General features: G+C 43.6%; 70 protein-coding genes and 1 pseudogene (2 of these 71 running past the window's edge). 54 read left to right on the top strand and 17 right to left on the bottom strand.

All coding sequences use genetic code 11. The features are described 5' to 3' along the window. The 4 genes and pseudogenes from Q9R36_RS23190 to Q9R36_RS23175 all read left to right on the top strand — a co-directional run. Positions 1-555, top strand: a pseudogene (locus tag Q9R36_RS23190) (iron-containing alcohol dehydrogenase) (it extends 641 nt beyond the left edge of the window). Positions 556-591: 36 nt separating this feature from the next. Beyond that, a complete protein-coding gene (locus Q9R36_RS23185; protein ID WP_311225956.1) occupies positions 592-2,049 on the top strand; it encodes a CoA-acylating methylmalonate-semialdehyde dehydrogenase in 1,458 nt (485 codons plus the stop codon). A 242-nt stretch (positions 2,050-2,291) separates the two neighbouring features. Beyond that, entirely contained in the window at positions 2,292-2,462 is a 171-nt protein-coding gene (locus Q9R36_RS23180; RefSeq protein ID WP_311225955.1) for a hypothetical protein, read from the top strand. A gap of 12 nt (positions 2,463-2,474) precedes the next feature. Continuing rightward, positions 2,475-2,861, top strand: a complete 387-nt coding sequence (locus Q9R36_RS23175) for a hypothetical protein (protein WP_311225954.1) — start codon at positions 2,475-2,477, stop codon at positions 2,859-2,861. A gap of 38 nt (positions 2,862-2,899) precedes the next feature. Here the strand turns inward: Q9R36_RS23175 and Q9R36_RS23170 are convergent, their stop codons facing one another. After that, on the bottom strand, positions 2,900-3,556 hold the full coding sequence (locus tag Q9R36_RS23170; protein WP_101547980.1) for a GntR family transcriptional regulator: 657 nt from the start codon (positions 3,554-3,556) through the stop codon (positions 2,900-2,902). 269 nt (positions 3,557-3,825) lie between these two features. On the opposite strand from Q9R36_RS23170, the gene brnQ reads away from it, so the two are divergent. The 3 genes from brnQ to Q9R36_RS23155 all read left to right on the top strand — a co-directional run bounded on the left by brnQ (position 3,826) and on the right by Q9R36_RS23155 (position 7,515). Continuing rightward, complete coding sequence (gene brnQ / locus Q9R36_RS23165; RefSeq protein ID WP_311225953.1) at positions 3,826-5,166, top strand: branched-chain amino acid transport system II carrier protein; 1,341 nt, start codon at positions 3,826-3,828, stop codon at positions 5,164-5,166. Between the two features lie 907 nt (positions 5,167-6,073). Next, a complete protein-coding gene (locus tag Q9R36_RS23160) occupies positions 6,074-6,919 on the top strand; it encodes an aldo/keto reductase (protein ID WP_224950493.1) in 846 nt (281 codons plus the stop codon). A 110-nt stretch (positions 6,920-7,029) separates the two neighbouring features. Next, entirely contained in the window at positions 7,030-7,515 is a 486-nt protein-coding gene (locus Q9R36_RS23155) for a GyrI-like domain-containing protein (RefSeq protein ID WP_311225952.1), read from the top strand. A 32-nt stretch (positions 7,516-7,547) separates the two neighbouring features. On the opposite strand, the gene Q9R36_RS23150 is transcribed toward Q9R36_RS23155, so the two are convergent. Then, positions 7,548-7,793, bottom strand: coding sequence for a DUF2164 domain-containing protein (locus Q9R36_RS23150; protein ID WP_009793479.1), 246 nt, complete (start codon positions 7,791-7,793; stop codon positions 7,548-7,550). Positions 7,794-7,945: 152 nt separating this feature from the next. Here Q9R36_RS23150 and Q9R36_RS23145 point away from each other — a divergent pair, with 152 nt between their 5' ends. From Q9R36_RS23145 to Q9R36_RS23135, 3 genes are read left to right on the top strand one after another with little or no spacing between them, the layout of a single operon-like run. Further along, positions 7,946-8,497, top strand: a complete 552-nt coding sequence (locus tag Q9R36_RS23145; RefSeq protein WP_129612709.1) for a DinB family protein — start codon at positions 7,946-7,948, stop codon at positions 8,495-8,497. Then, positions 8,494-8,949, top strand: a complete 456-nt coding sequence (locus tag Q9R36_RS23140; protein ID WP_311225951.1) for a hypothetical protein — start codon at positions 8,494-8,496, stop codon at positions 8,947-8,949. The genes Q9R36_RS23145 and Q9R36_RS23140 overlap by 4 nt, the downstream gene beginning before the upstream one ends. A 9-nt stretch (positions 8,950-8,958) precedes the next feature. After that, positions 8,959-9,156: a hypothetical protein gene (locus Q9R36_RS23135; RefSeq protein ID WP_009793482.1), complete on the top strand. Its 198-nt coding sequence runs from the start codon at positions 8,959-8,961 to the stop codon at positions 9,154-9,156. Positions 9,157-9,189: 33 nt separating this feature from the next. On the opposite strand, the gene Q9R36_RS23130 is transcribed toward Q9R36_RS23135, so the two are convergent. The 3 genes from Q9R36_RS23130 to Q9R36_RS23120 form a co-directional block, all read right to left on the bottom strand. After that, positions 9,190-9,453: a CotD family spore coat protein gene (locus tag Q9R36_RS23130; protein ID WP_129612712.1), complete on the bottom strand. Its 264-nt coding sequence runs from the start codon at positions 9,451-9,453 to the stop codon at positions 9,190-9,192. A gap of 126 nt (positions 9,454-9,579) precedes the next feature. Next, on the bottom strand, positions 9,580-10,308 hold the full coding sequence (locus tag Q9R36_RS23125) for a ZIP family metal transporter (protein WP_009793484.1): 729 nt from the start codon (positions 10,306-10,308) through the stop codon (positions 9,580-9,582). 101 nt (positions 10,309-10,409) lie between these two features. Then, positions 10,410-10,649 carry a hypothetical protein gene (locus tag Q9R36_RS23120; protein ID WP_009793485.1) on the bottom strand — a complete coding sequence of 80 codons (240 nt, stop codon included), beginning with the start codon at positions 10,647-10,649 and terminating at the stop codon, positions 10,410-10,412. Between the two features lie 235 nt (positions 10,650-10,884). Here Q9R36_RS23120 and Q9R36_RS23115 point away from each other — a divergent pair, with 235 nt between their 5' ends. Next, complete coding sequence (locus Q9R36_RS23115) at positions 10,885-11,607, top strand: sensor histidine kinase (RefSeq protein WP_187445369.1); 723 nt, start codon at positions 10,885-10,887, stop codon at positions 11,605-11,607. Positions 11,608-11,676: 69 nt separating this feature from the next. Here Q9R36_RS23115 and Q9R36_RS23110 read toward each other — a convergent pair whose 3' ends face one another. Continuing rightward, positions 11,677-11,817, bottom strand: coding sequence for a hypothetical protein (locus Q9R36_RS23110; RefSeq protein WP_022543939.1), 141 nt, complete (start codon positions 11,815-11,817; stop codon positions 11,677-11,679). A gap of 153 nt (positions 11,818-11,970) precedes the next feature. On the opposite strand from Q9R36_RS23110, the gene Q9R36_RS23105 reads away from it, so the two are divergent. From Q9R36_RS23105 to Q9R36_RS23095, 3 genes are all read left to right on the top strand, one after another. Beyond that, the gene (locus Q9R36_RS23105) at positions 11,971-12,396 is read left to right on the top strand and encodes a MarR family winged helix-turn-helix transcriptional regulator (protein ID WP_009793488.1); all 426 of its coding nucleotides are present in this window, start codon (positions 11,971-11,973) and stop codon (positions 12,394-12,396) included. Positions 12,397-12,473: 77 nt separating this feature from the next. Continuing rightward, positions 12,474-14,231: an ABC transporter ATP-binding protein gene (locus Q9R36_RS23100; protein WP_311225950.1), complete on the top strand. Its 1,758-nt coding sequence runs from the start codon at positions 12,474-12,476 to the stop codon at positions 14,229-14,231. Positions 14,232-14,280: 49 nt separating this feature from the next. Beyond that, a complete protein-coding gene (locus Q9R36_RS23095) occupies positions 14,281-16,053 on the top strand; it encodes an ABC transporter ATP-binding protein (protein ID WP_311225966.1) in 1,773 nt (590 codons plus the stop codon). 675 nt (positions 16,054-16,728) lie between these two features. Here Q9R36_RS23095 and Q9R36_RS23090 read toward each other — a convergent pair. Continuing rightward, positions 16,729-17,754: a DUF4179 domain-containing protein gene (locus Q9R36_RS23090; protein ID WP_311225949.1), complete on the bottom strand. Its 1,026-nt coding sequence runs from the start codon at positions 17,752-17,754 to the stop codon at positions 16,729-16,731. Then, positions 17,751-18,314: a sigma-70 family RNA polymerase sigma factor gene (locus Q9R36_RS23085; protein ID WP_101547952.1), complete on the bottom strand. Its 564-nt coding sequence runs from the start codon at positions 18,312-18,314 to the stop codon at positions 17,751-17,753. Before Q9R36_RS23085 ends, Q9R36_RS23090 begins: the two co-directional genes overlap by 4 nt. A 194-nt stretch (positions 18,315-18,508) precedes the next feature. Here Q9R36_RS23085 and Q9R36_RS23080 point away from each other — a divergent pair, with 194 nt between their 5' ends. The 7 genes from Q9R36_RS23080 to Q9R36_RS23050 all read left to right on the top strand — a co-directional run bounded on the left by Q9R36_RS23080 (position 18,509) and on the right by Q9R36_RS23050 (position 22,404). Next, complete coding sequence (locus Q9R36_RS23080) at positions 18,509-18,763, top strand: DUF3949 domain-containing protein (RefSeq protein ID WP_101547950.1); 255 nt, start codon at positions 18,509-18,511, stop codon at positions 18,761-18,763. Positions 18,764-18,880: 117 nt separating this feature from the next. After that, entirely contained in the window at positions 18,881-19,975 is a 1,095-nt protein-coding gene (locus Q9R36_RS23075) for a threonine aldolase family protein (RefSeq protein ID WP_311225948.1), read from the top strand. A 32-nt stretch (positions 19,976-20,007) separates the two neighbouring features. Beyond that, positions 20,008-20,193: a zinc ribbon domain-containing protein gene (locus Q9R36_RS23070; RefSeq protein ID WP_101547946.1), complete on the top strand. Its 186-nt coding sequence runs from the start codon at positions 20,008-20,010 to the stop codon at positions 20,191-20,193. 18 nt (positions 20,194-20,211) lie between these two features. Further along, positions 20,212-20,736, top strand: coding sequence for a GNAT family N-acetyltransferase (locus tag Q9R36_RS23065; RefSeq protein WP_101547945.1), 525 nt, complete (start codon positions 20,212-20,214; stop codon positions 20,734-20,736). 231 nt (positions 20,737-20,967) lie between these two features. Beyond that, positions 20,968-21,459, top strand: coding sequence for a GNAT family N-acetyltransferase (locus Q9R36_RS23060; RefSeq protein ID WP_101547943.1), 492 nt, complete (start codon positions 20,968-20,970; stop codon positions 21,457-21,459). Positions 21,460-21,517: 58 nt separating this feature from the next. Then, on the top strand, positions 21,518-21,712 hold the full coding sequence (locus Q9R36_RS23055) for a hypothetical protein (RefSeq protein ID WP_101547941.1): 195 nt from the start codon (positions 21,518-21,520) through the stop codon (positions 21,710-21,712). A gap of 119 nt (positions 21,713-21,831) precedes the next feature. Further along, entirely contained in the window at positions 21,832-22,404 is a 573-nt protein-coding gene (locus Q9R36_RS23050; protein ID WP_311225947.1) for a histidine phosphatase family protein, read from the top strand. A 23-nt stretch (positions 22,405-22,427) separates the two neighbouring features. Here the strand turns inward: Q9R36_RS23050 and Q9R36_RS23045 are convergent, their stop codons facing one another. After that, positions 22,428-22,946 (bottom strand): NUDIX domain-containing protein, encoded by a 519-nt coding sequence (locus tag Q9R36_RS23045; RefSeq protein WP_311225946.1) that lies wholly within the window; start codon positions 22,944-22,946, stop codon positions 22,428-22,430. A 238-nt stretch (positions 22,947-23,184) separates the two neighbouring features. On the opposite strand from Q9R36_RS23045, the gene Q9R36_RS23040 reads away from it, so the two are divergent. The 10 genes from Q9R36_RS23040 (at position 23,185) to Q9R36_RS22995 (ending at position 29,659) form a co-directional block, all read left to right on the top strand. Next, positions 23,185-23,952, top strand: a complete 768-nt coding sequence (locus Q9R36_RS23040) for an STAS domain-containing protein (RefSeq protein ID WP_311225945.1) — start codon at positions 23,185-23,187, stop codon at positions 23,950-23,952. A gap of 445 nt (positions 23,953-24,397) precedes the next feature. Then, positions 24,398-25,018, top strand: a complete 621-nt coding sequence (locus Q9R36_RS23035; RefSeq protein WP_311225965.1) for a pyridoxamine 5'-phosphate oxidase family protein — start codon at positions 24,398-24,400, stop codon at positions 25,016-25,018. 18 nt (positions 25,019-25,036) lie between these two features. Continuing rightward, positions 25,037-25,222, top strand: a complete 186-nt coding sequence (locus Q9R36_RS23030; protein WP_311225944.1) for a hypothetical protein — start codon at positions 25,037-25,039, stop codon at positions 25,220-25,222. A 141-nt stretch (positions 25,223-25,363) separates the two neighbouring features. Then, entirely contained in the window at positions 25,364-25,897 is a 534-nt protein-coding gene (locus Q9R36_RS23025; RefSeq protein ID WP_311225943.1) for an RNA polymerase sigma factor, read from the top strand. Continuing rightward, positions 25,884-27,443: a DUF4179 domain-containing protein gene (locus Q9R36_RS23020; RefSeq protein WP_311225942.1), complete on the top strand. Its 1,560-nt coding sequence runs from the start codon at positions 25,884-25,886 to the stop codon at positions 27,441-27,443. Before Q9R36_RS23025 ends, Q9R36_RS23020 begins: the two co-directional genes overlap by 14 nt. A 95-nt stretch (positions 27,444-27,538) precedes the next feature. Then, a complete protein-coding gene (locus tag Q9R36_RS23015) occupies positions 27,539-27,967 on the top strand; it encodes a GNAT family N-acetyltransferase (protein WP_311225941.1) in 429 nt (142 codons plus the stop codon). Between the two features lie 16 nt (positions 27,968-27,983). Continuing rightward, positions 27,984-28,838 carry a phosphotransferase family protein gene (locus Q9R36_RS23010; protein ID WP_311225940.1) on the top strand — a complete coding sequence of 285 codons (855 nt, stop codon included), beginning with the start codon at positions 27,984-27,986 and terminating at the stop codon, positions 28,836-28,838. A gap of 59 nt (positions 28,839-28,897) precedes the next feature. Continuing rightward, positions 28,898-29,083, top strand: a complete 186-nt coding sequence (locus tag Q9R36_RS23005) for a hypothetical protein (RefSeq protein ID WP_311225939.1) — start codon at positions 28,898-28,900, stop codon at positions 29,081-29,083. Next, a complete protein-coding gene (locus Q9R36_RS23000; protein WP_311225938.1) occupies positions 29,065-29,391 on the top strand; it encodes a hypothetical protein in 327 nt (108 codons plus the stop codon). The genes Q9R36_RS23005 and Q9R36_RS23000 overlap by 19 nt, the downstream gene beginning before the upstream one ends. A gap of 88 nt (positions 29,392-29,479) precedes the next feature. After that, the gene (locus tag Q9R36_RS22995; RefSeq protein ID WP_224897552.1) at positions 29,480-29,659 is read left to right on the top strand and encodes a hypothetical protein; all 180 of its coding nucleotides are present in this window, start codon (positions 29,480-29,482) and stop codon (positions 29,657-29,659) included. A 155-nt stretch (positions 29,660-29,814) separates the two neighbouring features. Here the strand turns inward: Q9R36_RS22995 and Q9R36_RS22990 are convergent, their stop codons facing one another. After that, the gene (locus Q9R36_RS22990; RefSeq protein WP_311225937.1) at positions 29,815-30,594 is read right to left on the bottom strand and encodes a Cof-type HAD-IIB family hydrolase; all 780 of its coding nucleotides are present in this window, start codon (positions 30,592-30,594) and stop codon (positions 29,815-29,817) included. A gap of 226 nt (positions 30,595-30,820) precedes the next feature. On the opposite strand from Q9R36_RS22990, the gene Q9R36_RS22985 reads away from it, so the two are divergent. The 3 genes from Q9R36_RS22985 to Q9R36_RS22975 all read left to right on the top strand — a co-directional run bounded on the left by Q9R36_RS22985 (position 30,821) and on the right by Q9R36_RS22975 (position 32,302). Continuing rightward, on the top strand, positions 30,821-31,111 hold the full coding sequence (locus tag Q9R36_RS22985) for a DUF5316 family protein (protein WP_311225936.1): 291 nt from the start codon (positions 30,821-30,823) through the stop codon (positions 31,109-31,111). A gap of 24 nt (positions 31,112-31,135) precedes the next feature. Next, the gene (locus tag Q9R36_RS22980; RefSeq protein ID WP_311225935.1) at positions 31,136-31,669 is read left to right on the top strand and encodes a GNAT family N-acetyltransferase; all 534 of its coding nucleotides are present in this window, start codon (positions 31,136-31,138) and stop codon (positions 31,667-31,669) included. 195 nt (positions 31,670-31,864) lie between these two features. Next, positions 31,865-32,302 (top strand): GNAT family N-acetyltransferase, encoded by a 438-nt coding sequence (locus Q9R36_RS22975; protein WP_311225934.1) that lies wholly within the window; start codon positions 31,865-31,867, stop codon positions 32,300-32,302. A gap of 382 nt (positions 32,303-32,684) precedes the next feature. Here Q9R36_RS22975 and Q9R36_RS22965 read toward each other — a convergent pair whose 3' ends face one another. Together Q9R36_RS22965 and Q9R36_RS22960 are read right to left on the bottom strand one after the other, a co-directional pair. Next, a complete protein-coding gene (locus Q9R36_RS22965) occupies positions 32,685-32,879 on the bottom strand; it encodes an anti-repressor SinI family protein (RefSeq protein WP_311225933.1) in 195 nt (64 codons plus the stop codon). Positions 32,880-32,898: 19 nt separating this feature from the next. Continuing rightward, positions 32,899-33,498 carry a TetR/AcrR family transcriptional regulator gene (locus tag Q9R36_RS22960; RefSeq protein ID WP_311225932.1) on the bottom strand — a complete coding sequence of 200 codons (600 nt, stop codon included), beginning with the start codon at positions 33,496-33,498 and terminating at the stop codon, positions 32,899-32,901. A gap of 143 nt (positions 33,499-33,641) precedes the next feature. Between Q9R36_RS22960 and Q9R36_RS22955 the strand changes: the two genes are divergently transcribed. Both Q9R36_RS22955 and Q9R36_RS22950 read left to right on the top strand, forming a co-directional pair. Then, entirely contained in the window at positions 33,642-33,770 is a 129-nt protein-coding gene (locus Q9R36_RS22955; protein WP_311225931.1) for a hypothetical protein, read from the top strand. A 611-nt stretch (positions 33,771-34,381) separates the two neighbouring features. Next, on the top strand, positions 34,382-35,269 hold the full coding sequence (locus Q9R36_RS22950) for an SDR family oxidoreductase (RefSeq protein ID WP_224897537.1): 888 nt from the start codon (positions 34,382-34,384) through the stop codon (positions 35,267-35,269). A 54-nt stretch (positions 35,270-35,323) separates the two neighbouring features. Here Q9R36_RS22950 and Q9R36_RS22945 read toward each other — a convergent pair whose 3' ends face one another. Together Q9R36_RS22945 and Q9R36_RS22940 are read right to left on the bottom strand one after the other, a co-directional pair. Continuing rightward, entirely contained in the window at positions 35,324-35,920 is a 597-nt protein-coding gene (locus tag Q9R36_RS22945; RefSeq protein ID WP_311225930.1) for a VanZ family protein, read from the bottom strand. A gap of 129 nt (positions 35,921-36,049) precedes the next feature. After that, positions 36,050-37,513, bottom strand: coding sequence for a M20 family peptidase (locus Q9R36_RS22940; protein ID WP_311225929.1), 1,464 nt, complete (start codon positions 37,511-37,513; stop codon positions 36,050-36,052). A gap of 232 nt (positions 37,514-37,745) precedes the next feature. Here Q9R36_RS22940 and Q9R36_RS22935 point away from each other — a divergent pair, with 232 nt between their 5' ends. The 12 genes from Q9R36_RS22935 (at position 37,746) to Q9R36_RS22880 (ending at position 46,059) form a co-directional block, all read left to right on the top strand. Next, positions 37,746-38,591, top strand: coding sequence for a YwqG family protein (locus Q9R36_RS22935; RefSeq protein WP_311225928.1), 846 nt, complete (start codon positions 37,746-37,748; stop codon positions 38,589-38,591). Positions 38,592-38,609: 18 nt separating this feature from the next. Further along, positions 38,610-38,915, top strand: a complete 306-nt coding sequence (locus Q9R36_RS22930; RefSeq protein WP_257991192.1) for a hypothetical protein — start codon at positions 38,610-38,612, stop codon at positions 38,913-38,915. A 115-nt stretch (positions 38,916-39,030) separates the two neighbouring features. Continuing rightward, positions 39,031-39,228 carry a hypothetical protein gene (locus Q9R36_RS22925; RefSeq protein ID WP_101547893.1) on the top strand — a complete coding sequence of 66 codons (198 nt, stop codon included), beginning with the start codon at positions 39,031-39,033 and terminating at the stop codon, positions 39,226-39,228. Between the two features lie 1,623 nt (positions 39,229-40,851). Beyond that, the gene (locus Q9R36_RS22920) at positions 40,852-41,196 is read left to right on the top strand and encodes a hypothetical protein (protein ID WP_257991191.1); all 345 of its coding nucleotides are present in this window, start codon (positions 40,852-40,854) and stop codon (positions 41,194-41,196) included. A gap of 85 nt (positions 41,197-41,281) precedes the next feature. After that, positions 41,282-42,151: a pirin family protein gene (locus tag Q9R36_RS22915; protein ID WP_311225927.1), complete on the top strand. Its 870-nt coding sequence runs from the start codon at positions 41,282-41,284 to the stop codon at positions 42,149-42,151. A 12-nt stretch (positions 42,152-42,163) separates the two neighbouring features. Next, positions 42,164-43,102 (top strand): UDP-N-acetylmuramate dehydrogenase, encoded by a 939-nt coding sequence (murB, locus tag Q9R36_RS22910; protein ID WP_311225926.1) that lies wholly within the window; start codon positions 42,164-42,166, stop codon positions 43,100-43,102. 21 nt (positions 43,103-43,123) lie between these two features. After that, the gene (locus Q9R36_RS22905) at positions 43,124-43,372 is read left to right on the top strand and encodes a YuzB family protein (protein WP_009793544.1); all 249 of its coding nucleotides are present in this window, start codon (positions 43,124-43,126) and stop codon (positions 43,370-43,372) included. Between the two features lie 27 nt (positions 43,373-43,399). Continuing rightward, positions 43,400-43,936 (top strand): NADPH-dependent FMN reductase, encoded by a 537-nt coding sequence (locus Q9R36_RS22900; protein WP_101547887.1) that lies wholly within the window; start codon positions 43,400-43,402, stop codon positions 43,934-43,936. A 122-nt stretch (positions 43,937-44,058) separates the two neighbouring features. Next, a complete protein-coding gene (crcB, locus tag Q9R36_RS22895) occupies positions 44,059-44,433 on the top strand; it encodes a fluoride efflux transporter CrcB (RefSeq protein WP_101547886.1) in 375 nt (124 codons plus the stop codon). Beyond that, positions 44,430-44,792: a fluoride efflux transporter FluC gene (locus Q9R36_RS22890; RefSeq protein WP_101547885.1), complete on the top strand. Its 363-nt coding sequence runs from the start codon at positions 44,430-44,432 to the stop codon at positions 44,790-44,792. The genes crcB and Q9R36_RS22890 overlap by 4 nt, the downstream gene beginning before the upstream one ends. 136 nt (positions 44,793-44,928) lie before the next feature. Continuing rightward, a complete protein-coding gene (locus Q9R36_RS22885) occupies positions 44,929-45,687 on the top strand; it encodes a DUF2087 domain-containing protein (protein WP_101547884.1) in 759 nt (252 codons plus the stop codon). A gap of 18 nt (positions 45,688-45,705) precedes the next feature. After that, positions 45,706-46,059, top strand: coding sequence for a GIY-YIG nuclease family protein (locus Q9R36_RS22880; protein WP_101547883.1), 354 nt, complete (start codon positions 45,706-45,708; stop codon positions 46,057-46,059). A gap of 28 nt (positions 46,060-46,087) precedes the next feature. Here the strand turns inward: Q9R36_RS22880 and Q9R36_RS22875 are convergent, their stop codons facing one another. Continuing rightward, positions 46,088-47,050: a cation diffusion facilitator family transporter gene (locus tag Q9R36_RS22875; protein ID WP_101547882.1), complete on the bottom strand. Its 963-nt coding sequence runs from the start codon at positions 47,048-47,050 to the stop codon at positions 46,088-46,090. A 487-nt stretch (positions 47,051-47,537) separates the two neighbouring features. Here Q9R36_RS22875 and Q9R36_RS22870 point away from each other — a divergent pair, with 487 nt between their 5' ends. Next, positions 47,538-48,830 carry a hemolysin family protein gene (locus tag Q9R36_RS22870; RefSeq protein WP_311225925.1) on the top strand — a complete coding sequence of 431 codons (1,293 nt, stop codon included), beginning with the start codon at positions 47,538-47,540 and terminating at the stop codon, positions 48,828-48,830. Between the two features lie 57 nt (positions 48,831-48,887). Here the strand turns inward: Q9R36_RS22870 and Q9R36_RS22865 are convergent, their stop codons facing one another. After that, entirely contained in the window at positions 48,888-49,919 is a 1,032-nt protein-coding gene (locus tag Q9R36_RS22865; protein ID WP_257991187.1) for an AI-2E family transporter, read from the bottom strand. 360 nt (positions 49,920-50,279) lie between these two features. On the opposite strand from Q9R36_RS22865, the gene Q9R36_RS22860 reads away from it, so the two are divergent. From Q9R36_RS22860 to Q9R36_RS22840, 5 genes are all read left to right on the top strand, one after another. After that, on the top strand, positions 50,280-50,579 hold the full coding sequence (locus tag Q9R36_RS22860; RefSeq protein ID WP_101547879.1) for a hypothetical protein: 300 nt from the start codon (positions 50,280-50,282) through the stop codon (positions 50,577-50,579). Between the two features lie 186 nt (positions 50,580-50,765). After that, complete coding sequence (locus tag Q9R36_RS22855) at positions 50,766-51,161, top strand: VOC family protein (RefSeq protein ID WP_101547878.1); 396 nt, start codon at positions 50,766-50,768, stop codon at positions 51,159-51,161. 122 nt (positions 51,162-51,283) lie between these two features. Further along, entirely contained in the window at positions 51,284-51,691 is a 408-nt protein-coding gene (locus tag Q9R36_RS22850; protein ID WP_101547877.1) for an NUDIX domain-containing protein, read from the top strand. Between the two features lie 15 nt (positions 51,692-51,706). Beyond that, entirely contained in the window at positions 51,707-52,222 is a 516-nt protein-coding gene (locus Q9R36_RS22845) for an AAA family ATPase (RefSeq protein ID WP_311225924.1), read from the top strand. 75 nt (positions 52,223-52,297) lie between these two features. Continuing rightward, positions 52,298-52,717: a hypothetical protein gene (locus Q9R36_RS22840; RefSeq protein ID WP_311225923.1), complete on the top strand. Its 420-nt coding sequence runs from the start codon at positions 52,298-52,300 to the stop codon at positions 52,715-52,717. A gap of 29 nt (positions 52,718-52,746) precedes the next feature. On the opposite strand, the gene Q9R36_RS22835 is transcribed toward Q9R36_RS22840, so the two are convergent. Next, positions 52,747-53,444: the 3' portion of a DUF1646 family protein gene (locus Q9R36_RS22835; RefSeq protein WP_311225964.1), read on the bottom strand. The gene runs 328 nt beyond the window's last position; only the last 698 of its 1,026 coding nucleotides appear in the window; its start codon lies beyond the right edge, outside the window; the stop codon is at positions 52,747-52,749.

Below are 53,444 nucleotides of genomic sequence, written 5' to 3'. Positions count from 1 at the left end.
ACGATGGCCATCTCAGCCATGAAGCTCATTGTGGAAAATATTTTAACCGCTTACAATGATGGCGGAAATCTAGATGCACGAGAGAGTATGAGTCTTGGCTCACTTCAGGCGGGAATGGCATTCTCAAATGCTTCAGTCTGCCTTGTACATGGGATGAGCCGACCGATCGGCGCCTTATTCCATGTGCCGCATGGCATCTCAAATGCCATGCTTTTGCCTGCTGTATTGGAATTCACACAAGGAGCTTGCGTTGAACGTCTTGCTGATATAGGCAGAATCTTTAGGCCTGATATTAATAAGGGTGCCAATGGGGAGGCAACTGAAGTAGCTGTTCAATCTGTAAAAGAGTTATGCAGAAAATTAAATATACCCAACCTAAAGGAGTGGGGGATCGACGGGGAAGCCTTCAAGCAGGCCGTTGGGAAAATGGCAGCAGACGCTATTGACAGTGGCAGCCCGGCTAATAACCCCCAAGTGCCCAGCCAGCTGGAACTGGAGGAACTCTATCATATTTGCTATGACTATGATTTTTCCTCTGAAACTGAGAAGGTGTAAAGGCAGAATGTCACTAATGTTGAGAGGAGCTTTTTAATGGCAATGACATCCCTAAATGTTTTAAGAAACTTTATAAATGGAGAGTGGGTGGATGCAAAAACAAAAAGGTTTGAAGCTGTCCCCAACCCTGCTACCGGCGAGGAACTGGCGCGCACACCGATTTCCACCAAGGAAGATGTGGAGGATGCCGTACAGGCAGCCAGGGAAGCCTATAAAACATGGAGCAAAACGCCTGTCCCTAAAAGAGCAAGAATTCTATTTAAATATCAGCAGCTTTTAATAGACAATTGGGACGAACTTGCAAAACTGATCACACAGGAAAACGGGAAAAACTACAAAGAAGCGTATGGAGAGGTTCAGCGGGGTATCGAATGTGTGGAGTTTGCTGCTGGAGCCCCATCTCTTATGATGGGCAAGCAGCTGCCAGATATTGCGACAAATATTGAATCCGGCATGTACCGCTATCCTGTAGGCGTCATCGGCGGCATCACGCCTTTCAACTTTCCAATGATGGTCCCTTGCTGGATGTTCCCGCTGGCAATTGCCTGCGGAAACACGTTTGTGCTGAAGCCTTCTGAAAGGACTCCGATACTCGCAAACCGGCTGGCAGAGTTATTTACCGAAGCGGGCCTCCCGGGCGGCGTTTTCAATATTGTTCATGGCGCCCATGAAGTCGTAAACAGCCTTATTGACCACCAGGATGTACCGGCCATTTCATTTGTAGGCTCCCAGCCTGTTGCCGAGTATATATATAAATCCGCTTCTGCGAAGGGGAAGCGGGTCCAGGCTCTGGCCGGTGCAAAGAATCATTCGATTGTGATGCCGGATGCGGACCTTGAAGTGGCTGTTAAAGAAATTATTGGTGCTGCATATGGGTCAGCAGGGGAAAGGTGTATGGCCTGCTCTGTTGTGGTGGCCGTAGACTCCATAGCTGAAGAACTCGTGGCAAAGCTGCAGGAGGAGGCAGACAGCCTGACAATGGGAAATGGGTTGGATGAAGATATTTTCTTAGGCCCTGTCATCCGCCAGGAAAATAAAGAACGGACAAAAAGCTACATTGAAATCGGCGAAAAAGAAGGAGCAGTCCTTATACGTGATGGGCGGAAGGATGAAGCTCACCATGAAAATGGGTATTTTATCGGACCGACCATCTTTGATCACGTTGATCCATCCATGAAGATCTGGAAAGAAGAAATCTTTGCTCCCGTTCTCTCCATCGTCAGGGTTAAGAGCCTTGAGGAAGCGATTGAGCTGACAAATCTATCGGATTTTGGCAATGGAGCCTGCCTGTTCACCGACAGCGGAACAAATGTCCGCTATTTCAGAGAAACCATTGAAGTTGGAATGCTCGGCGTCAATATCGGCGTACCTGCACCTATGGCCTTTTTCCCTTTCTCCGGCTGGAAGAATTCTTTCTATGGAGACCTTCATGCAAACGGCTCTGACGGAGTCGAGTTTTATACCAGAAGAAAGATGCTGACTGCCCGCTGGTAAACGGAATGATGGCTCTCTTAAGACACCCATAAAGATAATGGGTGTCTTTATTTATGCTCTTTAGTAATGGAGGCGATCTGCCGAGAATGGGAAAATTTATTAAGATGATGTATTGAGCTGGCTTGCCTTTCTTGCTGATACTGATTCATGGAAATTATATGTATATTATAGATAATTCTACGGACAATAAGAGGAAAAGCTCTAAAGATAGGGCTTGAAATTCATATCATGGAGTGCTGCAGATGAGCTATAACGAGTATTGGGATAAAATTTTTCAGCTGAGTGAAGAGATGACTTCCTTGGTTGATTCTTATTGGAAGAACTATTCCGGTCCTGGTTCATTGCAGTTCTGGGCTGTAGCAGTCCTTCTGGTGCTGCCGCTTGTTTTATTGTATTTTACAGTCGACCGCTAGAGGATCTTTGAGGTGTTCTTTTTTGGATTTATTGTCCACGCGCTTTGGACATATACAGACATTGTGCTCGGTAATTATACCTTGCTCATTCATACATACTATATGTTGCCGATTTTCCCGCATGCTTTTAATATAACGATGTCAGTGCTGCCTGCAGGATTTATGCTGATTTATCAGTATTGCACCAGGAATGGAAAAAGTTTTATCCTGTATACCGTTATTCTCAGTGCAATGTATTCTTTTGTGTTTGCTTCCATAGAGAAGGCGCTCGGCATGGTCGAACTGAATAAGGGAATGAACTTGTTTTACTTGTTTTTGATTGATCTTGGCATTGCTTTTATTGCTTATGTTGGCACAAGGCTAGTGAGGAGAGCACAACTGGGAGCCGATGCAGAATAAAAAAAGGAAATGGGCAGCTGCCATTTCCTCTACAAATATTAATTTTCCCCGTAATACTCATCAATGGCCCTCAGCCAATTGGTTCGTGCTACATCCGAAGCTTTATGGGTATTTTTTTCTTCAAAAGCTTTGATGATTTCCTCATGCTCATCAATTGAGCGGGGCTTCAAAATGATTGTTTTATTATAATAAAGCCTCATTACATGGGCCTGCAGGGAAGATACATAGCTGGTGATGTAAGGATTGTCCGCTTTTTCAATAATAAGATTGTGCAATTGTTCATCTTGTTTCAGTGCTGAAAAGGTATCGCCCCTTAAGAGGGAATCCGCAAAGGAACGGTTGATGGACCTTAATTTCTCAATCGTCGCGCTGTCCATGGATGGTGCTGCAAGCTCTGCAGCAAGCGCCTGCAGGGATCCAAGCGGCGGAAGAATCTTTGTGATATCTTCCGGATTGACGGTAGTGACCTGGGTGCCGACGCCTGGGAACATTTCTACGAATCCCTGGACGCTGAGCAGCTGCAGCGCTTCCCTGATCGGTGTGCGGCTGACGCCGAGCGCTTTGGCAAGGTCGGCATCGTTCAATTTTTCCTGCGGCTTTAAGGTGCCGTCAATGATCCATTCCTGGATTTGCAGGAAAGCGCGGTCTTTGGCCGATACGCGTGCAGGAGAAGCAAAATTGGCAGGGATGGGCATCTATCTTCACCTCTAGTATTTTCATAGGTTTCTATAAATTTTTACTGGATTATACAATTAGTATAAAGAATTAGAAAGAAAAATTCAATATATTGCATAATTCGACAATTTTCTTTATGCAATATATTGCATACGGTCGGATCGTGTGTTATCTTGAGTTATGCAATATATTACGTAACTATTAAACTAAACTGCTTTTATCATTTTCAGAAATTTGCAAGTTGAGAAAAAACTAAGCAGCGAGAATCTTTATCATAAAGGAGAATAGGATGGGATCTAAAATACCGTTTTCTTATGTAGTCGCCGTAGGCTTTATGTTGTTTGCACTTTTCTTTGGGGCAGGTAATCTTATTTTCCCTGCGATGCTCGGACAGTCTGCAGGAACCAGTATCTGGTCAGCCAATGCAGGCTTTATAGTAACTGGGGTAGGGCTGCCGCTATTAGGGATATTGGCGCTTGGCTTTTCCGGCAAAAGCGATCTTCAGTCGCTGGCAGGAAGGGTGCATCCAGCATTCAGTGCGGTATTTACGATGCTTTTATATCTGTCCATCGGGCCATTGTTTGCCATTCCCCGGACAGCAACCGTTTCATTTGAAATGGGCGTAAAGCCGTTTTTAACTGGTAACAGCACGATTGGACTCATTATCTTTTCTGTACTGTTTTTTGCGGTTACAGGCTTCTTTTCTTTAAAATCTTCAAAAATCGTTGATATTGTCGGTAAATACCTGACGCCGATCCTGTTGATTGTAGTGGGCATTTTGATCATTGCCGCTTTTTTCAATCCTATGGGTTCTTTTCAATCACCAGGTGAAAATTATTTAGCCAGCACCTTTTTTAAAGGATTCCAGGAAGGCTATCTGACAATGGATGCACTTGCCGCATTTGTGTTTGGGATTATTGTTGTGGATGCAGTAAAAGAAAGAGGGGCCGCTTCAAGAAAAGAAATCATGCTTTCAATAGCTAAAGCTGGCCTTATTGCGGCAGCACTTCTTGCTATTATCTATACCTCGCTGTCTTATATTGGCGCATCGAGCGTCGGTGAGCTCGGCAGGCTTGATAATGGCGGAGCTGTACTGTCCGGTGCATCAGAATATTACTTTGGTTCATTCGGCGCACTGCTTTTAAGCATCATTGTTCTTGGGGCATGCCTGACAACGAGCATCGGACTCGTGACAGCATGTTCATCTTATTTCCATAAAGTGTTTCCTTCGGTTTCTTACACAGTTTTTGTTGTTATTTTGTCTGTATTCAGCGCCGTCTTTTCCAATATCGGGCTCAGCCAGCTGATCAGCATTTCGGTTCCAGTTCTGACAGGAATTTATCCTTTAGCCATCTGCCTGATGTTCCTTACCTTCCTTCATCCTCTTTTCAAAGGGAAAAAGGAAGTTTACCAGGTAAGTATGCTGTTCACTTTCATTGTCAGCTTATTCGATGGGTTAAAGGCTGCAGGCCTAAGCTTTGGACCGGTTGAAGAGGTATTCAGCACAATTCTGCCATTATATGAAGTCGGGCTTGGATGGATCATGCCGGCCGTAGTGGGTGCAGTGATCGGATTCTTTGTGGCTGCCATTCGCAGCGGCGGTGTATCGCAGGCGAAAGAAAGCATTTGATAGTAGAAAAACCTCCTTTGCGGGAGGTTTTTTGTTTTTGGGTGAAATTGATGCAGGTTGAGAATTGAGGTGGGGATTGTTTGATCTTTGGAGGACTCCAGAGTGGGAATAGAGCAGATAGAGTGCTTCAAGAGAGGTTTATAGAGCACTCTAGAGGGAGGAAAGATTGTACAGAGTGCTTCAAGAGAGGTCTATGGAGCACTCTAGAGTAGGAAAGGAGCGTACAGAGTGCCTCAAACGAAGTCTATGAAGCACTCTAAAGATGGGAAGGAGCGTACAGAGTGATTCAAAAGAAGCCTATGAAGCATTCTGGAGGATGGAAGGAGCGTACAGAGTGCCTCAAACGAAGTCTATGAAGCACTCTGAAGATGGGAAGGAGCGTACAGAGTGTCTCAAACAAAGTCTATGAAGCACTCTAGAGGATGGAAGGAGCGTACAGAGTGCCTCAAACGAAGTCTATGAAGCACTCTAGAGGCTGGAAGAAGCGTACAGAGTGATTCAAACGAAGTCTATGAAGCACTCTAGAGGATTGAAGGAGCGTACAGAGTGCCTCAAACGAAGTCTATGAAGCACTCTAGAGGCTGGAAGAAGCGTACAGAGTGATTCAAACGAAGTCTATGAAGCACTCTAGAGGATTGAAGGAGCGTTCAGAGTGCTTCAAGAGAGGTCTATAGAGCACTCTAGAGTGTGAAAGAAGTGTATAGAGTGCCTCAGGAGAGTCCTATGGAGCACTCCAGATATCAAGAATAGCAAATAGGCTGCCTTAAAAATATGGAGTGAAAAACAAAAATTGCAGGAGGAGATCGGTTTTCTGAATACCAAGAGGGAAGAATCAAATCTCCCCAGCAGGGTAAAAAATCCAAAGTATGGTAAGGTAATAGTATGACAGATAAAGGAGTGATGGATGATGGTTAATGGGATACCTGAAGTAAAGCTTAATGATGGATTGTCCATTCCGGCAATCGGGCTGGGTACATATCAATTGAAGGGGAGTGCAGGCGCCGAGTCGATCCGCAAGGCGATTGATGAGGGAGGATACCGGCTTCTGGATTCTGCGTATAACTATGAAAACGAGGGGACAGTCGGCGAGGCTGTAAAAAGAAGCTCTGTTTCCAGGGAGGATCTGCTCATCACATCGAAGCTCCCGGGGCGTTATCATGAATCAGCAAAAGGGATGATTGCAATTGAAGAATCCCTCTACAGAGCTGGCTTGGATTATTATGATATTTATTTGATTCACTGGCCAAACCCGAAGAGAGAATTGTATGTTGAAGCCTGGCAAACTTTAATAGAAGCAAAGAAAAAAGGGTATGTCCGTTCAATCGGTGTCTGCAATTTCCTGCCGGAGCATTTGGACCGGCTGGAGAAGGAGACAGGGGTTAAACCGAGCATGAACCAGGTCGAATTGCATCCTTATTTCAACCAGGAAGAACAGCGCGCCTATCATGAGAAACATGGTATTCTGACAGAGTCATGGAGCCCGCTCGGCCGCGGCAGCGATCTTCTCGGAAATGGGGATATTCAAAAGATTGCTGAAAAGCATGGGAAATCCATAGCCCAGGTGGTTCTTCGCTGGCATTATCAGCTGGGAGCTGTATCCATTCCTAAATCCTCCTCTGCTGAAAGACAGAAAGAGAATATTTCTATCTTTGATTTTGAACTGGATGTGGAGGATATGGAGGCCATCTCAAAATTAAGCCATCCCGGCGGCAGGCTGCATGACCAAGACCCGGCTGAATATGAGGAATTCTGATCAAAAATGAGCTGGCTACAGCTCATTTTTTTTGCCCAAATTTTAGTGAATGAGGGGGATTGCCTGCTCTCCTTGTCGAAATAAGGTGTGAGAAGAAAGGAGCTGGCAGAATGCAGGCGAACTTGAAATATGAAAAAAGGATAGTCGATATGGAGGAAGTATACCTGATAGGCTTTCGCGTACTTTGTGAGGGAAGCCAATATATAGAGGAGATACCCATGGCAGCTAAGTGGCTGAAGGAGCGGGTTTCCGAAATCCAAGGTGTAAAGGATAGCTGGCGGCAGATTGGCGCATTTGTGGTGAATCCGGCTTCGGAAGATGAAGATGGTTATTGGATAGGGGTTTCAGCTGACCAAAAAGATCAGGTGCCAGAAGGGATGACAAGTCAGACTGTTCCGCCTCAGCGGTATGCTGCGATCCATCATCATGGGCCGAACTCAGATATCCGTAAAAGCTATGAAATATTGCACCGCTGGATAGAAGCTGAGGGATATGAACGGGCAAATGACAGATGGAATCTGGAGATTTATGATTTTAACAGTGATCCTGATAATACTGATCATGTGAACGTGGAGCTATTGGATTCCATTAAGTAAAGAAAGCCCGGAGTATATCCAGGCAATCACATCTATTTTTTTATCGGGCGCAGAAGCGTCAGAATTTCTTCTTCCATTGAAGCGAATTGCTGTTCCACTAAGGTTTTGGCATCTGAAACGGCGCTGTTATAAAAATGAGGGGCGAGTGTCTGTTTTACAAAATCGAGCACCCTTTCAGCTGCAAATTCTGATATTTCTTCGTCACGCTCCTGCAGGAAAAACTCCTGGATATCAGAAACCATGGTTTGCTGCTGTTCTTTCGTCAGCTTGATGAACATATATATATCACTCCTTCGGTTTGCACTTACTATAGTACAAATAGCGGAGCAAATCCAAGACTGTTATTTTCCTGAAATTTATGTACAGCAGGTAATTGGTAAAAGTCTGGAATAGAATTATAGAAATTATAAACATAAGGGAGAGTTAAGGGATGAAATTCAAGCTGGGTGAAGCAATGGAAGTGCTGGAGCGTACACCCCGGGTATTGGAGATACTTCTGGGAGGGCTGTCTCCTGGATGGCTTGGGGCCAATGAAGGGGAAGGAACCTGGAATCCTGTCGAAGTGGTCGACCATTTGATTGAAGGAGAAAAGCATAACTGGGTGCCTCGCCTCAAGTTTATGCTGGAAAAAGGGGAAGAAGAATCATTCCCTCCGTTTGACCGCTTTTCCCACTTGAAAAAGGAGGAACAGACGGTCGCCCGGAAGCTTCATGAATTTAAAGAGATCAGGGCTGAAAACCTGGCTCTTCTGCGGGAACTGATGGTGACCGAAGACAGGCTGGAAGCTGCAGGAAAGCATCCTGCATTTGGAACCGTGAAGGCAAGGGAGCTGGTTTCCACCTGGGCAGTGCATGACCTGACCCATCTTTCACAGATCGCAAGGGTTATGGCAGAAAGATATCGTAAGGATGTCGGCCCTTGGGTAGAGTATCTTGGTATACTCAGCAGAAATGGAAATGCCGGGTTAGGAGAAGAAAAGTGAGAATCCGGAGAATGTTCTTTTCCTTTAGCCTTCTATTTCTTTTGATTGCAGCATGTCCGGCTATCACTGGAGCGACCAAGTGGGTGAGCAGCTTTGTTGTCTGGGAAGGCTATCAGTATACAGTACAGGATGAATATATAGAAGAAAGTGAAATCGAGTCAGAAATCGGGCAAGTGACATCTTATTCAGATATGTATCCTATGGGCGGCAATTTTTCCAATGAGTTTAAGAAAGGAAGCAAATATTTCTCAATAAAAGGAGTGAGTACAGAAGAATCGATTGCAGTGGAAGCAGGGGGCGGGATATATGTAAGAGCTGACAGGGATGGGGAATACACATTTTCAGAATCTGAAGGAAATAAATTTCAGCCGCTGCTTATCCCAGGTCTTGTTATTATATTTGTTCTTTTAATGGCGGGTACAGTTATGGCAGAAACAAAGCTTAAGAAATAAGGAGGGGCCATGGCTAAATATATCAGCATCTTTTTTCTTGGGATCGGATCCAGCATCATACTGTTTTTTATCTTTGCAAGTATTTTTGATGACAGTTCACCGGGGGAATTCGCCGCAGTGACATTTGGCTGCATCATTATTATCTTAGTTTCTTTTTTGATTGCACTTTTGTATTATGTTATCGATCTGGTCAAAAAATTGAAATAGGCACCCATGCAGGGTGCCTATTATTCTGGAAGCTTAGATTCTGCGGCAGTTGCGATTATTGTTAGGGTCCCTGCCGCAATCGAAATTTTCCACAATAGTTTCGTTCACTGTCCTTTCAGTGACAGGGAAATAATTCTCATTGCGGATGATCGTGCGGTTAACATTCACAATTTCCGTCGGGTGAATCCTTCTGATTGTTTTAGTGCGTGTGTTATTGCGGACAACTGTTTCAGTCGGGCTTACAATCGTTTTGTCAGCTGCAGCACGTTCACGGCATTTTCTGCAATTGCATCTCATGACTCCACCTCCCTCATCATGGCGCTACATTATTTTATGATTGAGGGGCTGAGCTTGTACTAGATGAAAGCATCATCTTTTCGCTAAGGAGGGGGGGAACAAGTGATTTTAATAACGGGAGCTTTCTTAAGAAGCATGATCCAGGATGATGGATACAAGAAGCCCAAGGGAGGCGACAAGCCCTGTAACAGGACCGCTGTCTTCATAGGCTTCCGGCATCATCGTTGAAGCGATCATGCTAATGATGCCTCCCCCAGCAAAAGAAGCGATTCCCGCCATCACTTCAGCAGGAGCCCCGGCAAGGAGGCTGTAGCCTGTAAGCGATGCAATGGCAGAGATGGCGAGTACAGTGAACCAGAGCAGAAAAATCTTTGTATAGGAATATCCGCTTTTTTTCATGCCGGCAGTACTGGAGAGTCCTTCCGGAATATTGCTGATGAATATGGCCGCGACTAAGAGGAAGCTGACAGACTGTCCCTCGATCAAACTTGCTCCGATCATGATCGATTCAGGAATTGCATCAATGACGGTGCCGATAAAAATGGCCATTCCTCCGCTTCCTGCAGCCATATGGCTGGACCGTTTCCGTTTATCCGCACCTCTCCGGGAAACTATGCTGTCAAGGATGGTAAAAAGGAGGGCGCCCGAGAGAAATCCGATGCTAGTGGCTAGGATGCCGCCTTCAAGAACGGCATTTCCAATCAGTTCATAAGATGCTGCACCAATCAGTACACCTGTACCGAATGCCATGATCAGCCCTATGATTTTTTGCGGGATAGGCAAAAGCATTGATGCCATTGCCCCCAATAAGACAGCAGATCCTGATAGTCCTCCCCAAAACAAGGCATTCCACATGCAGACTTACCCCCTCGGTTTTTGCGGCTACTCTTAATTTCTCTTTTTAGAGTGCACAGTTGAAGGGGAAACATGCTTATTTTGGTTCCAGGGAAGTGATGTTAGGCTCCTGCCAGTTTCTTTTTGTTATCCCAGTAACTTTGTATGGCTGATATTAATGTCCATTTATCTGTATAAACAGAGGACATTTGTGTTCCTTGGTCTACAAGTACAAATACATTCTTTACGTAATTTATAATGGCGTAGGGAATATTTTGCTGGGTCGAAAGGGTGAGGGTTATTTCGGTCTGCGGGTATTTTTCCAGTATTTTCAGCAGTTCATTCAAATGGTCTTCTTCCAATTCCAGGACTCCTTCATTATGTCTTTAATAAAGAGAATAGCAGAGACTGAGAGTGGCTTCCTGTTTGAGTGTGTTTAAGGAATCATTTTTTTGCTGTGCTTTTCAATATATTGTCAAATTCATCTAACAATGCATCTTTATCTGGATAGCCACATTTTCATTCACCCAGTTATGGTATTATGACTAAAATGGTAAGTTTATACATACTGATATGTGGCTGTTTGGAGGAGACAAAGTGGTTAATTTTACGACTAAAGAAACCGCACATAAAGCAGGCGGAAAACTGGAGGTTCTGGGTGAATTAGCTGCATGTGTTGCACATGAAATTCGCAATCCAATGACAGTGGTTAAGGGATTTCTGCAATTGGCCGGTGAACAGGGGAATACTCCTTTTAAGGAATATGAAAAGGTCATAATGACAGAAATTGACCGGATGGATGAATATTTAGAAGATCTGCTTTTATTGGCGAATCCTCAAGCTGCCCAACATTTTCAAGGAAAAGAAGAGATCGATCTTTTTGCTGAAATAAAGACAGCGGTCAAGACGCTTCAGACTGAAGCCGGAAAAGAGGGGAAAAAACTGCAGATCCACAAACAGAGGGAAGCTTCCTGTTCCATATTTGTTAACCGGCATTACCTTAAGCGCATCACTGAAAATATTATTAAGAATGCAATAGAAGCTTCACAGCCATCTGGAGTAATAAAAGTTGTGGTTGATTCCGCTGATAACAGAGCAAGAATGAGGGTGATTGATACAGGAACCGGAATTCCAGCCGAAAAAATAACCCGGCTTGGAGAACCTTTTTATTCAATTAAAGAAAAAGGAACTGGCCTTGGTTTGACCATCTGCCATAAATTAGTCAAGGCTGATTCAGGAGAGCTCCTGATCAAAAGTAAAGAGGGCTGGGGCACAGCTGTGACTGTCTCGTTTCCAATGTCCCCATCTTTGGAAACTTAAACCTCGTATAAAAAACCGGCAAGAAAGGAGAACAGCTTTAGATGCTCCTGTCTTGCCGGCATGCAGCCCTCACATATTCGTTTTTGGGTTTGTATTGACTCTTCCGTTTTTATTTTCTTTTTCATGCCCGTGCACCTGGTCTCCGCCGTCCCCTTTTTCCTTGGCGATCTTACCCCCAAGACTCACATTCGGAAATTCCTTTTCCGCCATTCCAATCACCTCCATATCAGTAAAATAACCAATGTTAAAGGTTTTTATTTTGGGTTTATGCTGGCTGCCTTTAGCTGCTGTTTCACGTCGTTGACATTCTTGGCATTATGATATCTAATAGTATTAGATAAAATAAATTAAAAGGTGCTGATTATGGATTATAAAGATTTAGTGGATGAATTTTTCCAGAATATAAGCAAATCACCAAAGATGCCTTTCCAAAAGAAAGTCAATGACCTTTCTCATGGGGAAAGGAGTATATTGGGCTACCTGACCTTTATACAAAATGAGGTTACTTCAGGTGAACTGAGTGAAAAGCTGTGCCTTTCAACCCCGAGAGTCGCTGCCGCACTCAAAAATCTGGCAAAGAAAGAATATATCGAGCGGAGCAGGGACGAAAATGACAAACGTCTCGTGATTGTTTCCATTACTCCATTTGGCAGAACTTTTGTAATGGAAGAGCATGGAGAAGCAAAGCGTATTGTCGAAAAGACCTTCAGGAAGCTCGGGGAACATGATGCTAAAGAGTTTGTCCGTATTGTGAAGCGCATAGAAGAAATTCATAAAGAAATGGAATAATGTTCAACCGCGCAATTCGGTTAATCTGCACTTAATATCTAATACTGTTAGATAAAGTCTAAGGGGGAATTTGGCGGATGCTTGCTATGTTTAAGCATTTTAAAGGGAAAGATTGGCTGCTTGTCCTGTGCAGCCTCATATTTATCATTGTACAGGTCTGGCTTGACTTAAAGCTGCCTGAATATATGCATGAAATCACCATGCTGGTCCAGACTGAAGGCAGCAGTATGGGCGATGTCCTTATTCAGGGCGGCTACATGCTATTATGTGCCATCGGCAGTATGGCTGCTGCCATGATTGTCGGCTTTTTTGCCGCCCAGGTTGCTGCCGGGTTTGCCGTACGCTTGCGCGGAATGGTGTTTGAAAAAACAATGTCGTTTTCGATGGAGGAAATCAATGGGTTTTCAACTCCAAGTCTGATTACCCGTTCGACCAATGACATAACACAAATCCAGCTGCTGATTGCTGTTGGATTGCAGGCGATTGTCAAGGCGCCGATACTGGCTGTATGGGCCATTTTAAAAATAATGGGCAAGAGCTGGCAGTGGACTGCAGCGACCGGGATTGCTGTTGCCGTTCTTATGGTGATGCTCGCTGTCATCATTGTCATTGCCCTCCCTAAATTCAAAGTGATCCAGACTTTAACAGACAACCTGAATCGCGTGACAAGGGAAAACCTTACTGGAATCCGGGTAGTCAGGGCCTATAATGCTGAGGAATTCCAGGAAGACAAGTTTGAAAAGGCAAACAGCGAGCTGACGAGGACCAATCTTTTTACAGGCAGGACGATGGCGATCATGATGCCGGTTATGACATTGATCATGTCGGGAATCAATCTTGCCATCTATTGGATTGGTGCCTTTATCATCAACAATGCTGCTTTGCCAGACAAACTGACTCTTTTTTCTGATATGGTCGTGTTCTCTTCTTACAGCATGCAGGTCATAATGGCTTTCATGATGCTTTCCATTATCTTTGTGATGCTGCCGCGTGCGACGGTATCCGCAAAGAGGATCAATGAGGTGCTGCAAACAGATTCCAAAATCCTTGACGGCAGCTTAAGAGGGAATGATGCAAAATCTGCAGGGGAGATTGAGTTCCGGAATGTAAGCTTCAAATACCCGGATGCGGCAGATTATATCCTGCAGAATATCAGCTTCACTGCCCATAAAGGGGAGACTGTCGCTTTTATCGGATCAACAGGCAGCGGAAAAAGCACCTTGCTTAACCTGATTCCCCGCTTTTATGATGCCACAGATGGCGAGGTGCTGGTTGACGGCATCAATGTTAAAGAATACAGGCAGGAAGATCTCCGCAATAAGCTTGGATATGTTTCGCAAAAGGCTGTATTGTTCAGCGGCACAGTATCGGAGAATATCGCTTACGGCACCGGGAGGACAGAACCTGAAGAGGAGATAGAAAGAGCGGCAGAAATAGCGCAGGCATCTGAATTTGTTGAAAAGTTGGAAGACCAGTATAAAGGCGCGATTTCCCAGGGAGGAACCAATCTTTCAGGCGGCCAGAAGCAAAGGCTGTCCATTGCCAGGGCCATTTATAAGCAGCCGGAAATTTATCTGTTTGATGATTCCTTCTCGGCACTTGATTATAAAACAGACAGGCGGCTGCGGTCACTTTTGAAAAAAGAAACCAGTGACAGCACAACCCTGATTGTTGCCCAGCGAATCGGAACCATCAAAGATGCAGACCGCATTGTAGTGCTGGATCAAGGAAAGGTTGCCGGCATCGGTACGCATGAAGAATTGCTGGACAGCTGCAGCGTGTATCAGGAGATTGCCTATTCTCAGCTGTCAAAGGAGGAACTGGAAATTGGCTAATAAAAAATCTAACCGCAAAAGGGCTGGGCAAAAAGGCAGGCCAGAGGCTATGGGGCCTGCAGGCGGGCAAAAGCCAAAGAATTTCAAAAAGACTATTAAGAAGCTGGTTTCCTATTGCAGGGCCTATCTGCCGTTTATTGTGACTGCCCTTGTTCTTGCAATGGCAGCATCAATCTTCAGTATCATCGGTCCAGACCTTCTCAGCAGGATCACTGACCTGATTGCAGACGGACTGATGGCGAAAATCGATTTGGACGAAGTAGTAAGTATTGCTTCCATCCTCGCCTTTTTGTACGGATTGGGTTTTCTGTTCAATTATATTCAAGGATTCATCATGGCAACAGTCACCCAGCGGGTATCCAAGAACTTAAGGAGTGATTTATCCTCCAAAATGAACCGGATGCCTTTGAAATACTTTGATTCAGGCAGCACCGGAGATGTGCTAAGCCGCGTGACAAATGACGTCGACCTGATCGGGCAAACGATGAATCAGAGCTTAAGCACATTGGTATCAGCCATCACAATGTTCCTCGGCTCGCTCGTCATGATGTTCTATACAAACTGGATCATGGCTGTATCTGCCATTCTTTCAACATTAGTCGGTTTTGTGTTTATGAGTTTCTTAATATCCAAGTCTCAGAAATACTTTGCCCAGCAGCAGGCAGAGCTGGGAAGGCTTAACGGCCATATTGAAGAAATATATTCAGGCCACAGCGTTGTAAAGGTATATAATGGAGAGCCGGAAGCAAAGGCAGCCTTCCACGAAATCAATACAAGGCTGTACGAAAGCGCATGGAAGTCGCAGTTCCTTTCAGGACTGATGATGCCGATTATGATGTTTGTCGGCAATTTCGGGTATGTCGTAGTATGTGTGGTTGGCGCAGTGCTAGCGGTAAACGGCTCAATTACATTCGGCGTAATCGTCGCGTTCATGATCTATATCAGACTGTTCACCCAGCCGCTTTCCCAGCTTGCACAGGCAGCCGCAAATCTGCAGTCGACAGCCGCTGCAAGTGAGCGTGTTTTTGAGTTTCTGGCTGAAGATGAGCTGGAAAATGAAGATAATAAGAAAACTGTTCTCACTGATGTCAAAGGGGAAGTTGAATTTAAGAATGTCCGCTTTGGCTACAGTGAAGATAAAATGATCATCCATGATTTTTCTGCTCTCGCAAAAGCAGGGCAGAAAGTGGCAATTGTCGGACCGACAGGGGCAGGAAAAACAACCATCATCAATTTGCTGATGCGCTTTTATGAAGTAAACGGGGGAGAAATCCTGATTGATGGTATGCCGACAAAAGCGTTGAGCCGTGAAAAATTGCGCAGCCTGTTCTGCATGGTGCTTCAGGATACATGGCTGTTTGAGGGGACAATCCGTGAAAATATCGTCTATTCCAGAAAAGGTGTAAGTGATCAGGAGGTAGTGGAAGCAGCCAAAGCCGTTGGCCTGCATCATTTTATCCAGACGCTCCCAATGGGATATGATACCATCCTTGACGATAAAGCCAATCTTTCAGCTGGACAGAAGCAGTTAATTACCATAGCACGGGCCATGGTAAAAGATGCGCCGCTCCTCATTCTGGATGAAGCGACAAGCTCTGTCGACACACGCACAGAAGTATTGATCCAGGAGGCGATGGATAAGCTGACAGCAGGCAAAACTTCATTTGTCATCGCCCACAGGCTATCCACCATCAAAAATGCCGACCTGATTCTCGTCATGAAAGACGGCGACATTATCGAAAGCGGAAATCACGAAGAACTGCTGGGGCAGAATGGTTTTTATGCTGATTTGTATAATAGCCAGTTTGAGGATGCTTCTTAAGAGTAGATCAAGTGTGGTTTTGGTTTGTTGAGGAAAAACAGTTCATTTGGTGAATCAGTTTAATAAATTTTAGATTGGGATTAAGAGTTATGAAGAAGGAACCATTTTTTTAGCCGAAAGACAAAATAGTTTAAACGAGAGAACTGGACAAAAAGTACTTTCCAAATAGTCGGGAAAAAGATACTAATTACCGCACCGGAACTAGAGGGTCTCTCTTATCGGTTAGGGAATCAGGTTTATGTGTCTGTCTGATTTATAGTGTGAAGGATTCCGCTTATTTAGAAATTCCCACTAAAAACTGGCCATATAGACGGAGAAATTCCGCTTAAAGACTCAAAAAGCGTGAGAATGTGATGATTTACTTTGCATAAGCGGAAAATCTCACCTTATTTTTCTCAGAACGAGCTCTTTTCTGTATTTAGACGGAAAATCTCCGCTTATTTTTCTTTTGCAGGTTCAACCTGTCTAACATTATGGGGTCACTTCACAATGGCATCCTTTGATATTTGCAGAAAATTGAAGTCATTATTTTAAGGGAAAGCTAAAATAATGAATCCCGCAAGAGATAGAAGAAGTCATTATCTCACCCGAGAGCGAAATAATGATGCATTGAGAACTATGCGACAAATCCCCATAAAAAAAGAAAAAACCCGGCATCATGCCGGGATTTTTCAATTAATCTGCAATATTTATTGTGACCGAATCCATTTCTTTCTCCATTAATTGTTTGCCTGAGCCTTTGGAATAACTGATCTTCGGTACGAAGGTAAGTGTTTCTGCCTTGGCGTCGAGTGAATATATGCTTGTTTTCCAGTCGAATGAAACACCATTATCATGGCTGACACCGCCATTACCTTGAATTTTATATTCATTCCCAAGATTATCTTTTACATCTGACATTTCGACAGTCACGAAAGGATACTCATCCAGCGTTGATTTTTCAACTATAAAGCCATAAGTGAGAACTGCTCCCAAATCAGTTTTTTTCAAAGAATTAAAGCTTAGGCTGATATCATCGTGCTTAACCGTCCTGGACAGTTTCTGTACATTACCATTAAGCTGTTCGAGCGAGAACTGAAATTTCCAATCACCTTTGAACTGCTCGTTAGTCGCCCTATTTTCAAATATTTTCGGCTCCCAGTTCACCAGGATTTCCTCCGGATTGTTACCGCTGAAATGAGGGGTTACTTCTTCAATGCCGGCATAGGTTGTGTCGTTAATTTTTTCTATGGTGCCTGTCCCACCCATGCCAGTAGCATCTTCCACGTCTAACCAACCTTCCGAACGAGGTGTTGGACCAAGTTCTTTGTCCGTTTGGATAGCGTACGTTAGGATGATATTAGTACCGTCATATACAGCATCCTCAATCATGATATCGATACCATTGCTTGATTCAACCTGATTGATAACGGTGGCCAAATCGCTGTAGCTTCCCGGCAGTTCTTCAACCGAAAAATAGGAAAGGATACTTTGGATAAAGGGAACCTGGTTCGCGACAGCCGGTACGGATACCAGGCTGGCTGAAACAACCGCTGTTACGAGAATGGCTGCTGCGGCCATATGTGCTGGTTTAAATCTCTTTCTAGGACTGCTCTTTGAGAGTATATAATTTCTCATCTCTGCCTTCTGCTTATCGGACAATGGTTCTGGTTCAACATCATCCACATCCATATTTAATAGCAGTTCTACATCTTTATTCAAAGGAATCTCTCCTTCAGCTTATGATTTTTTGCGAGTTTTTTCTTACCCCGATACAGGCGGTTATCTACAGCGGCGACAGACAGGCCGAGCGATTCGGCGATTTCTGAGGCTGACAGGTTCAGGTAGTACTTTTGGATAAATATATCCCTGTCCAATTCAGGGAGGGTGCTAAGGGCAAGGAGCATAGTGTTTCGTTCTTCTTTTCTTACCAATTGCATCTGGACATCCTGCTGCCCCGGGTACTCATAGATCATATGATCATCCTGCTCCCGCACTCCCTGCCGTTCAAGCTGCCGAAACAGGTCAATGCTTTTATATTTGGCGAGCATGCCGATCCATTTCTTGAAATCCTCCGGTTTTCCTTCAAATCTGCTGGCCTGCTCCCAAACCGCCAGGAAAATATCGTTCAAGCATTCCTGGATTGCGCCGTTTCCATAAGCCGATAAAGCTTTCCGGCAGATTGCGTGGACAAGGGGCGAGTATTCATCAATGATATATTCAAGGGCATCTTCTTTTTTCTTCTTTAGCCGCTTGATAAAATTCCGATCATTACATTTCATCTATATTCTCCTTTAATTTTCGAAAAAGCTTTTTCATTAACTATATCGGAATCCGGAAAAGAAAACTCTCAGCTTTTATCATTTTTTTTTGGTTTACAATCAAAGGGATTGAAAGGGAAAATTTTGAAAAATTGAAACCTATCCAGCTTTCAATCGTAAATATAGGAAAACCCTCTGGAAAGGAGCTGTAAATAATGGACAGATTAATTTTCTTATGGGCTGCCGGAATATACCTGCTGCTGTCGCTTATACTTGCTCCAGTTCAATATCGATATATAAAAGAGCTGAAAAAAATGGATCAGGAGCGAAAAGCACAAGGAAAAGCTCAGGATGAGTTTTATGACGACATGACCTTTGAGAATCAGCTGTTGCATTATAATGCTCAAGGGTTCCTCTTTTGGGGAGCGAACCTGATTGCTTCTTTATTTTACAAACTCAAAAAGGGATAAGACTAAGAAGGGCAACCATTATCGGCGGCCCTTTTTTTCTGGAAGCGCCGCAGCCATAGACCCGGCAGCACGCTTTGGGATATAATTCTATTATTCTGAAAAGACAGGAGAATACATATGCATACTAAATCGCTCCAGGAATCATACAGCTTGGCTAAATATCCGCTCGCAGGCCATGGCAAGCGGAATGTAGAGGTATTGAAAAAAGCATTCGAACATATCAGCGGCGACATTGAGAGTGAAATGTATGGGAAGGGGAAGGTAATTGAGGACTTCCAGGATAAAATGGCAAAGCTGCTCGGAAAGGAGGCTGCTGTTTTTTTCCCAAGCGGTACAATGGCCCAGCAGATAGCTCTGCGCATCTGGTGCGACGAAAAGGGGATTGCGAAGGTGGCTTACCATCCTTTAAGCCATCTTGAAATTCATGAAGAAGACGGGTTGAAAAAGCTGCACCATATTGAAACTGTTCTCCTCGCAGACAAAACAAGGGTGATTGAGCTTGAGGATGTCACCAGCATGGAAGAGGAGGTTGCCTGCCTGCTGCTGGAATTGCCTCAGCGGGAAATCGGCGGACAGCTTCCTGATTATGAGACATTGGAGAAGATATCGGCCTATTGCCGGGAAAAAGGGATCAAGCTGCAGCTTGACGGTGCCCGATTACTGGAAGTGCTTCCGTTTTACGAAAAAACAGCCGCAGAAGTGTGTTCACTGTTTGATAGTGTTTATATCTCACTCTACAAAGGGATCGGCGGGATTGCCGGCGCCATTCTTGCTGGAGGCAGAGAGTTCACCGAAAAATCAAAGATATGGAAACGCCGCCATGGAGGCGATTTGATCAGTCTTTATCCTTACATACTTTCTGCAGACTTTTATTTCGACAGGCGTTCAGATAAAATGGCAGATTATTATCAGGAAGCTAAGGAGCTTGCAGAAATGTTTAACAGCAGCAAAGGTATTTCTACTTTGCCAACAATACCAGTATCCAATATGTTTCATGTCTATTTACAGCATCGGAAGGAGGAAATCGAGCCGATCCTGACGGAAGTCCAGGAAGAAACAGGCGTAGGGTTTACTGGTAACTTAAGAGATAAAGAGGGTCATTCATGCTATTTTGAGCTCAGCATTGGCGATATGTATAGAGAGGTGCCAAAAAAACAGTTGGAGAAGGCCTTCCAGCTTCTTCATGAGAAGATGGCCAATGTGTTTGCCTGAGTTAGTAAAAGCTTGCTGAGAGGAGGTTAGAGATGACCGAAGAACAAGTTTGTCCTCAGTGCGGTTCAGCAGAAAGTGGAACTGGCGAGTTTAAAGGCTATGGATCAATTTTTAAGAAAAAAACCGTCCTGAAATATTCAGAGGTGGATGCCATTTTTTGTGCGAAATGCGGTTATGTCCACTTTTTCAAAGTAAGAAATCCGGAGAAGATACTTTAAATCAAGGAGAGATTTAGTTTGGTACAGAGCGTTAAAGAGAGATTCTCAATAAGGGAAGCAAAGATAGAAGATGCTAAAAGTCTTTCAGATTTGAGAGTGAAGATCGATGGCGAAACAGAGAATATGGACAGGGAGAGCGGTGAAAATTTCATCGATGAAAAAGGATTCGAGAGAGTCATTGTAAATGACAGCAAGCAGCAGAACCATCTTTTCCTGGTAGCTGAAGCGGAAGGCAAACTTGTCGGATTTTCCCGCTGCGAGGGCTCCAATTTAAGAAGAACTTCCCATAAGGTGGAGTTCGGAGTATGCGTTCTTAAAGATTATTGGGGAAATGGAATCGGTAAACAGCTTCTGATTGATTCCATTCGATGGGCAGAAGGGGCTGATATTAAAAAAATCACCCTTCAGGTTCTGGAAACGAATGAAAATGCCATCCAGCTTTATAAAAGATATGGCTTTGAAATTGAAGGTGTATTGAGAAAGGATAAGCTGCTGTCTGACGGTAAATATTATAGCACGGTGGTTATGGGCAGAATTTTGTAAATTCCCGTGGATGTACCGGTTATGAAGATACCAGGTACGATTTTCCTAGCTTTAGCGTGGGGTCCGCCTCAAGGTGGTCATACAATCAGGATGTTTTTTCAGCCAGCTGCATAGCATCCCTGCAGTAGTCGTACTATATATTTTCTTTTTCATATGTTCATGATAAATGGAACAGCATACAGGAGAATGAAAAAATAACAGCTGTCAGCATTTTAACAGAGGAGAATAAAGATGATACCCATCATTCGAAAAATGGAACCGCACGATATTGAACAGGTACAGAACGTAGCAAAGACCAGCTGGCACACCACCTATGAAGGCATCATTCCAAGGGAAGTGCAGGACCAGTTTCTGGCTGCAGCTTACAGCAGTGAAAGAATGCTGCAAAGGATTGAGCGATCCCATCTTTTTGTCGCCGAGGAAGAAGGGCAGATTGTTGGCTTTGCCAACTTTTCACCTGTAAACAAGGAAGGGAAAGCAGAATTGGGTGCCATCTATCTTTACCCTGAAGCACAGGGCAAAGGGATTGGAACCTCTCTCCTCAACAAAGGTATAGAGGAATTGGCTGGTGTGAAAGAGATTTATATAAATGTAGAAAAAGATAATGAGCTTGGCAGGAACTTTTATCTGGCAAAAGGTTTCGAGCATATCGAAGAGTTTGAGGAGGAGTTTGAGGGCCATTTATTAGTGACGATCCGCATGGTTTTGCGGCCAGGTAATTAAAAAAGCCTTCTAGTCTCAGCTCTATAATCCCAAAAAACGTAAAGAGAGAGGAGTCCATATGGATCGCTTTGATTTTAGCCTGAATAATAAGCTTGTCAGGGCCTGGCTGCTGATCATGCTGCCGGTTATAGCAGTGGCTGTCATATTGTTTTGGGTCGTCCCGGCAGAATTCCATTTTGTTCCCCACTTGCTGCTTATAGTAGCTACTAGCGGATTTTTTTTCTATTTTCTGTTTGGAAAAAAAAGAAAGTGACCGTTTGTATGTGGAATAGGTGCCTGAAAGGGAAAGGACTGTCAACCTTTCCTTTTTAATACCCGGACCGCATGGGCTTAAATGGGTAAAGACGCGTCTATAATGACAAAGGAGAATCTATGAAAACATACATATACATGGTGAGGCATGGAGAGTCGCCTAAAGAAAATGAAAATGAAAGATTAAGAGGGCTGACGGAAAAGGGAAAAAGAGATGCACAGAAGGTGTGTGAATGCCTTTTGGATGAAGGGGTTGAGGTGTTTTCATCCAGTCCTTATCAGCGTGCGATCCAGACAATTGAAGGGGCCGCAGCACAGCTCAGTAAGGACATCCATGTTTTTGAGAATCTGAAGGAAAGAGTGTTCTTGCCGGATGAAGCTATTATCAATAAAGAGAAATTGCTGCCGCTGCTGGAACGGTCTTTTTCCGACCCTGAATACGCCTTGCCGGGCGGGGAGTCTAACAGAGCTTGTCAAGATAGGGCATCAAGAATACTGCTTAATCTGATTAAAAAAAATCAGGGCAGGAAAATTGCCATCGGTACGCATGGGGCGGTTATGACTCTCATGATGGGTACATTTAATAGAGATTATGGATTGGAATTTTTATTAACTTCCTCAAAGCCCGATTTATATAAATTGGAATTCGATGGCATCAGACTTTTAAGTGTGACAAGGCTTTGGCATGTCTAGTATCATTTGATCGAATGCCCCCGTCAGAAATCATAAGGCCCGGCGCCAGGCTGACGGCTTGCCAGTGAATCTTTTAGTATTTCTTCGTACAGCGAATTCCAGCCTTTGTACAATAGAGAGGCTTTTTCAGGATCTATAAGCATCCTCTCTGCAGATTCATATTTCCCTTCAAAAGGGTGGAGCTGCTCTATTTCCATGATGTAAATAACCTGGAATCCTATCTTGGGATAAGGGCTGCTTTCGTTCCAAAGCGGATTTTCCTCATGGCTGACGGTGATATATCCCAGAAGGGTGCAATTTCCTTCAATATAGCCCTCCTCCCAGGCTTCCCGCTTGCAGCATTCTTCCGTTGTCTCATTTTCTTCCAAATGACCCCCAGGGAAATCCCATCCACGTTCATTCAGATTAACAAGCAGTAATCTATCATTATAAAAACAAAAGCTATGGATGCTCGTAATCCTATTTAATGGCGGCAATGAACTGCTTTTAGTCCAGGATAGCTTAATCCTCGCATCTCCCCAATATACAGATACATCAGACATGTCAATACCTCCTTCATTCTTTTATTATATGATGGATATGATTGGAAGACTATTTTAATTTGTCAAGTTTCTATGTTCTTGACCGGCTGGGTCAAACCAGCCACATTCTTTATGTCCTTTTTCGTTTGATGAACCCCCATACTGGAAAAGTAGGTTACAAGGGAAAAATAACCGTATTCTTCTTCATCAGGATACAAGGAATCTTTATTAGCAGTCTATGAAGAACGGAGAGAAGATTATGGAATTCACCAGAATTATGAGAGAGATAACTCATCGGGCTTTACTGGAAAAGGATTATCAGGATATGCCTTCTGAGTGGAAGAATGTTATCCATCATTGGAGAAATAATCTGGCTGATATGATTGCGGAGGCTTTTCATCCTGACAAGGAATATAGGAAGTCAACGATTGGCTATTGGGAAGAAAACCTTGATCAGCTGTTAGCAGCAGGTGCCCCATCTGAGCTTTTAATAGAGCAGGTCTGTTCCTTTAGGGAGGAAGCAGCTGAAAGCCTCCGGGATATGGCTAAACAAAATGGTTGGGAAGATGAGATTTATGAACAATGGGACCGGCAATTCCACAAAACAACAGATGATATCATCAACTGGACCAGCGAAAAGGCTTCTACAATGATGCGTAGACGATTGCTGGCTGCAGAAGCAAAGGTTAAGATGCTCTCTATACCAATTATCCGGGTCTCAGACGATATCGCGGTCATATCGCTTGTCGGCGATCTTGATAGAAAAAGGACCAACGACCTGATGGAAAAAGCGCTGCATTACAGCGCGAGCAGGTCACTGAATTGCATGGTTATTGATTTGTCTGGTGTCGAATTCATTGACACCCGCATCGCCCATGAACTGCTTAGGACAGTTAAAGCAATTAAGATAACAGGCATGTCAGTGAAGCTGACGGGAATCAGGCCGGAAATTGCCCAGACCTTTGTGAAGCTAGGTGTAAATTTAAACGACATACCAGTTTTTTCAAGCCTCCATCAGGTATTATAGACAAGGAGCAGGAGAAAGGAGAGGCAGAGACTGCTTCTCTTTTTTTCGCAAAAAAATGAATCTTTTCTCTCAGCATTTCGTCTATTATACTGAATACATATACTTATCTGGAATTTTAAGTAATATATAATTAAAAAAAGGCTAGTCTTGGAAGGAAGAAAAAATGGGCGAACAGGTTTATCAGGAACACAAGATGTTATCCAGCAGTCATTTTTTTGATCTGGATGGTTTCATTCAGTCTATTTGATGTTATCAGGGGAGATATCATTGATTTGGCAGAGGAACGTTAGTATAGCAATATGCGTTACTGGAGCCCGGCTATTTTTCACGTGGGTTTTTACAGATAAAAAGAGTGATAGCTAGGTAGTATGTACATAAAGTTCAAAGGTTTTTTTGAGTAAATCTGGTGGAAAAGGTGATTGAATTGAGTACAATTTTTAAAAATATGATACAAACAAAGGAAGAATTTGAAGAGTTCCGTCCTGTCGTCGGTTCTCCAAGTGAGAGGGCCCAAAGCAAGGTGATACCTATTGTGGATGAACATTGCCGGGAGTTCATCCGCATGTCGCCGTTTCTGACGATGGCCACCTCCAATCGCGCCGGCGAATGTGATGTTTCCCCAAGGGGGGATATGCCGGGGTTTGTGTCCGTTTTGGATGAAAAACATCTTTTCATCCCGGAAAGGCCCGGCAATAAAAGGCTGGACTCTGTCCAAAATATATTGGAAAATCCTTATGTTGGACTGGTCTTTTTCATTCCAGGACTGGGAGAGACCTTAAGGGTTAATGGAAAAGCATTTATCGTCCGTGATCCTGAGCTTCTGGAAGGCAGTGCGGTAAACGGGAAGCTGCCTTTATTCGGCATCGGGGTGCAAGTGAAGGAATGCTATACTCATTGTGCCAAGGCTTTTATCAGGTCAGGGCTGTGGAAGCCGGACACATGGGCGGATAAAGAGGATCTGCCATCTGCAGCTAAAATGATCGTCGCTCATACAAAGATACCGAATGTCTCGGCTGAGCAGGTTGAACGGGAACTGCATGAAGGCTATGTTCAGCGGCTTTATTGATTTAGGGGAGATTTTCTTATGAATATAGGAGCGGGCATCATACTGCTGTTCATAGCTGCTGGACTCCTGATAACAGGATGTTCAATTTTTAAGCAAAACAATAAGGCAGCTGCAGTATTATTGGCTGGGGGCATAATTGTTTTGGGTATTTGTGTGCTTTTATTGTCAGGGGTTTTTGATCCTTATAGCAATCATATTCACTAGGCGAGTGAAATTGTGACTGTCTGGATGAGGGCTGCTTTGCAGCTCTTTTTTTATTGAGAAAACAAAAATTAATGGGAACTTTTTGCACCCTGCATTTCTCTAATTAACAAACAGTCAGCAGGAAGGGGCCGGGAGAAGAGTGTGATTAAAGCGATAAAGGATTCAATTATGCTGAAAAAAATCAAGGAAAAGGATATTGATGCTGTCTTAAGCTGGTTTGAGGCACGAAAATCGAAGTTTTACAAAATCGGCTGGGCTTATTTAAAGAATCATCATGATGTGGAGGATGTATTCCATAATACGATCCTTAAGGTCCATGACCATATTGATAAACTGAAGCAGGACCGTTATTTTGAAACATGGGTCACTTCAATTTACATTAATGAGTACAGGGACCTTTACAGGAGGAATAAGCGCAGGCAGCAGGAAGCTGCTATAGAAGGAAATGAGTCCGGACAGCTTCCCTCTGACAGGCTGGATGTGCTGGATGCACTGGGACAGGTTGATGAGAAATTCAGGGAGCCAATACTGCTGAAATATATACAAGGATTCTCTCAGGAAGAAATCGCAGGCATTCTCGGGCTTCCACTTGGCACTGTTAAAAGCCGTATTTATAGAGGATTGCTGATTCTTCGCAAAGAATATGGAGGTGCTGGCAGCCATGACATGCAGTGAAGTACAAAACTTGATGCTGGATAGCCTGGAAGGACGACTGCAGCCTGAAGAAGAGATTAAATTGATTGAGCACCTGGAAAACTGCAGAAAATGTGAAGATGAAATGATACAGCTCCAGGAAATAACGGCAGCATTGGCCGTTAGATCGCAAGAAATTGAAATGCCGGAAGATTTTATGCTGAATGTGGGAAAGAGGGTCCGGCAGACAGAATCGAAAAGGAAGAAGAAGAGCAAAGCCGGAAGGATCGGCGGTTTGGCGGCTGCTGTATGCCTTACCTTATTTGTCGGTACGGCAGCTGCCAATGGCGGATTCACTGCATTTAAAGATTGGTGGCAGTATTTCAGTATCGAGGAAAGCGGGCAGGAGCAGCAATACATCCAGTCCGGACTTGGAGAGAAGCTGGATCTGGAAGCTGAAAGCAGCGGGATTAAAGTCAGGATAACAAGTGTGGCGGCTGATGATATCCAGACACTGATCTATTATGAGGTAGAAAATTTGAAGAGTGAAGATCTTTTTATGCTTGATTATGATGGAATTGAAGTCTTGAATGCTGATAAGTATTGGAGCGATCAGGATGAACCCTTATTTTCTCCCATCAGAAGCCAGATGAACCTTTATTCCGATAAAGAAAATACCTTCAGAGGAAAACTGGCAGTGGCGCCAATGGACCATCCAGAAGGAAACATTGAACTTAAGATCCTGCAGCTGGAGAAATTTAGTGAAGCGTCAGATCGGGATGAGGAACGTGAAACTTTGAAAGGTGAATGGTCATTTAAGGTTCCGGTGGCAAAACACCCCAGCATAGAATATCCTTTGTCTGCTGAAACAGAGACAGACGGGAATCCAATCATTTTTGAAAAGCTCGTCATTGCTCCGACAGCGACCATGCTTACCTACAGATATCAAAACACTCATAGTGATAAAACCCTTGATTATATTGCAATCGACAGTATCGAAACAGAGAATGGCCTTGTCAGCAGCCAGCTGTTCGGCCCTGGGGGCGGCTCATCAGGCAATGGGTGGATTACAGTAACATCTTCCTTCGATTCTATATACGGGGAAAAACCAAAGGATATTAAAATACATCTTGGTGCTTTGCAATATTCAGTAGAAGATCCAAAAACCATTGATCTAAAGGGGAAGGATCTTCCCATTAAGGCTGAGTATAAAGGAAACCTCCTTTCCATCGACAGCATAGAACCCGGCAAACCGGCTAAAGTAGTCTTAACTGAGGAATTGCCGGATAACCGTGCATATGAAAAACTGCGATTTTCAATTGCTGCCAAAGGCATGACATCATCAGGCAGCAATTCTGACGGTTATTTTATTGACAAAGACGGCCAAAGATACAAGGCAGATGAATACTTTATGCGTACAGCAGAACTAAACGAACCGAGACTTTATACAACAAAGCATACTATTAATCTAAGTGGGGATGGCAGCCGGGAAGTGATACCTGAGCGTCTGGAGATTGAGGGCTTCAGCTATACCATATTCAGCAGCAAAAACATAAAGATTGAACTGGATGGAAAAGCAGGGCACTGACCCTGCTTTTGTTTTACATTTTATTACTATTTAAAAGGTTATTTTTAATTCAAGTCGAAGATAAAAAGAGGAGAAGAACGTATAAGGAGGTAAAAATGGAGATTAGGGAGGCAAGATTTGAAGATATTCCGGAGCTGGCTGATTTAATGGAACAGCTCGGCTACCCCACAACCATTATAAGTATGGAAAAGCGGTTCAAGAAGATTCATCCGCTTGCTGATCATTATACATTAGCTGCAGTATCGGAAGACAAATTAATTGGAATGATCGGCTTTCATACAGGCTATCTATATACATCTGACAATCTGTATGCACGTGTGACTGCGCTGGTAACACACTGTGATTTCCGAGGGCTGGGCATAGGAAAAATGCTCCTGGCTAAGATGGAGGAAATGGCCGTCAGTCTAGGCGCAGAAAGCATTGTGCTGAACAGCGGAAACCGGGAAGAACGTGTAATAGCACATCAGTTTTATAAAAGCGCAGGTTATGCGGCCAAAAGCACAGGCTTTGTCAAAAGCTTATAAAAGAATAGGAGAATCCATGAACCATATACAAAAATATCTTGACCGGTTTCATATAAGTGCAGAGCAAATCAGCGATGTTCCAGAATCATTCAGTTCAACAGTATACAAGATAGTGCTTCAGGGAGGACAAACCGTATATTTGAAAATCCCCTTTTCTAGAGACAAGCTGGAAAGGGAACTGGAAATGCTCCAAGTATTGAGAGGATATGTCCCGGTGCCGGCAGTTCTTGATCAATGGGAAGGGGATGAAGATATTGCAGGTGCACTGCTGCTTGAAGCAATTGAAGGCGAACCATGCACCCGGGGGATGGACGCAGAGCTTGCCTTCCAGATCGGCAGGCATCATGCAATGCTCCATAATGCCCCGGTGCCTAAGGAATATCCCTGCTTTGATCCGAAGGCGTGGAGAGAAATGGTCAGGGAGAAATTCGAGCATTTCGGCCTGCATGCCTCCAAGGTCCTTCCTGAAAGTCTGCTTGAAATGTCTCAAATGTATTTTTATAAGAGTTTGCAGGAAATGCCCGCCCCTGATGGCCCATGCATCATCCACATGGATTTCAGGCCGGGAAATATCCTTGTGAAAGAAAATAAAGTGGCGGGTATAATAGATTTTGAAAGTGCCCGTGCCGGATCTCCTGAAATGGATTTTTCAAAGATAAACCGGGATGTTTGGGAACGCCATGAAGGTGCCAGGGAGGCTTATATAAAAGGCTATGAAACCATAAGGCCGATGATTGATCTCGACAGCATCCTTCCTTTTTATAAGTTTTTCGATGCATTTTGTTCTGTCGGCTGGGGGCAGAAGAGGGGAGCTGACAAGCATAGGAAATTTATCAGAGAGAATGAGCTGCTTCTTGCCTCGCTGCTTTGAATGCCTACCTCTTTCTGCAGCTCTTTTTATACCAGAAAAGCCTGCTGAAAGGAGGTCTAATGAGGTATACCAGTGGACGTCCTGTGTATTTTATCCGCTCTATTTTTTGTGCAGCATTATTGGGAATTACCGGAATATATCTTCTCATTAGACTGGCCATGATTATTATTACGGCTGCAGGCTTCGCTCTTATCGGACCAGAAGGACAGGATCTGCAGATGGCGCATTGGTTCCCGACTTTTTGATGGTCTTTGTCTTCACACTGTCTTCGGGAATATATTTTAAGAACAAAAGCATACCTGGGATGGCTGCGGTGTTCCTGCTGCTCATCATTCTTGTTTCCATACTGCCAAGGCTTATGCTTGCAGAAAATTATACTATCATTGAGAGTACTGATTATGCTGTCACCGGATTTAGCTATGAAATTCCACAGAAAGAATATGATGGCGTGGCCGTAAAGGTATATAGAAGGGTTTTGCCATATGTTTATCAGGAGGGAAAAAAATCAGGGATGACTCAATACTCGCTGAAAAGAGCCAGAGGGAATTTATAATTATGTCATATGAAGTGGAAGAGGGAAATACACTGATAATTGGCGAGTTAAAGATCCCATTGGAGTACTATGGAAAAGGAGGAGATTCATGATTTGGTTTCTATTTATTTTTATTTTCCTTGTCCTTGGATTTGCCTTTCTGATCGACTGGCGGAGGAAGAAGATCAATAATAATCCCCCGAATATTACACATCCTCATGCCAAGCCTGGCGATGATTCAAATTATATGATGGGAGATAATAGGGATCATGGCGGCTCTAACACTTAATATGCTGCAATGGAAAGGCTGTGCGCCTTTTTGCCAGTGCAATACAGGACAGCGGCGGCATTGCGGACAAATGGCTATTATCCTATGCTATAGGCCACTGCCGCTGTTAAAAAAGGGCCTTTCAGTATCTGCTCAGCTTGGAATTATAACACATTCTAACTCTGGATGATTCCAAATTTCTTTAAGGCAAATTCTATGCCATCCTCACTGGATTTACGGGTGACAAAATCGGCCATTGCTTTCAGCTCATCAGTTCCATTCCCCATCGCTATCCCTAGTCCCGCCAGTTCAAGCATATCAATATCATTATTTCCATCCCCGAAAGCAATCATCTCTGATGGCTCAATTTCAAAGAATTCCAGTACTTTCACAATGGCCAAAGACTTGGATACTTCCTCTTGAAGCACATTTGCTATAAACGGATGCCATCTTTGAAAAGAAAGATGGGGAAAAGCATGGATGTATTTTTCCATCATTTCCTCGTTTGCGTACAGGCACATCAAAAAAACTTCCTGTTCATGGATATCAGCATAAAATGGAGGGTAATCGGTGAAGGCCAGTGTTTCCTTCAATATCTGCAGAATTTCTTCACTCTGAACGCCGTTTGTGCTGAATTCTTCAGTGAAAAAGGATAAACCAAGATTTTCAACCTTAGAAAAAGCAGCAACATCACGGATAACCTGCGGATCAAGCGTGACTTTATGGATGACCTGATCACGATGCTTAGCATAACCGCCGTTTGCAGTTACAAAAGTATCAATGCCAAGCTCCTCAAGCTCCCTGCACAAGGACAAGGGCCTGCCGGTGGCAGCTGCAACCTTGATCCCTTGCTCTTTCAGCTTAATGAACGTCTCCTTCGTCTGATCTGAAATGCTGCCATCTTCATGATGGGTGATCGTCCCATCCACATCAAAAAATACAATTTTATAGCTCATAAGGACCTCCGGCGACAATTGTTTTCAGTATATTAGTTTTTAATAAGAATGACCCGAGATATTATCGCGATCACTATTAAGATGTTTTTATAAAATATTATAACATCTTCAACAACTCTGCTCCCAAGGTAATCTGAAAAAGGTTGATTTTTCAGAAAAGTGTTCTGATCTTGAAACCAAATGGATACCTGCTTCGTAAAAAAGATATGGGAAAGGGGGAAACAGCTTGAAATATATTCTGATAGGAATTGCAATATCCATCCTTGGTATAGTAGCTTCTCTATTAACAGGGGTTCTTGTATATGCCCATTTGGTGACCGGTGCCATTGGCCTGCTGTTCTGGGGAATCTCCGTTCTTATTTCAGGCGTCATCATGGGGCCCCATCGGTTTAAAGCTGATTTGCATGTGGAAGAACCGCCAGAGCAGAGAAGAAAGCGCAGAAGAACAGCGGCTGCCTCTATTTTAATTGGACTCCCGAATATTGCGGCAGCACTGCTTCTTTATATGGCCAGATGAAAAGGGCTCAGAAGGGGAGATTAGATGTTTAAGGAAATCGAGACAGAGAGGTTAACGCTAAGGGAGATTGTGGTGGAGGATGCTGCATGCCTGTTTGATAATTTTTCGAGAAGTGAGGTTGTGCGCCATTACGGACAGGATGCTTTCCAGCGGGTGGAACAGGCGGAAGAAATGATCCGTTTTTTCCAAAAGAACTTCAAGGAAAAAAGAGGAGTCCGCTGGGGCATCGAAATAAAAGAAACTAATCAGCTGATTGGCACCATTGGATATAACGCGTGGATCCCAAAGCACCATCGCGCTGAAATAGGCTATGAGCTCCATCCTGCCTATTGGGGGAAAGGATATGCTTCAGAGGCGGCCGAAAAGGTAATTGCTTATGGTTTTAAAGAAATGGATCTGTCCAGGATCGGGGCAGTCGTTTTCCTGGAGAACGATGCATCAAATAAGCTCCTTTCGAGGCTGGGCTTTGAAAAGGAAGGTGTGCTGAGGGGATATATGTATCAGGAAGGAAAGCCAAATGATACATATCTTTATTCTCTTTTAAAAGAAAAGCGGTAATCATATAAGAGAAATATATACGATGATAGAAAATTCTGCTATTATAAGGTTGCCAGTAAATATTTGGACCATTTTGTTAAAGGAGGCGTTCATTATGCAAAAGAAGGCAATAAGACAGCATAACAGCACACAGGGGATTGCAGCTTTTTAACAAAATAGTCCAGCATATCCCCTTATGATGGAAGGGGATAATAAATGATTATATTAAAACAAATCAATGAGAAAAATTGGTATGAATGCTGCCAGCTGAAACTAGCCAGTGGTCAGGAGGCTTTTATGGAGCCTAATGCAATATCGATCCTGCAGTCTCAATATGAACAGACCTTAAGAGCCTATGCAATCTTATATGATGGGAAAATGGCAGGCTTTTTGATGTACAATACTGTTCCAGAAGAATTGGATTCTTTCTGGATTTACAGGATTATGATTGATTCCAGCATGCAAGGGCAAGGAATCGGCAAAGCAGCCACACTCCTGATGATTGAGAAAATAGCGCAGCTGCCGGATGCCAAAAAGGTAGCTGTGGGCTATCATCCTGACAATCTGGCTGCACATAACTTGTATGCAAGCCTTGGATTTATTGATAAGGGAGATAGATTCGGCAGGGAGATGGCTGTTGTAAAAGAACTTTAAGATAGGAGGCCTTTATAGGCTTCCTTTTTTATAGTCATTTTTTGCAGAAGGGGAAATATTCAGGAATGCCTGATGCATTTCGACTTACGAGAGATCTTTTACGGTAGAAGAGGGCCTTAAATTTGGCCGCATATCGGGTGATCAGGGGAGGCATCATATGATTCCTGATTACAAGGGAAGGCTGATGTCCAAGGACTTTTGACAGCAATCAAAAGAAAGAGTCAGGCTTAAGATTGTGATAGAAAGCAATTGAGCTTTTTATTATGTATAATTGCGGAATTGAGTTCACAAATAATCTTCGTTTCGTTGTGGGTCAAAGATGAAAATAATAAGAAACGAGCCCATTTCCTATTTTAATAACAATTCAAAATTAAGATTACCTTTACTGCTGGGGATGATTTTCTTTTATTTTGTCTTTTTTTTGTTTCACTTTTCTGGTTTGCTGTTTTTTATAGTAATCATGTGCAGTGTCCGCACCGTTTATAAAGCGGCGCACTTCGTCCTTTGTCAGCCCTAAGAGTCTGGCTTTTAGAATCAGCATTCTCCATTCAGGATCAATTTGTACTTTTTCCTCCATTCTATAGCCCCCTATAAATTTACTTCTTATTGTTGATTAGTCCGTAAAGGAAGATATCCACTGTTTCCTCTGCCAATATATCTGGTGTTTTCTTTCCCGTAAAAATCTGCGTGATTGTCAGCCTTTCAATGGCACCCACAAGGCTCGCCGCTGCCAGTTCCATGTTTGCCTCTTCCCGGAAGTAGCCTGCTCTTTGTTCGGAAAGAAGGTTATGGTGGATTTGGGCGGCCATTTGTGATTTTATGCTTTCTGCATCGGGATTAATATAGAAACCGATCTTGGAAAGCATCTGATTTTCTTGGAAAAAACTAAAAATGGCATATAGTCCTGATTTAATTCTTATTGGAAGCTGTGGCAATTCTACACCTGGCTCTATTCGGCTCGCATCTGTTAAGTATGAGAGCCTGTGCTGAAATGCCATGATCAACTCATGAAAGATCGCTTCTTTGCTTGGAAAATACAGATAAAATGAAGGCTGGGTCAACCCTGCCTTTTTAACAATGCTGCTGATCTTGGCATCGTGAAATCCCTTCTCAGCAAACTCCTCAGCTGCAATATTCAAAAGCAGATTCCTGCTGTTTTCACCAATGGAACCTTTCTTGCGTCCTCGATTTGGCATATTTCTATCTCCTGCAGATTATATTACTTTTAAGTATTATTTATAATATTACCATATGTAGTCAATATTTTATGAAAATTTAACCATTTATTAAAGAATATTTTAACTTTGCAGTGAAACAATAAGCAAAAGGGGTGATGACTATGAAAACGAAGGACAATTTTCTTGAAGGAGCCAAAGTCACAAATGACGGCCAGACATTTGGTTCGAAAAATAATAAAGGCATTAATGCAACAGGAGATTCACCGAACGACAATGTGAAGAAAAAGTAAACGAAAAAGCCGGGAAGAGGAATCCCGGCTTTTTTACAAGCTAATGAAGCATTTACCCAACATTGAGCTCGCCGCTGCAGTAAATATTCCTATTGTGATTAAGTGGGAGTGCCTGCATAGATTATGCACAGGATGGTGTATAACAAGTTTTAAGGAAAAGCCTGCTGATGCCTAAAAATGAGGCAAACCTTGTTGAAAAGCGCCTTAAATGAGTGTTTTAAACTGATTTTCCTTAATCTGCTCTATATGAAAGATTTTAGCAAACCTTAATATAGTAGATTGGCAGCTTTCAGCCTAAATATTTTGATTCCCGCCATCATAATGGCTGGAGTTTTTGCGTACGATTAATATTTCTACATAGAATCAGCAAAATTCTACCTATAAATTTATTTATTCTACTTAAAAATACTGGAATTCTACATAAAAAATGAATGATCCTACATATATTACATATATTTACAAAAATCACACTCATTCGAAGTTCCCGCTGCTAGTTTATCGCCACCAGAAAAGGGAATGTATTAGTAAGGATACATAGTGAAGAGCTGCACAATCTAAGCAGAGGCTTTTTATGTATTGAGACTATTTTTTTCAAAAAGGAGTGCTGAACAATGTCAAACCCTGAAAATCCGCTTAAACAATTCTTTAATGGAGACTTCCCGAAGCAGTATCAGGAGCCGCCTGGAGTCCAGAACGAGATGAAGGATCCTCAGCCTGACTGCGGTGAGAAGAGCTATAAAGGAACTGGGCGCCTCAAAGGAAGGAAAGCGCTGGTGACCGGCGGTGATTCCGGGATTGGACGTGCTGCAGCCATTGCATACGCCCGCGAAGGTGCCGATGTGGCAATCAATTATCTGCCAGAGGAGCAGAAAGATGCTGAAGAGGTAAAAGAACTGATTGAAGCTGAAGGCCGCAAAGCTGTTCTTATCCCTGGTGATTTGAGCGACGAGTCATTTTGCAGGGACATGGTCGGACAGGCCCAGTCAGAATTGGGAGGCCTTGATGTTCTTGCACTTGTTGCCGGCAAGCAGCAGGCAGTAGAAAATATTGAAGACCTTTCGAGCGAACAGCTCCGCAAAACGTTTGAGATCAATGTATTCTCCCTTTACTGGACCGTTCAGGCGGCACTTCCGCATCTGCCTGAAGGAGCTTCTATCATCACAACTTCTTCTGTGCAGGGATATAATCCGAGTCCGAATCTGCTGGATTATGCAGCAACAAAGTTTGCCATTAACGGTTTTACGCGCGGACTGGCTAAACAGGTAGCGTCAAAAGGAATCCGTGTAAATTCTGTAGCACCAGGGCCAATCTGGACGCCGCTGCAGATTTCCGGAGGACAGCCACAGGAAGTCATCCCGACTTTTGGCCAGGACACACCGCTTAAGCGTGCTGGACAGCCGGTCGAGCTATCAAGCGTATACGTGTTCCTTGCTTCTGAAGAATCCAGCTATGTGACCGCCCAGGTATATGGTGTAACTGGAGGCATTGAGCTAGCTTAATTTAGAAACCCAACCAGCCACTCAGGCTGGTTGGGTTTTTGATTGCAAAATTTTTCAAAGAGATTCCTTTATGACATAAACTCTCTGCAGCAGCGGCGAGAATGCGTATCCTAAAAATACTCCAAGCAGGTTAAGGATCAGATCATCAATATCAAGACTGCCGCGCCTGCTCAGGAATTGGGATATTTCAATTGCCGATATGGACACAACCGGAATAACCAATAGAGTAAAAATTGACTTCTTTTTCATAAGGAGAATCAAGAATAGCCCATATGGAATGAACAATATAATGTTCGCAGCTAAATTATAAAATGCAACCAGAGAGTCCACCCGTCCGGCTAAATAAAATTCAATCGTACTGAATGGGTCTAAGTTATAGTTTGCGTTAGCATTATCACCCGGCCTGAAAAAAAGCAGGACGAGGAGGGAAGCGCTATATAAGGCAAAACTGAGCAGAACTAAATATTTGTTTAATGGCAGCTTTTCACCGCGGATCAGCAGACCTGCTGTAATCGTGAAGCTGGTGATACAGGCCCATACGACAATTAAAGCGAGCGGATGCAGATATTGAATCAGATTGCCGATGAATGGCAGAGACAGGAGAAAGAAAAGCTGTGCAGCGGCGGCACTGCGGACGATTGTACGGGACATAAATAGATTCACCTTTTTAAAAGTTTTTCAGATAAGAGAATCATACACTGTAAAAATGTTCCGAACAAATGAAAAATGCCCATGAACTGTGCCAAGCACAGCAAATGGACATTTAAAGGACAAGTGCAACTATTCTGCTGCATCCGCCTCTCTCATGATTTCTGCATAAAAGGCAATTGCGTTCAGATAGTTTTCAATTGAAATGTGCTCATCTGTTCCGTGCATCCGGTTCAGGTCTTCTGAGGTGATGTGGACAGGCAGGAACCTGTATGTGTTTTTGGAGACAGAGTCATAATGCTTGGCGTCAGAGCCGGCGAACATCAGATATGGAGCAATGATGGCATCCCTGTAGACATTCCTTGCCGCCTGCTGCACTGTCTTGAACTGCCAGCTGTCAATGCTGGAAACCTTGGAAGCTTCGCTGCCGGTGACGGTGACCTTAATAGCTTCATCTTCGATTGTGTCTTCTATGAAAGACTGGATGTAATCAAGTGTATCTCCAGGCATGACCCTCAGGTTGATGATTGCTTCTGCCTTCTCAGGCAGGGCATTATATTGTTCCCCTGCCTGAAAAATGGTCGGCGCTATCGTGGTGCGGATAAGGGCGGCTGATGCAGGCTGCTGCAGGAGAATCCTCTCAATGACAGGTTCAAAGATCATTTTGTTGGCAAAAACGTATTTCATCGGAAAACTCATTTCCGGTGCGGTGAAATCAAATAGATCCTCTCCAGGGCCTCTCAGATCGCCCTTGAATTGTTTATCCTCAAGCTTTGCTATCGCGCTCGATATGCGCCCGATATTAGTATGATCCTTCGGCTGCGAGGAATGTCCTCCGCTGCCTTCAATCGATAGGACGGCTGTGGCCGAGCCTTTCTCAGAAATTCCTACGACTCCGACAGGCTGGCTGATGCCTGGTACCATCCCATCCACGATGGCACCGCCTTCGTCAAGGACAAATTCAAACTCAATACCCCGGTCTTTCATAGTTTCAGCAATGGCTAAGGCCCCTTCGTCTCCGCCGATTTCTTCATCGAATCCGAACATTAAATAGATATCCCTTTCAGGCTGATAGTCTTCAGAAAGGAGGTGCTCGACCGCTTCAAGAATGCTGATGACCCCGATTTTATCATCCAGGGTTCCGCGCCCCCATATTTTCTTTCCTTCCACCTTCCCGCTGAAAGGGCCTTGTTCCCAATTATTTTCCGTTCCTGAAAGGACTGGAACCACATCATAATGGCTAGTCAGGCCAATTGGATTTTTCCCGGTATTTCCTTTCCATCTGTAAACGAGCGCATAAGAATTTATTTTTTCAAGCTCCAGCTTCTCATGGACGAGCGGATAGCTTTGTTCCAGAAAAGAAATGAATCTGTCAAACTCCTTCCAGTCAAATTTGCTTCTGTCCTGGTAAGAAACCGTTTTGTATGTAACTGCTTCTGATAAATGCCCGACAGCCTGATCCTCATTGATTTCCAGGGATGCTTCCTTAGGTTCGGGCTGCCGGGATTGGACCATCAGCGTATTGAAACCGGTTACAGCCAAAAACAGCAGAAGCAAACCTCCGAAGATCAAAAGAATGATTCTCCATTTACTCAATATATTTCCCCCTTAGTTTTTCGTCTGCTTTTATTATAAAATAATTAGTTGAATTTTCGGAAAAATATTTGTGCGATTCCATTCCGGTAAAGTACTCTATATACGGGGGTGAGCTGTTTACTTTCTATGAAAAAAGGAAAAAAGCACTAGGAACTATATACATACAGCATCGTATTATACGTCGCCGGGAAATATAAGAGACTATGTTTTTGAAAATCAGGAGGAATGCTTGATGAAGCAGGAAAAATTAATACGCCGTAATGACCGGGAAGCATTTGAAAAAACGAGGAAAGAGTTTGTGCAGCTTGAACTTGTGAAGCCTGACGCTGAGCTTCGGCTTTGGGACAGCAAGGCTGGGGGACACCCCTACCTGCCAAAAGGCATCGATTATCCGCTTAATCAAGCAGGGCAGCCCCTTCATTTGCTTGCGCAGCTTAATTTGGGTAAACTCCCTAAACTGCCGGATTTTCCGGATAAAGGCATTCTATCTTTTTACATCGATTTAAATGATGATGTTTTTGGGATGAATTTTGATCAGCAGGATGACCAGTCAGGCTTCCGGGTCCTATTTTTTGCGGATGTGGAGGAAAATGAAGAATATCTGGTGACAGATTTTTCCGCTATAGATAAACACCGTTCAAATTGTGAATATGATGTCCTCGAGGGCGGGGAGTATTTGATTAAAGGAAAAGCTTCAAGTATGTATATAGCGACAGGTGATTACCGGTTTGATGAAGTGATCGGGGAATCAAGCCTTGATTATTTCGAAAGGCTGGCAGAGGAAGAAATGCCTGAAGGATATGAAGAGGTTGACGACCTTTACAATGACTACAGCAATCCTGAGGGAGCAGTACACCATCAGATGGGCGGCTATCCTTATTTCACACAAATGGATCCACGCGAGGGCGGGAGCAGATATGATACCCTCCTGTTCCAGCTGGACAGCGATTATGACAAGGCAAGTGAAAAATACGCGGTCATTTGGGGCGATGTTGGCATCTGTAATTTTTTTATCAGCGAAAGCGACCTGAAGGCACGCCGGTTTGACCGGGTGCTGTTTAACTGGGATTGCTGCTGATCTGGCGGGGAGGATTATATGAGTCTTTTTGGATGGATTTTCTTATGGGGGCTGCCTGTTTTACTCCTCTGGAGTACGGTGCTTGCAGCGATTCAGGCAAAAAGGGCAGGAAACGAAGGTCAGTTCCTCGGGAAGACCCTGACCTTTATAAGTGCAATTTATGATTATACGATTAATTCCTTTCTTACATGGCTGTCGTTCATTTTTCTGGTGTTTGGTTTTTTTGCCATAGCGGAAGGCAGTATATTGGGATTCCTTTTCATGACCGGGACTGGGGGATTGATGCTCTATCTTTGTTTTCCAAGGCTGAAAATGCCTGAGTGAGGGAGAGCTGCTATCATACAAAGAAGGCAGCTGGGTTATGATCTTTTAATAAATGAAAGAAATTATCTTCCGCTTGTATTATAATAAAAGAAATACAATCTGAAGGAGAAACAATATGTCCAATCAGGAAAATACTCAAAACGGCGAAAAGAAAAAAGTAAGTCTTCAGGAATTGATGAAGCAGCAGCTCGAGAAAAAGAAGCAAGCTCAGGGAAATGGAAAACAAGGCACAAAGTCAGCTGCTAAAAATCAGGTGATGAAAAGCCAGATGACTAAAAAGGCGAGCAATACCCGCAGGAAAATGGGCGTATGACCAGAGGAACCCTTCTTTCAAGGAAGGGTTTTTTTATGCTTAAAAAAGAATCTGATGAATGCTTGAAACGTGCAGAAAAAGAGAGGGCATGCATAGGAACAGTCAAAACTGTGCATGACCCTCACTTGAAAAGGGACCTCATGCATAGGAAACAGTCTAATCGATGCATGACCTTCATTTGAAAAGGGGCTTAATGCATAGGAACAGTCTAATCGATGCATGACCTTCATTTGAAAAGGGACCCAATGCATAGAAAACAGTCTAATCAATACATGCCCCACACTTGAAAAGGGGCTTCATGCATAGAAAACAGTCTAATCAATACATGACCCACACTTGAAAAGGGACCCCCATGCATAGAAAACAGCCTAATCGATGCATGACCCTCACTTGAAAAGGAAACTCATGCATAGAAAACAGTCTAATCGATACATGACCCACACTTGAAAAGGGACCTCATGCATAGAAAACAGTCTAATCGATGCATGACCTTCATTTGAAAAGGTGCTTCATTCATAGAACAGACTAATCGATGCATGCCCCACACTTGAAAAGGGGCTTCATGCATAGAAAAAAGTCTAATCGATGCATGACCCACACTTGAAAAGAGACCTCATGCATAGAAAACAGACTAATCGATGCATGCCCCACACTTGAAAAGGGGCTTCATGCATAGAAAACAGTCTAATCGATGCATGACCCACACTTGAAAAGGGACCCCATGCATAGAAAACAGTCTAATCGATGCATGACCCACACTTGAAAAGGAAACTCATGCATAGAAAAAAGTCTAATCGATGCATGACCTTCATTTGAAAAGGGACCCCATGCATAGAAAACAGTCTAATCAATACATGACCCACACTTGAAAAGGGGCTTCATGCATAGGAAACAGTCTAATCGATGCATGACCCTCACTTGAAAAGGGACCCCATGCATAGATAAAAGTCTAATCAATGCATGACCCTCACTTGAAAAGGAAACTCATGCATAGAAAACAATCTAATCAATGCATGACCCTCACTTGGAAAGGAAACTCATGCATAGAAAACAGTCTAATCGATACATGACCCACACTTGAAAAGGGGCTTCATGCATAGAAAACAGTCTAATCGATGCATGACCCATACTTGAAAAGGGGCTTCGTGCATAGAAAAAAGTCTAATCGATGCATGACCCTCACTTGAAAAGGAAACTCATGCATAGAAAACAGTCTAATCAATGCATGACCCTCACTTGAAAAGGAAACTCATGCATAGGAAACAGTCTAATTGATTCATGACCTTCATTTAAAAAGGAAACTCATGCATAGAAAACAGTCTAATCAATGCATGACCCTCACTTGAAAAGGGACCTCATGCACTGAAAACAGTCTAATCAATACATGCCCCTCACTTGAAAAAGGACCTCATGCATAGAAAATAATCTAATCAATACATGCCCCACACTTGAAAAGGGATCCTCATGCATAGCAAGTTAGCTCCACCCATAGGAGACCTCCCTACAACTTTAGTCTTAGTCAACTCAGCCAAAAGCAGCATAGTCTTTTCGCCAGTATGACGGAAGGAAAGTCTTCTGTCTCCTGCTATATTATAAAAGAAGAGCAAAGAGGGGGCTGTGGTGATGAAGGCAGTAATTGTTTCGGGGAATAAACGAGTCAGGAAGAGCTTAATGATGCTGCTGCAGGCATATCCAGAACTGGAGGTTTTCTTCCTGGAAGATTATGAGCCCTTCAGCATACCTGATGATACAGATGTTGTTATCATGGATATAGATTCATTGCTGGACGTTCAGCAGCTTCCCTATTTAATAAGCAGTCATTCTCTCATTTTTTACAGCCGCTCCAAGGAGTTTTCCGAGCTGGTGGATTGGCTGCATGTGTATAATGCAGATTTTATTAATGTATATACACCTCCTGACTGTGTGCTTCATCTGATAAAAAAAGCGTGCTCACGAAGAAAGCTTTAATAGTTGATGCAACAACTAATATATGTTCTAATGAAGGCAAATAGGGATAATGGCAAAGATTTGAACGAAGAAGGAGATGGATAGAATGGAAGAAAAACCCCTGTTTAAAAGAAGCGTCAAAGACCACTGGTATGTGGAGTATGAAGAAGCGAGCTTCCCGTTCATCCAGAAGGGCTGGGTACTGCCGGCTGACCGCTTCATGGAATTTGATCCATTCATCCTGATGGCGGAGGACTGGTTTAAGAGGGGCGCTTTCTCTGACCATCCGCACAGGGGGTTCCAGACAGTCACCTATGTTGTGGATGGCAGGCTGGAGCATATCGACAATGCAGGAGGCCGGGATATTCTTGAGCCTGGCGATGTGCAGTATATGAATGCCGGCTGGGCAGCGCGCCATGCCGAGGAGGGCGTGGAAAATGATATTGCCCACACGCTGCAGCTTTGGCTGAACCTGCCGAAGGAATTGAAAAATTCTGAAACAAGCTATCAGAATGTTTACGGAGAGGATGCACCCACGGTGGATTTCCAAGGAGGCTCCATCAAGGTGTTTTCCGGAGACACAGCAGGTGTCAAGGGTCCGCTTAGTTCTGCAGTCCCCATTACTCTTTCTGAGATCAACTTAACTAAGGGTGCAGAATATACCCTGACCATCCCTGAAAATCATAATGCTTTTTTGTATGTCCTCTCAGGGGATATGGACTTTGGGAAAAATGAAGTGAATCTGAAAAAGCATGGAGTCGCGACCCTTTCATACAAGGACGGCGGGGATGTTAATAAAGGCAGCGAACTTGCCATAAAGGCGAACAGCAGAAAATCAAAGGTGCTTGTATACTCCGGTGCACCGATTAAGGAAGAAATTGTTCCCTATGGTCCATTTGTGATGAACACAATGGAAGAAATCAGGGAGGCATACCGGGATTTCCATAATGGTAAATTCGGCCCGCCTGCTGTTTAAGGAGCTGGTTTCATGAATCATATGCTAAAAAATCTGTATGAATTGCTTTCCTTAGAATTGCCGGACTCTTCTTTTAGACTTAATGAACCCTTAAAGGAGCATGCTTATACAAAGCTTGGCGGACCGGCAGATCTTTACGCTGAAGCGGCATGCCCTGAGGATGCAGCTTATATCCTTAAGCAGGCAAAGCGGCAGGGGGTGCCTGTGACTCTGATAGGCAACGGTTCGAATATGATCATCAGGGATGGAGGAATCAGGGGGCTTGTTCTGTCATTGTCAAAAATGAATAAGATTTCGGTCACTGGAGAGACGGTAATTGCCGAAGCAGGCAGCCGGATCATCGATGTTTCACTCAAAGCATTAGAGCATAGCCTTTCAGGAATGGAATTTGCATGCGGGATCCCTGGGACGACTGGAGGGGCCCTTTACATGAATGCAGGTGCCTACGGCGGACAAATCTCTGATGTCCTTCAAAAAACACTAGTTCTCACAGAGGAAGGAAGCATCCTGGAACTGGGAAGAGAGAAGCTTGTGCTGAGCTATCGGAAAAGCATCATGGCTGAAAAAAAATTCATCATCCTGAAGGCAGAGTTTAATCTGTCCTTTGATTGCAAAGAGGATATATCAGCCAGGATAAAAGAAAACACGGAGGCGAGGAAAAGCAAGCAGCCGCTTGAATTTCCATCCTGCGGGAGTGTGTTCAAGCGTCCTCCTGGCCATTATGCAGGAAAGCTTATACAGGACAGCGGTCTTCAAGGTAAAAATATCGGCGGGGCAGAAGTTTCCCGCAAGCATGCCGGCTTCATCATTAATAAAGATAATTGTACGGCAAAGGATTATCTGGCACTTATAGAATATGTCAGGAAAACTGTGAAGGTAAAGCATGGTGTCGACCTTGAAACCGAAGTGATCACCCTTGGTGAGGAATTATACAAAGGGCAGCATGCCTAAAAAGCAGGGAGGTGAGCAGCGATGGGTATAGTAGTGGTGGAGATTTGCGACGGGAGCCTGATTACAGAATTGGATCTCGAAGGGCTCCTTGAAGGGGAGTATCCTGAAGTGGCCGTTATTGAAAGCAGCTGCCTCTCCTTTTGCGGCATGTGTGCCAGGCGCCCTTATGCAATCGTGAATGGAAAAAGGATTTTTGCAAAGACAGCAGAGGAGTGCCTTCATTTGATAAAAGAGCATATTGATAATGAATTGAAGGAATTTGCCATATAATAAATCTGACATTGGGAGGAATCGGCTGTGAAACTTGTCGGCATTTCAGGATCCCTGACCGGATCGAAAACATCAAAGGCTGTACATGAAGTACTCGCTGCGGCAAAGCGCTTGTCTCCATCTATCCAGACAGAGCTGCTTGACTTAAAGGACTATGACGTTGAGTTTGTTACAGGCAAGCCGCTGACCTATTATAACAGCGACACATGGAAGGTTGTGCAGACTATAACTGAAGCAGACTTCCTCGTTATAGGCACGCCGATCTACCAGGCATCCATTACTGGAGCGCTGAAAAATCTATTTGATCATCTTGCTGTAGATGTTTTTAAATCAAAAGCAGTCGGTGTTTTGACAACAGGGGGATCCGACAAGCACTTTCTTGTTGCGGAATATCAGCTTAAGCCGATCATTTCCTACTTAAAGGGAACTACCCCAGCCAGCTCAGTTTTTGTTCACAGCAATGACTTTAATGAGGACAATGAAATTGCAGCACCCATTGTCCTTGAGAGAATTGAAAAGCTGGCAAGGGAACTGATCACTCTACAGGAATCCTTGGACAAATAAGAACTCAGAAGAACTCCTCCCATAAATGGCAGGAGTTTTTTTCTTGATTTTAAAGGGCAACAAGAAAGGTGCTATACTAAAAGGTGCGATTAAAGATTATTAGTAATAAAGGAGCAATCATCATGATTTATATGTATGTCGGACTCGCCGGAATGTTAGGCAGCATGCTGAGATACTGGATAGGGATCAGCCTGTTTGTGGAGAATGTTTTTCCGTACGGCACATTGGCCTGCAATCTGGCCGGCAGCTTTATGCTTGCCTGGCTGACAACCAGTGTATTCAATAAAATGAAAGTCACTCCTGAGCTTATGGCCGCTATTGGCACGGGTTTTGTCGGATCATTCACGACTTTCTCAACTTTAAGTGTGGAAACTGTCGATTTATTTAACAAGGGACATGCAAACCTCGGAATCCTTTATATCATCTTCAGCATGATCGGCGGACTGTTTTTTAGCCGGCTTGGATTCAGGATAGCTAAGGAGGAGGGAGCCATATGAGTATTTTCCATTTTGCACTGGTAGGCATTGGCGGATTTTTCGGGAGCATGGCCCGGTTTGCCATAAGCCGGAAATATAACAGCATAGAGAAAACCCTTCCTATTGGAACGATCATCGTCAATTTGTCTGGTGCCTTCTTGCTTGGCCTGCTGACAGGAGCTCATCTGGATCAGAATTATCTTTTATTCGCCGGCACCGGGTTTATGGGTGCCTTTACCACCTTTTCAACGTTAAAGCTTGAAACCATGCAGCTGCATATCGGACAAAAGAAAAAAGCACTTATCCTGTACATTGGCATTACATATGTTTTCGGAATTTTCCTCGCCTTTCTAGGCTATCTGACAGGGAATAATATTTAATGATCTTCGGCTATCCAAAGAGGATAGCCGTTTTTTTATTGACTAATTACAAACAAAATTATATATTGTTTGTATAATAATCAACTAAGTTTATGATTGTTTATTAATCAACATACGGGTCATTGGAGGTATTTGAATGCGGGATACATCTGCAAGCCTTTGGGAGGCAAGTCTTGAGGAAATAAAAAAAGGATACAAAGAAGAGGAAGAGAGCTTTCTTTGCTTGTTATGCGGTGAGAAATTTGAAAAGGGTGTTGTTTATCCATATGAAGACCGCTTGTATGAAGCAGAGAGATATACGCGGCTTCATATCGAGAGATCACATTCCTCGGTGTTTGACTATTTGCTGGGTCTTGACAAGAAATGGACCGGGCTGACAGAGCATCAGAGCCAGCTTTTGAAATTGTTCTATAAGGGAATGGCGGATAAAGAGGTGCAGGCCGAAATGGGCATCGGAAGCGCTTCTACCATCAGGCATCATCGTTTTGCTCTAAAGGAAAAAGAGAGGCAGGCGAAAACATTCCTTGCAATCATGGAGCTCTTGCGAGAAAAGGACCAGTATGCGCCGGCTTTTGTACCACCTCATAAACATGCATCAATGGTTGATGACAGATATGCCATTACAGAGGAAGAACAGCAGAAAATCGTCGATAAATTCTTTCCCGGAGGCATTGCAGGCGGCCTTGAAAAATTTCCGCCAAAAGAAAAACAGCGGCTGGCAGTGATAAGAGAGATCAGCAAGTTTCTGGAGGCTGGCAAAGTGTACAGGGAAAAAGAGTTAAACAGCATTATAGAGGCCATTTATAAAGACTATGCTCTGATCAGAAGATATTTGATTGAATATGGCCTGCTGGACAGAAAGGCCGATGGAAGCGCCTATTGGCTGAAAAAATAAAAGATGGGGGAAAGAATCATGGACCGGAAAAAGGAACTGAAAAATCAATTCATGGAAGTGCCAGTGGAAGCAGGTGTCTTTCAAATAAAAAATAAACACAGCCAAAAAATGTTTATTGGAAGCACTAGAAATATTAAGACATTGAACGGTCTGAAATTCAGTCTGGAAACAGGGTCCTATGTTAATAAGCCTCTTCAGGAAGATTGGAGGAGATTTGGGAAGGATGCTTTCGAAATCTCGGTGCTTGAGGTTCTAAAGCCGATTGACGACCCGTATTACAGTGAAAAGGAAGCACTCGCAGAGCTTGAGAAGAAATGGCATGAGCATTTCCAGCCTTATGGCGAAAAAGGGTATCACACCCGGCCCAAATAAATAAAGAAGAGGTCTCCCTCTCCATTATTTATTCGTCTTCATCTTTCCAGGTCTGGACATTGTCTGTTTCCAGTATACCAAGTGTGGCATCGCCGATATCGGTATCTGTCAGCAGCAGGTCGCGGACCCTGAATTTGATATCATCAGCATCTGCTAGTGAGAGGCCAGCCCTAAGCTCAATGTAGCTTTCTACATGGAAGCGCCTGCCTTCCTGCAGGATGCGCATATCCATGATATCCACCACATCAGGATCGGAAAGGATCATATCTGCTACACGGTCCTCAACGACTTTCGGGGCGGCTACCCCGATCAGTCCGATGGTATTTTCATAGCCGATTTTAACAGCAATCCCTGTGAGCAGTAAGCCGATCAGTATCGTTCCGACCCCATCCAGAAAATAAAAACCGGTAAAATGAGCAAGCAGGATGGAGACAAGGGCAAGCAGTGCGCCAAATGTGGCAATCAGGTCTTCATAAAACACAAGTCTGGTAGGCGGTGATGCCAGTCCATTATTCTTGAAAGCAGTCGTAACAATGGCAAAGCCTTTGGCCTCACTGCGGGTTTCATGATTGATTTCCTTCATCGCCTTTAATAGAATGAAGCCGTCAACCCCTATTGCGAGAAGCATGATGGCAATATTAAGCAGGATATTGGTGGACTCTTTTGGGTGCTGGATCAGCTCCCAGCCTTTGTGGATTGTTTCATAGGCCATGATTGCGATGACGATCACCGCAACGAGCACAAACAGGTTGACAACACGCCCAAAGCCGGTCGGGAATCTTTTCGTCGGCTCCTTTTCAGCAAGGGCACTGCCAATGAATACAAAGCCCTGATTGAGGGCATCTGCTGCAGAGTGCAGCGTGGTTGCAAGCATTGTACCGCTGCCGCTTATGGCAGCAGCTATCCCTTTGGCAATCGTAAGCACAGTATTGCCGATTGCAGCGATGCCGGATGATTTGTTTCCTTTTTTCAATAATTGGATAAAAGACATCTTTTCACCTCTCCACTTTTTCCAAATGGTTTGTCCACTATTTAGCTTAACCATCTGGCTTTGATTTATCATTTTTGAACATTTAATGGACAGAAGGGCTAATAGATTGCCACCGGCCAAAAATGACAGTAAAATAAGAACTAACTATAACGTGCCGGTAAGGGGGTGATTCATTTGGGAACGAGCAATTAAAGCAGCTTGGCTTTTCAACAGCAACCTATGATGCAAGGGGTTCTGTAAACTATTACACCAAATTTAGTTTGCTGAAACCTGTACGTTCTAAATTGAATTGCCGCTGCAGCCTGGCCGGGATTCGGCTTAAGTAATGGATTAAAGGCTGCTGCCGACACCAGCGCCTTACTAGTCTTAAAAAAACATGAGTGAAAAAATATTTCTCCTGACTTGCCTGATCAACTGCCAGGGGATAAGCAGCGGTCATGACCCTAATTTTCCAGGAGGTGTACGCCTTACTTTGTAAGGCTATTCATTGACCACTATTAACTTGATCATTTTTGCTATTTTAATTGCATTGACCGCCTTTTTCGTAGCGACGGAATTTGCAATCGTTAAAGTAAGATCTTCTAAGATTGACCAGCTTATTGCAGAAGGGAAAAACGGGTCACTGGCTGCAAAAAAAGTCGTGACACATCTTGATGAGTATCTCTCTGCCTGCCAGCTCGGCATTACCGTGACAGCACTGGGCATCGGGTGGGTAGGGGAATCGACATTTGAAGTTATCCTGCACCCTGTTCTTGAATATTTCCAAGTAAGCGAATCGCTTTCCCATATTCTGACTCTGGCATTTGCGTTTGCTATTGCCACTTTCCTGCATGTTGTCGTAGGGGAGCTTGCACCAAAGACTCTTGCCATTCAAAAGGCTGAAAAAATCACATTGCTCTTTGCGAGGCCCATCATCTGGTTTTACCGCCTGATGTATCCTTTCATCTGGTTCCTGAACGGGTCTGCCCGTTTGCTAGTCGGTCTTTTTGGCCTGAAACCGGCATCCGAGCATGAGCTTGCCCATTCAGAGGAAGAACTTCGCCTGCTTTTGTCAGAAAGCTATAAGAGCGGGGAAATCAACCAGAACGAACTGAAATACGTTAACAATATCTTCGAATTCGATGAAAGAGTTGCAAAAGAGATCATGGTGCCGCGCACCGAAATGATTACGATCAGTATTGAAGATAACTTTGAAGAAATCATGCTAACGGTGGAAGAGGAGAATTATACCCGCTATCCTGTTGTCAATGGAGATAAAGATCATATCATCGGCTATGTAAATGTGAAGGAATTTCTCACTGCAAAAATCCTTGATGACGGTATGATCCACGAACTGTCCGAGTTCGTCAAGCCTGTCATGCATGTGATTGAAAATATACCGATTCATGATCTGCTCGTTAAGATGCAGAAAGAACGGACCCATATTGCGATCATTATGGATGAGTATGGAGGAACATCAGGACTCGTTACGGTAGAAGATATTCTTGAGGAAATCGTTGGAGAAATCAGGGATGAATTTGATGACGATGAAGTTCCTGAAATCCGGAAGGTGAAGGAAGATGAATACATCCTTGATGCCAAAATGCTGCTTGAGGACGTGAACGACCTTCTTGGAATTGAACTGTTAAGTGATGATATCGATACGATTGGCGGCTGGGTCCTTTCGCAGGTTTTCGATGCTGAAGTAGGAACAGAAGTGGAAGCAGAAGGGTTTATTTTCAAAATTACAGAAAAAGACGGGCACCAGGTCCTATATATTGAAGTAAAGAGAGTTTCATAGCATGATAAAAAGGATGCAGCCTTAAGGTGCATCCTTTATGCTTAGAGAAAAAGCAGGTCAGCTGACGCGGGCCTGCTTTGTTTGTTTTGGGGCAATTTCTTTGACGCCCAGTATATCCAGCAGAAACATAAATACAGGAATTCCGACGATCAGACCCCAAATTCCGAAGAAATGCTCTGAGAAGATAAGTACAATGAAGGTATAAAAAACCGGAAGTTCTGTTTTGGAAGACATCAGCTTCGGGTTAAGGATATAAGCTTCAATAGCATGAATGACCATAACGACCAGGATGATGTAGCCGACGAGCATGAATCCGCCTATGGAATAGGCTATAATGGTCAGCGGAATCATAGAGATAATGACACCTGCCACAGGGATGAGCCCCAGGACTAATACCATCAAAGAAAGGGCTACCAGCTGCGGGAAGTCCATGATCCATAGAGCCAATGTCGTCAGGAGGCAGTTAACGATGGCGATTACAAACTGAGCTTCAATGACTTTTCCGAATGTCATGGAGAATTTCCTCGAGAAATATTCGATTTCATCATAAAAAGCAGCGACTTTGCTCGTCTTGAATTTTAAGGTGAAATCTATCAGTTTCTTCTTTTCAAGAAGGAAAAACAGGCTTAGCAGCAGGGATATCAGTACTTGCATGCCGATTTTACTTATATCGGTAAAATATTTCAGCAAAAACGTAAATCCTTGCTCAAGATATTTGTTGATATCATTTTGTTCAATGAACAATACAATATAATTGATGAATCCATTTTCATGGGGGTGCAGATAAAACGCCTGCAGCTGGGCAATCAATTGTGTTACTTCCCGTGATATGACAGGCAAATAATTTATTGCCGCGAGTGTCAGTCCTCCAATTAAAACGAGGTATAAAAACATTACCACCAGGGGCCGGTTAAGGTTCCACTTGTCTGTAAGCAGGGTGGTCAGCCGGTCCATTAAAAAGGAAAAAATAAAGGTCAGCAGGATGATATTGATCATGCTGTGCAGTGATATGAGGAGCAAGAGGATGATTGCAAAAATGATAATCCGCTTTGCACCAGTCTTAACCCAAATATTTCTCCAGTTTTCCATTCATGTGCTCCCTCTGATTCTTATTAAACAGCAGCTGTTATATAAGAAATATAAAATGATATTACTATTCAATTATAGCATCTAAACTCTCCAATACTAGCTTTCCAGACTCTGCAGAAAACTATTTTTTAAAGTTGAAGGAATATCTCTCTAATAAAAGATACGCACTGGAACATTCGTTCATTCACTATCTGTAAAATTATAAAAAGCTGTTATTTATATGGATAAGATAACCCGGCTCATACAATAGAACTAGGAAAATTTGTAACATAAATGTAAAAAATCCTTCGTTAAGCATACAGAAATCTTCTTAAAAAGCATATAAGCTATTCGTATATAAAAGAGAAGGGGGATCGGCTCTTGGAAGAAATTTCGCAGAAAATAGTCTGTCCTTGCTGTTCCCGCGGGACTGTACAAAAAAGAAGGCTATTAAGTAAGATACTATCCTTGCCAGTCCAGGGTAAATCGGCAGGATGGCTGACCGAAAGCATCGAGGACTTTCTGCTTTCTGAAAGTATACCGCTTGATAAACTCATGGAGATTCGTAAAGAACTGACTGCATCAATTGCAAAACAAAGGAACCTTCACGGAACTGTCAAAATACTTGACCGGTATTTTACAAGTGCCAATCGCTGTTTTTATTGCTGCCATTCTTTTTAGCAAATGGTCTGCTTTGATTCATAGAGCAAGAGGAGTAAAAATTATACAATATTGCATATTCAGCCGTTAAACCAGTGATTAATGAAGCAATCTGTTCTTAATTTGATTGAAAAAAACAGCAATCGGGAAGAACTCCTCCCAGATGTTATTTGATACACTGAATAAAACGCAAGGAGGAGGTTCAATATGTACATTGAAATGACCACTCAGCTGCGAGTGGCAGATATAAAAAGAGGCCGGGCCTGGTATACCATACTTCTCAACAGAGCGCCTGACTTTATTCCGCATGAAGGGTTTGCCGAGTGGGAGCTTGTGCCTGGCAGCTGGCTGCAGCTGGCCTCAGGGAATACTGCAGAAGGAAGCGGGCCTATCCGCCTCGGAGTCAAGAATATTGAAGCAGAAAGACAGCGGCTGATGGATGAATTAAATATAGAGCCCTTTTTAATACAGTCGCGGAGCAGGGTACCTGTAAAATGGGGCACTTTTACGGATCCCTGGGGAAATATGCTGGGCCTTTTTGAATATCGGGATAAATCAGAAGAAAAGAAACGCCTGCAAGAAATATGGGGACTTACGGTATAAAGCAGAGTGAATATCCTCTGTTTTTTTCTTTGCTCTTTTTTTCGTCGAAAAAGAAGGACTTATACATTTATTATCGAAATGCATATTGATATAGCAGTATTTGGGAGGTACAAGGAAGGAAAATGAAGAAGTGGATTGGTTCAGCTGGTGTTTGTATTGAAAATGGTAAACTGCTGATGGTCCTGCAGGGAACCCCTGATGAAGAAAAACGCTGGTCAGTTCCCTCCGGCGGGCAGGAGCAGGGAGAGCGCAGTGAGGAATGCTGTATCAGGGAAGTGCTGGAGGAGACAGGATATTTGGCAAAAATCATCCGTCCTTTGTTCGTGAAAGAGACTGAACTTTCGGAAGTGAGTTATTTTGAAATTAAAATAGCCGGCGGCAGCCCTGTTATCCAGGACCCTGATGGACTTATTTATGATATATCCTGGATTGGCGCAGAAGAGCTTGAGAGGATCCCGCTTTCTTTTCCTGAGGACAGGGAGTTTCTGCTTAAGCTGTTTGGGAAGCAAGAACTCCTGGAAAAGGTATAGAAAGAGAGAGGCCCAATGAAAGTGAATAGAAAAATCCATATTATCGGCTCTGTTGGAAGCGGCAAAACAACTTTGGCCAGAAAGTTATCTGCCCAGGTCGGAATTCCCTATTATGAACTGGACAATGTGGTATGGGAAAGAGGGCCACAAGGTGACAGGCGAAGGACTGAAAAGGAAAGGGATGCTCTTTTGCAGGAAATTATTGCCTCTGACAACTGGATTATTGAAGGGGTGCACCACACCTGGATCATGGAAAGCCTTAGGCAGGCAGATCAGATTATTCTGCTGGATCCCCCTTATAGCCAAAGAACCTATAGGATCATTAAACGGTTCATTAAGCAAAAGCTTCATATGGAAAAAGCAAACTACAAGCCGACATTTAAAATGTTCAGGAAAATGTTCAGATGGAACCGGTATTTTGAAACAATAAGCAAGCCGGAAATAGTGGAACTGCTAAAACCATATGAGGAAAAGCTGTATGTTTTGGAGGGGGATAAGAAAATGCCTGAAATAATGGAGGTGCTGATATGAATCTGATGCTGATCCTGCTGGCAATGCTGTCTTCCGCAGGCTTTCTGTATTACTGGGGCCAGATTGAAGGCTCAGATGATCAATAAAGAGATGGTGAAGAAGAGGTATGCTTTCAGGAATGTCATCTGGGTCTTTGCTCTCTTGCTGCTGACAGGCTGTCATGATCAGAAATATGGTGAGCTGACACGGATCGATATTATTGAGAAGGGAAAGGAAAAGGAACATATCCAGGTGGATGAAGAATTGATAAACATAGAGAAGAAAATGTCCCAGATAGAATGGGTACCGAACATGAAGCCAGAAATGGAAAGAGAACTGGATGCCGAGGCGCATTTCTTTTTTACAGAGGACAAAAATGAACCTGAAACTATAGCCACATACCATATATGGTTCAATGGCAAGAATGCAGAAATACTCAGCAATGACAAGCGGGAGGGCTTTGGCAGGTTAGAAAATGGCAGCGATGATTTAAAAAAGCTGTTAATAGGAGGATAAAAAAGAAGAATCCCAGCATAAAGGGATTCTTAACTATGTTCCAGCCACATAATGGCCAGATAGTAGGCAAACATGGTAAGCAGTCCGACCGGGACCCCGAACCTTGCCCATTCCTTGCTGGTGATTTTCAGCTTCCCGGCAGAGATGATGTTAGGGATATTCCCGGGAATCAGCATGCCGCCGGAAATCAGAAGCCCGAGAAGGATGGACTGAATCGTAAAATGGTCCATGGAAGGGCTGATTTCTGCTGCTGCAAGTGTGGCGTTGTCAAGGATGGCCGATATCATGTTGACCCAATAAAGAAGAAATGGGCTCTGGCCGATCAGATAATGCTTGATCAGCGGCTCAAAGCCTGCGCCAAGGAAGGTTAGCCCCATGACAAACAGGTAAACTTTCATGCTTCTTGCCAATATTTCTTCATATGTTTCACTTCCGGATTCTTTGCGGAAGCTTCCGGGCCGTTTTTCAGGAGGCTGGATAAGGAGCATGGCCATAATCGCTAATGCAAGGAGGGCTGCGATTACCTCCGGTCCAATCAGCTTTACCAGGAAAAAAAAGTCCTCATTCAGCTTTGAAATGGCTATGGTCGATAAAGGTTCTCCGATCGGCGTAAGGGCAGCCCCCAGGCCGATGGAAAAGCATGACAGCACCGTGAAGCGAACCTCTGCCTGCCGTTCAAGCCGGAGAGCGCCGACAATCAGGACGAGCACCAGGGCGGCAATGATTG

The organism is Bacillus sp. AG4(2022) (genome assembly GCF_031844465.1).
GTDB classification, from domain to species: Bacteria; Bacillota; Bacilli; order Bacillales; family Cytobacillaceae; genus Bacillus_AB; species Bacillus_AB infantis.
This window is presented reverse-complemented; position numbering and strand designations above follow the sequence as displayed.

What these genes read in the sequence shown, in the direction of transcription:
- Q9R36_RS23185 (WP_311225956.1), top strand. Translation starts at nt 592, where the DNA reads ATGGCAATGACATCCCTAAATGTTTTAAGAAACTTTATAAATGGAGAG.
- Q9R36_RS23180 (WP_311225955.1), top strand. Translation starts at nt 2,292, where the DNA reads ATGAGCTATAACGAGTATTGGGATAAAATTTTTCAGCTGAGTGAAGAG.
- Q9R36_RS23170 (WP_101547980.1), bottom strand. Translation starts at nt 3,556, where the DNA reads ATGCCCATCCCTGCCAATTTTGCTTCTCCTGCACGCGTATCGGCCAAA.
- brnQ (WP_311225953.1), top strand. Translation starts at nt 3,826, where the DNA reads ATGGGATCTAAAATACCGTTTTCTTATGTAGTCGCCGTAGGCTTTATG.
- Q9R36_RS23160 (WP_224950493.1), top strand. Translation starts at nt 6,074, where the DNA reads ATGGTTAATGGGATACCTGAAGTAAAGCTTAATGATGGATTGTCCATT.
- Q9R36_RS23155 (WP_311225952.1), top strand. Translation starts at nt 7,030, where the DNA reads ATGCAGGCGAACTTGAAATATGAAAAAAGGATAGTCGATATGGAGGAA.
- Q9R36_RS23150 (WP_009793479.1), bottom strand. Translation starts at nt 7,793, where the DNA reads ATGTTCATCAAGCTGACGAAAGAACAGCAGCAAACCATGGTTTCTGAT.
- Q9R36_RS23145 (WP_129612709.1), top strand. Translation starts at nt 7,946, where the DNA reads ATGAAATTCAAGCTGGGTGAAGCAATGGAAGTGCTGGAGCGTACACCC.
- Q9R36_RS23135 (WP_009793482.1), top strand. Translation starts at nt 8,959, where the DNA reads ATGGCTAAATATATCAGCATCTTTTTTCTTGGGATCGGATCCAGCATC.
- Q9R36_RS23130 (WP_129612712.1), bottom strand. Translation starts at nt 9,453, where the DNA reads ATGAGATGCAATTGCAGAAAATGCCGTGAACGTGCTGCAGCTGACAAA.
- Q9R36_RS23125 (WP_009793484.1), bottom strand. Translation starts at nt 10,308, where the DNA reads ATGTGGAATGCCTTGTTTTGGGGAGGACTATCAGGATCTGCTGTCTTA.
- Q9R36_RS23110 (WP_022543939.1), bottom strand. Translation starts at nt 11,817, where the DNA reads ATGGCGGAAAAGGAATTTCCGAATGTGAGTCTTGGGGGTAAGATCGCC.
- Q9R36_RS23105 (WP_009793488.1), top strand. Translation starts at nt 11,971, where the DNA reads ATGGATTATAAAGATTTAGTGGATGAATTTTTCCAGAATATAAGCAAA.
- Q9R36_RS23100 (WP_311225950.1), top strand. Translation starts at nt 12,474, where the DNA reads ATGCTTGCTATGTTTAAGCATTTTAAAGGGAAAGATTGGCTGCTTGTC.
- Q9R36_RS23095 (WP_311225966.1), top strand. Translation starts at nt 14,281, where the DNA reads ATGGGGCCTGCAGGCGGGCAAAAGCCAAAGAATTTCAAAAAGACTATT.
- Q9R36_RS23085 (WP_101547952.1), bottom strand. Translation starts at nt 18,314, where the DNA reads ATGAAATGTAATGATCGGAATTTTATCAAGCGGCTAAAGAAGAAAAAA.
- Q9R36_RS23080 (WP_101547950.1), top strand. Translation starts at nt 18,509, where the DNA reads ATGGACAGATTAATTTTCTTATGGGCTGCCGGAATATACCTGCTGCTG.
- Q9R36_RS23075 (WP_311225948.1), top strand. Translation starts at nt 18,881, where the DNA reads ATGCATACTAAATCGCTCCAGGAATCATACAGCTTGGCTAAATATCCG.
- Q9R36_RS23070 (WP_101547946.1), top strand. Translation starts at nt 20,008, where the DNA reads ATGACCGAAGAACAAGTTTGTCCTCAGTGCGGTTCAGCAGAAAGTGGA.
- Q9R36_RS23060 (WP_101547943.1), top strand. Translation starts at nt 20,968, where the DNA reads ATGATACCCATCATTCGAAAAATGGAACCGCACGATATTGAACAGGTA.
- Q9R36_RS23055 (WP_101547941.1), top strand. Translation starts at nt 21,518, where the DNA reads ATGGATCGCTTTGATTTTAGCCTGAATAATAAGCTTGTCAGGGCCTGG.
- Q9R36_RS23050 (WP_311225947.1), top strand. Translation starts at nt 21,832, where the DNA reads ATGAAAACATACATATACATGGTGAGGCATGGAGAGTCGCCTAAAGAA.
- Q9R36_RS23045 (WP_311225946.1), bottom strand. Translation starts at nt 22,946, where the DNA reads ATGTCTGATGTATCTGTATATTGGGGAGATGCGAGGATTAAGCTATCC.
- Q9R36_RS23040 (WP_311225945.1), top strand. Translation starts at nt 23,185, where the DNA reads ATGGAATTCACCAGAATTATGAGAGAGATAACTCATCGGGCTTTACTG.
- Q9R36_RS23035 (WP_311225965.1), top strand. Translation starts at nt 24,398, where the DNA reads ATGATACAAACAAAGGAAGAATTTGAAGAGTTCCGTCCTGTCGTCGGT.
- Q9R36_RS23030 (WP_311225944.1), top strand. Translation starts at nt 25,037, where the DNA reads ATGAATATAGGAGCGGGCATCATACTGCTGTTCATAGCTGCTGGACTC.
- Q9R36_RS23020 (WP_311225942.1), top strand. Translation starts at nt 25,884, where the DNA reads ATGACATGCAGTGAAGTACAAAACTTGATGCTGGATAGCCTGGAAGGA.
- Q9R36_RS23015 (WP_311225941.1), top strand. Translation starts at nt 27,539, where the DNA reads ATGGAGATTAGGGAGGCAAGATTTGAAGATATTCCGGAGCTGGCTGAT.
- Q9R36_RS23010 (WP_311225940.1), top strand. Translation starts at nt 27,984, where the DNA reads ATGAACCATATACAAAAATATCTTGACCGGTTTCATATAAGTGCAGAG.
- Q9R36_RS23005 (WP_311225939.1), top strand. Translation starts at nt 28,898, where the DNA reads ATGAGGTATACCAGTGGACGTCCTGTGTATTTTATCCGCTCTATTTTT.
- Q9R36_RS22995 (WP_224897552.1), top strand. Translation starts at nt 29,480, where the DNA reads ATGATTTGGTTTCTATTTATTTTTATTTTCCTTGTCCTTGGATTTGCC.
- Q9R36_RS22990 (WP_311225937.1), bottom strand. Translation starts at nt 30,594, where the DNA reads ATGAGCTATAAAATTGTATTTTTTGATGTGGATGGGACGATCACCCAT.
- Q9R36_RS22980 (WP_311225935.1), top strand. Translation starts at nt 31,136, where the DNA reads ATGTTTAAGGAAATCGAGACAGAGAGGTTAACGCTAAGGGAGATTGTG.
- Q9R36_RS22975 (WP_311225934.1), top strand. Translation starts at nt 31,865, where the DNA reads ATGATTATATTAAAACAAATCAATGAGAAAAATTGGTATGAATGCTGC.
- Q9R36_RS22965 (WP_311225933.1), bottom strand. Translation starts at nt 32,879, where the DNA reads ATGGAGGAAAAAGTACAAATTGATCCTGAATGGAGAATGCTGATTCTA.
- Q9R36_RS22960 (WP_311225932.1), bottom strand. Translation starts at nt 33,498, where the DNA reads ATGCCAAATCGAGGACGCAAGAAAGGTTCCATTGGTGAAAACAGCAGG.
- Q9R36_RS22955 (WP_311225931.1), top strand. Translation starts at nt 33,642, where the DNA reads ATGAAAACGAAGGACAATTTTCTTGAAGGAGCCAAAGTCACAAATGAC.
- Q9R36_RS22950 (WP_224897537.1), top strand. Translation starts at nt 34,382, where the DNA reads ATGTCAAACCCTGAAAATCCGCTTAAACAATTCTTTAATGGAGACTTC.
- Q9R36_RS22945 (WP_311225930.1), bottom strand. Translation starts at nt 35,920, where the DNA reads ATGTCCCGTACAATCGTCCGCAGTGCCGCCGCTGCACAGCTTTTCTTT.
- Q9R36_RS22935 (WP_311225928.1), top strand. Translation starts at nt 37,746, where the DNA reads ATGAAGCAGGAAAAATTAATACGCCGTAATGACCGGGAAGCATTTGAA.
- Q9R36_RS22930 (WP_257991192.1), top strand. Translation starts at nt 38,610, where the DNA reads ATGAGTCTTTTTGGATGGATTTTCTTATGGGGGCTGCCTGTTTTACTC.
- Q9R36_RS22925 (WP_101547893.1), top strand. Translation starts at nt 39,031, where the DNA reads ATGTCCAATCAGGAAAATACTCAAAACGGCGAAAAGAAAAAAGTAAGT.
- Q9R36_RS22920 (WP_257991191.1), top strand. Translation starts at nt 40,852, where the DNA reads ATGAAGGCAGTAATTGTTTCGGGGAATAAACGAGTCAGGAAGAGCTTA.
- Q9R36_RS22915 (WP_311225927.1), top strand. Translation starts at nt 41,282, where the DNA reads ATGGAAGAAAAACCCCTGTTTAAAAGAAGCGTCAAAGACCACTGGTAT.
- murB (WP_311225926.1), top strand. Translation starts at nt 42,164, where the DNA reads ATGAATCATATGCTAAAAAATCTGTATGAATTGCTTTCCTTAGAATTG.
- Q9R36_RS22905 (WP_009793544.1), top strand. Translation starts at nt 43,124, where the DNA reads ATGGGTATAGTAGTGGTGGAGATTTGCGACGGGAGCCTGATTACAGAA.
- crcB (WP_101547886.1), top strand. Translation starts at nt 44,059, where the DNA reads ATGATTTATATGTATGTCGGACTCGCCGGAATGTTAGGCAGCATGCTG.
- Q9R36_RS22890 (WP_101547885.1), top strand. Translation starts at nt 44,430, where the DNA reads ATGAGTATTTTCCATTTTGCACTGGTAGGCATTGGCGGATTTTTCGGG.
- Q9R36_RS22885 (WP_101547884.1), top strand. Translation starts at nt 44,929, where the DNA reads ATGCGGGATACATCTGCAAGCCTTTGGGAGGCAAGTCTTGAGGAAATA.
- Q9R36_RS22880 (WP_101547883.1), top strand. Translation starts at nt 45,706, where the DNA reads ATGGACCGGAAAAAGGAACTGAAAAATCAATTCATGGAAGTGCCAGTG.
- Q9R36_RS22875 (WP_101547882.1), bottom strand. Translation starts at nt 47,050, where the DNA reads ATGTCTTTTATCCAATTATTGAAAAAAGGAAACAAATCATCCGGCATC.
- Q9R36_RS22865 (WP_257991187.1), bottom strand. Translation starts at nt 49,919, where the DNA reads ATGGAAAACTGGAGAAATATTTGGGTTAAGACTGGTGCAAAGCGGATT.
- Q9R36_RS22855 (WP_101547878.1), top strand. Translation starts at nt 50,766, where the DNA reads ATGTACATTGAAATGACCACTCAGCTGCGAGTGGCAGATATAAAAAGA.
- Q9R36_RS22850 (WP_101547877.1), top strand. Translation starts at nt 51,284, where the DNA reads ATGAAGAAGTGGATTGGTTCAGCTGGTGTTTGTATTGAAAATGGTAAA.
- Q9R36_RS22845 (WP_311225924.1), top strand. Translation starts at nt 51,707, where the DNA reads ATGAAAGTGAATAGAAAAATCCATATTATCGGCTCTGTTGGAAGCGGC.
- Q9R36_RS22840 (WP_311225923.1), top strand. Translation starts at nt 52,298, where the DNA reads ATGATCAATAAAGAGATGGTGAAGAAGAGGTATGCTTTCAGGAATGTC.